This window comes from Winogradskyella sp. PC D3.3, assembly GCF_054366245.1.
Genome location: NZ_CM135962.1, coordinates 12,501 through 70,171 on the forward strand (window position 1 = coordinate 12,501; position 57,671 = coordinate 70,171).

Genomic DNA, 57,671 nt, shown 5'->3' on the forward strand with positions numbered 1-57,671 from the left:
CGTCATTGATTTTTTAAATAATTGATTGGAATAATAGAGCGTATTTCGAGTTATGATTGCAGGTACGTTAAGAACATCATCATCACTTACTACATTTTGATACATCAGTGTATTATCTAATGTAAAATTCCCCACTTTAAATTCCTTCTGCAATTTCAATCTTAAATATTGAAGTGGTTTATTATATTGTTTTGGCTCTATTATATTTACACCGTCAGATACTTCCTTTAAATTGAAATAGGTATAGTTATCTATATTAGATAAATCGAAATAAGCATTAAACCATTTTTCTGATTTAATATTGAATTTTAATTGCTGTGTATTTACATTTTTAAAACTATCTAAATTATCCCAGTTATAATTGATATAGTCACTTTGGTATAATAAATAGTTATAGTTTGCTAGTTTAGAATTAATGGCTATCCCTCCAGAAAAGGCAATATCATCATTTAATTTCAGATTTATTATTCCATCAAAGAAACTACCAACAAATATGTCAGAAAGGTTAAGTCCACCTTTTGCTGAAACATTGAAACCTTTATACGTTTTTGAATACTGCCCTTTAACACCGAAGTAATTCGCCTGAATTCTGTTCGTTATATTTCCACTTGGAAATATAACGATACTATTATAACCATAATTAATATCTGTATAATTCAATCCAAACTGAATATCTCCAATGGTATTATTGGAATACTTCAATCCTAGAGATGTATTAAAGTGTTCTAATTTAACTTTATCATTAATACTCGTTGCGAAAGCCTCTCCAAAGAAACTCGTAGCCGATGTTGTTTGTTTATATTGATAGTATTTATCTTCTAATGAGTTTTTATTAATTAAAGTGATACTATTATTACTTATGGAATCTTTATTATGCAGTAATCTATAAGACTGTTCTATATAAAAACGTTTCCCTTCTAATATATTTTCCGCATCCTCAAAAGCAGGATCAAATACGGAACGGTCTAAAAACTCTTGATTTCCTGAAGTAAAGTTATCGAGATCTTCTGTTTTTAACCCACCATTTTCTTGGTTGAGTAAATCTTGCATCACCGCATAACCTTTCGCTTCGTATTTATCATTCTTTGATTGATACTTTGAAGTGAATCGAAAATTCCCAGAACTAGTCAATGCGTTTTGATAGTTTCCCAAAGATCTCAATCCCTTATATGCTATTGAAAAATTGAATTGTTTAGAAAGATTTACAGTAAAGAACGCATCTAAAAGCTGTCCTTGCTCAAACGCGGTCTTGTAGGTTAAACGCGTCCATGGTGTTGGCACTTTATAAAACTTAATATCGCTATGTTCTAAATAATTAAAATGACGTGCTCTTGCGCCAAATGACGGAGACGTTTTATTATCCCAAGCATCAAAACTCAGCGTATTATACGTTTGCCCCATATTAGCAAACGCCATTAAATTAAAGTTATCTTTTTGAAGGTAATTAAATTTATATTCCTTGTTAATTGTTAATGTTGTATCTACTGGTATAGAATCTAAAGCATTATTATACTGTAGATACATATCTATGGTAGCTACACCTTTAAATCCATTAATTTTTTTAGAAGCAGAACTGTCTCGTCCACCACCAGTATACCCCTTAGTAAGTTTAGTTTGAGAACTAAGGCCTAATGTAAAGAAACAAAGTATGAGTATGTATAAATTTTTGATGTGCATTTAATACTATCTAGTTTTCAAACAAAGTAAACTATAAATTATTGTTTACAAATATAAAATTACAATTTACTTAACATAAAAAAGACCAACAGTGTTATTTGTTGGTCTTTAAAATTATGTACTTAAGAAATAGTTTATTCTATAATAATTTTTTGAGATGTAACATTACCTCCTTTAGAAATGTTTGCAACATATACTCCAGAAGCTACGCCACTTAAGTTTATGGTTTCATTAAATCTAGCAGAATTATTAGCAAAAGTATTTTTATAAACTAATCGTCCACTAATATCGTAAATATCAATCTTAACATCGCTGTTATTATTTAAGCTAGAATCAAAACTAATTGTAAACTGTCCTTTGTTAGGATTAGGATAAATTGAAAGTTGGTCAAAAGAAGATTCTGACACGCCCAAGCTTGACAGAATACCACCAGTAATTATAAGGCTATAATTTTGTAAACCACCAGATAAAGTATTTTTGTGATTAATGGTTACCGTATAGGTTTCACCTACACTTGGAGCATCCACCTCTACTTTTTCAAAATTATCTACATCGTTCGTAGAATTTCGTGTTGCTCCCAAACTTGGGTTAGCAGGATCCAATTTCCAAGGAAAATAATCGGTAGTCCCTTTAGTTAACTTAAGATCTAGATCATTTACCAATACAGGTGTTGGATCATTAGCAACTCCACTAGAAATAGCTCCTTGAGGATCTGTCCAAGATATAGACACCATTAAAGGTTCATTACCTGCCGCCACAACATCAAAACTTCTTGAACTTGAATTAGCTAATGCCGTCTCTTCTATAAAAGCACTGACGTTATTATTAGATATAGCATCAACAGCTTTTTTACCATTGGCTAAACCCCAACCAAAAGAATAATCTGGACCATCAGAAGGACCAGCTTCATCAGCCGTATGCAACAATAACCCTTTAGCAGTTGCCGCTAACATATATTGAGAATTTACATTATTATAATGCTCCTGTAGCAGTAATAACAGTCCTGTGATTCCTGGAGCTGACATTGATGTTCCGCTTGAATTACCATAAGCTGTGTTAGACGCATTACTAGTAGAAGTCACATTTACACCTTGTGAAGAAATGTCTGGTTTAATACGGCCATCATCTGTAGGTCCCCAATTACTAAAAGAAGACATTACCACACTCGATGGTCCCGTATAACTCATTACTGGTCCCACTGCCGCAGATGTAATACAGTTTTTTGCAACTGATTGACCAGAAAGAAGATCATAACCAGATTTAGATGGGTTATATAAGAAAAAATCATCCCTATCGTTACCCGCAGAAATTACCGGTAAATAATACGGATTAGTATAAGTAATCAAATCGACACTAAATGCATCAGTTTGATAGGCTCCAAAAGTAGCAACAGATAGATTTTCAGCACCATAACCATAAGAATGATTAGATACCAACAGGCCATTTGCCGCTTGTATAGCCATTTCTTGGCTATCGTTGCTTGAGTTTCCTGCTAGAACAGTAGCTTCATAAGCTATACCTCTTCCTAAATTTAATGGGTAATTATTCCCTGAACTTATAATTGTTCCTGTTACGTGGGTAGCGTGAAAAGAAACATTAGATCCGCCATCTATAACAGTAATTCGATTCATTAAATCAAGATGTGAGCGTAATGGATAACCATCTTCAGCCTCCCAAACACCTGCTACCATATTTTGCCCCCTTAAATCTATTCCCGAATCGTTCCCAGCAGCATACAACTTATCTGCTCTAATAGTTATCGCTGCAGGATTATTACTAGAAACATAATAAAGAGGTTTACCATCTTCAGTTATATCCCTAAGCTTAACAATATCGATTTTCTTACGTTCTTCTTCAGATAACGTATCAAGAAACAATTTAATTCGGTCTAATCGTTTATCGTTTTCTATGCCTAGATAATTTATTACAGCTTTAGATTGTTCGCTATTATAATGTGACCTTATTATTTTAAACTCTTCTTCAGTTTGAGAAAACCCAAAAGTCACAGCTACTAAAAAAAAAGCAGTTAGGATATTTTTTTTCATTCTTTTTGTTATTTAATAAATAAAATTTGGAATCATAAGTGACAAATATAATCCTTATTTTCCAAAATTAACCAAAACAACCAACATAAGACTTAAAATTAATAGTAGTAAAGTTAAACATATAATAACCTAAACAATGACTTTCACTTCTATATAAAACGCTCACTACTAGTAGTTATTAAAAATAAAAAGTCCTGTGAAAAATTCACAGGACTTTAAATAATTCGTAGCTATTAAATAATATTACAAAGGTGTAATAATATGAGTGCCAGACCCAAAGGAAGCACCATCTGATCTATCTAAACTCCAAAATAAGACAATTGTTTGTGTGTCTTCATTATATGTACCAGAACCTGATAATATAGCATCAAAGCCTTCACTACACGCAGAACAATATACTTGTGGTGGCAAATTAACTGAACCAGTAGTAGCACCTTCACTAGCCGGCTCAAAATACAATTCAAAAGGTTCACTATAAGCATTATATCCTGATAGATCACCATCTATTAATAAAACATCACAAACACCTGAAGCCGTACTAGACCCAGTAGCAGGAATATCAGCATAACCTGGATCTTGAACTCTAAGATTCCCAAACCAAAGGCTTGTCTGACTTGGACAATCATCGTTAACTATATTGATAGTTTTAAAATACGAATCAACATTAGCATTACCTATTTTAATACGAGAATCAGAAACTGAAACTATCTCAATATCAAAGGATCTTGTATTATTAAATTCTTCATCATCTGTTGGAAGAACACTAAAACTACCTACAAATTCCCCAGCAGGAATTACTACTGTATTCGAAGATAAAACAAAATCAGTATTTTCAACTGCGGTATCGTCTGTCACTGATAATGTAACTGTTACGTCTGTATCAAAAGTTTCAGTAATACCAATAATGAACTCTCTAGATCCAGCATTTTCATCTACATTAATTGGACTATTTTGTTCCGAAAACGAAATAAATGCATTCCCATTATAAACTTCCGGCTCATTATCCTCACACGCCATATTTAAGGCAAACAGACCTAAACATGCGAATGTCATTAATATTTTACTTTTATAATTTTTCATATTCTACTTTTTAATTTATTAATTATAACCTGGATTTTGAACTATGCTTGGGTTTGCAAAAATTTCAGACTGAGGAATAGGGTAAGTAAATCTATCCTCATCAATTAAATCACAATCAAGAACATTAATACAATCTACAGCATCACGTGTAATATCTTTTCCAAAACGTTTAGCATCATAAATTCTATGCCCTTCGTAAGCAAGTTCTCTTCTTCTTTCCGAGTATATAAAATCTAAAGCAGATTGAGTTGCACCAAACGTAGTAGCACTTAACCCTCTATTAGTTAACAATAAACTAACATCTGCAGCAGCGCCAACTAAATCAGAAGGAACCGATCTTACTTTAGCTTCAGCTCTCATTAACAACATATCTTCTGCTCTAAATACTTTAGTATCATTAAGTCCTGGTTGACCATCAGCAGTAGCATATTTTATTATTTTCGCTGTACTACCAGATCCCGTAAAATATACAGAAGGACGAATATCACCAGCAGCATATAACCCTCTGATTTCATCAGATGGATTAAAGAAAATATCCGAATTAGATGATCTTGTATAAATACCACCTAAATCACCAGATAACCCATCACCAGCGTTTGTAGCATCTCTACCAATTTCAAAAATAACACCAGCATTTGAAGTATCATTCCATATATTAGAAAACTCCGTTGCAGACGCAATAGGAACAGCGGCTAAAACGTCATCAGCTTCTGAAATAACCGTTGCATAATCCCCCTCCCATAATGCTACTTTAGCTCTTAAAGCTTTTAAAGCATTAGTTGTTAATCTTGAAACATCACTAGCAGTTGATGGCATTAAATTTAATGCTTCAGTTATATCACTTTTAATACCATCCATAACATCTTCCGCCGTATCACGAGCAGGTCGTTGTTGCACCCCTAAAGAGGTTACATAAGGTACCCCTAAATTTGTAGGACTGTAATCTGCTGAGAAACTTTGCAATAACACAAAATGACTAAAAGCTCTCATTCCATAAGCTTCCGCTATAAATCTGTTATAATCATCAATTTCAGTAGTCGTTGGTGTAACTTTATCAAAGTTTAGTATTACCTGATTTGCTCTGTTAATTGAAGTATACAAGGCATCCCAAATTGCCTCAAAATCATCCTCCGTAGATGTGTATGTCCAATTGTATAAAAATGCACCCTGACCTGTATTTGTAGGTGCGATTCTAACATCATCAGATATTAGAGATGAAGCCTCTATAATAGCTCTACCTGGATAGCTATTATATGACCCTAACACCATTTGCTCTAAATCATCTACACTATTAGGAAAGTTGGCATCCGTTGTAGCATCTCCCGGTGTAGTATCTAATATATCAGAACAACCATAAAAGACTGTGGATATAGTAAATAATATTAATATATATTTTTTCATAATGTTTATTTTTTATTTTTTTTAAAACGTAAAGTCCAGACCTAAAGTATATGTTTTAGCTGTAGGATATTCATAAGCTGCAATATTGTTATCATCTTCAGGATCAAACCCTGTCCATTTTGTCCATGTATACAAATTAAGACCTTGTGCGTAAATCTTAACTGATTGAATAAACGTGTTATCTAAAAATTTAGAAGGTAATGTATAACCTACTTCTAATTTTCTCCAACGTAAATATGATGCATCCTCTATATCTTTTGAAGAAAATTGTCTAGGATATAAATAGCTTTGGATTTCCGTAATATCACCTGGATTTTCCCACATTGTATTCATTATCTTTAACTGATTAAATTGTGCAAAGTTAGGATTCTCTTGGAAAAATGATTGGTTGTTGAATCTAGAAAAGTCTTTCTCAAAAGTAAATAGCGTGTTTAAGTAAAAACCTTTATATTTAATATCTCCACCAAAACCACCGGTAAAAGGTGCTATATATGTCCCATAATCAGTTAATCTATTATCTTCAGTAAACACGTTTGTTACTTGACCATTTGCATCTAAATAAAGTGGTTCACCATTTGAAGGATTAACTCCGGCCCAACCTACAATATAATGAGTACCATAAGGTAAACCTTCTCTCAATATTGAAGTTCCTTGCTCAAACTCATCAACCTGACCTAAGCTCGTAATTTCGTTCTTGTTATATCCAATATTACCAAATAGTGTTAAACTGAAGTCATTATCAGAATCCTGTAATGCCACCACACTAATCTCAGCTTCAACACCTTTATTTACCATCTCACCAGCGTTAATATCTTGGCTTCCAAAACCAGAAGTTGCTGATAAATTTTGGTTCACAAATAAATCAGAAGTAGTACTATGATACAGATCAACAGCACCCGAAATTCTTCCATTCCAAACAGTATAATCTAAACCTAAGTTATATGAAGTAACAGTTTCCCATTTTAAATCGGCATTACCCGGAGATGATGGAAATAATGTAGTCGATCCATTATATTGACCTGACCCAAAGATAGTTCTCGTCTGAAATGTACCAATAGCTCCTTGATTCCCAACGGTACCTGCACTTGCTCTTAATTTTAAGCTATTGACAAAGCTTAAATTTTCCATAAACGCTTCCTTATGAATATTCCAAGACACATCAGCAGACCAAAAGTAAGCTACTCTATTAGCTTTAGAAAACTTAGAAGATTCATCTCTTCTTCCAGTTAACGTCACAGTATATTTATTGTCATAAGTATATCTACCTTTCGCAAAATAAGACTGAATATTTACAGGTGTTCCATTAGATCCCGTCAAATCTGGAAGAAGATCTTCTGAAATAGTAGCTGCGGCCAATCCTGGTGGCACATTTTCATTAAGATTATATACCGTAGAACCAAAACCAAATGGCGCTTCTGTTCTATCAGATAAAAATTCTGAAAACACTTCAAAATTAACATTATGAACACTATTAAATGTTTTATCAAATTCTAATGAAAATCTTCCATTTAAAATAAGACCTCTACTAAAAGACGAACCATAACTACCTGCATTCCCAGGTGAAGTAGTTCTTCCATATTCAGTATTAGGATCAGTATAACTAGTATTAACAGACTCTCTGTAATCTAAAGAACCAAAAGCCTTAGCCGTTAAAAAACTTAAAATATCATACTCACCTGAAACCGTGTAAGTAGCTCTAATACGCTCAGTAGTATTACGACTATTCACTAAATGCTCGTAAGCATTAGGACCAACAAGACCACTTCCTGAAGCAAAACTTCCATCCTCATTATAAAGCGGATCATAAGGAGCTCCTAAATACACCGCAGCAAAAGGGTTTTGCAATGTTATACTATTTTCACTATCTATAAAATTAGATCTAGAAAAACTTCCAATCAACGAAGTATTTACTCTAAACTTATCTGATACTTGGTGTGAGATGTTCATAGCTCCTGAATATCTATCCAAACCAGAACTTAAAGCAATACCTTCCTGATTATAAACACCAATAGAAGATCTAAACTGTGTATTTTCATTTCCTCCAGAAATAGAAAAATCATGTGTAGATGTTCTACCTGTTCTAAAAAACAAATCTGACCAATCCGTATCTACTAATGCTAAGGTACTAATTTCCTGATCTGTTAAACCAACACCAGGTGATTGACCAACTCTTCTCTGAAACTCAAGTAATTCTCTTGAATTCATCATATCGAAATTTGTGTTCCCTGATTCAGAAAACCCTGTCGATGTAGAATATTGAACAACCGTTTTCCCTTTTGTTCCTTTCTTTGTTGTAATTAATATAACACCTGCTGCACCACGAGAACCATAAATAGATTGAGAAGCTGCATCTTTAAGCACACTTACCGAAGCTATATCGTTAGGGTTTAACGCAGAAAACACAGCATTATCAACTGGTGCACCATCTATAACATATAAAGGTTGCTGACCCGCACCTGCTATAGAAGCAATACCTCTAATAATTACATTAGCATCAGCACCAGGCTGTCCTGAACCACTAGATACTCTAACACCAGCTGCTCTACCTTGCAAAATTTGCGTAACATTACCAATTGCTACGTTGTTAATCTCCTCAGACTTAACATAAGACGTTGCCGTACCTACCTTCTCTCTCGACTCAGTACCATACCCAACAACGACTACTTCATCTAGAACATTATCAGGTTCTAAAACCACGTCATAAATATTTCCAGAACCCACTGCTCTTTCAGCAGTTTTCATTCCTACATAAGAGACAACTAATATATCTCCTTGATTGACTTTGATCGTAAATTTACCATCAAAATCTGTTTGTTGACCTCTAGAGGTCCCTTTTACAATTACTGTTGCTCCCGGAAGAGGCAAACCATCATCTGATGTTGTAACTGTACCTGTGACAGTTTTCTCTTGTGCAAAAGAAAATTGCATCACGAACGCCATAAAAAGCGTTAATAACCATGTTAACTTTAATTTCATAAAACAATTATTTGAGTTAGTCTTGTTGCAAACATCTTAATTAAATATTAAATAAGCAAGCGTTTCTGCTAAAAATATGTTAACAACGTTACGATAATGACAACAATAGATAAAACCGATTTTGACCATTGTTTTGGGCAACAACTCACTAGTTAGATGTAAAAAGTGTAAAAGGGTTGCGTTAAAATTTTAACTTTGTTCAAAAATTAACATTTTGGCTCTAGAACCTAAATTTTCAAGTTATAAATTAGAATGTGGTACAGATGAGGCTGGTCGCGGTTGTTTAGCTGGTCCTGTTACAGCTGCTGCAGTTATTTTACCTGACGTTTTTAAAAACCCATTATTAAATGACTCTAAGCAACTTTCTGAAAAAAACAGAATACTTCTAAAGCCTATAATTGAAGACCAAAGTATTTCTTTTGGTGTCCACCATATTTATGAAACCGAAATAGACACCATTAATATTCTAAACGCTTCAATCAACGCCATGCATGGAGCTATAGCCATCCTAGAACCCATTCCTGAATATATTATTGTAGATGGTAATAGATTTAAACCTTATAAAAACACCCCACACTCTACCATAATAAAAGGAGACAGTAAGTTTTTAAGTATTGCAGCCGCTTCTGTGTTAGCAAAAACGTATAGAGATGCTTATATGGAAAAAATTCATGAAGAATTTCCGATGTACAACTGGAAACAAAATAAAGGTTACCCAACAAAGGAACACAGAGCCGCTATAAAAAAATATGGTATCACTAAATATCACAGAAAATCCTTTAGATTATTACCAGAGCAATACAAATTGGATATATAACTTTTATATTTGTAAACTAAATTTTCAATTTAATGAAGCGACTTGGTTTATTATCAATTTTGTTTATCTCAGTATTTGCCTGTCAAAAAGACTACAACAAAACAAAACAACCTTATAATTTTATTCCTGCAGAAACATCTGCCATCGTTCGCGTAAATGAGCTTAATGATTTTATTAAAAGCGTTGAAAATAACGCTATCCTTTTTGAACTATATAATAAGGAGTTAAAAAAAGCCTCTCCTATTTTAAGTCATCTCAACACAACCAAACAAGTCTATCTTGCTTTTACCGATTCTAATTACTTGATTCTTACGAAAAACGACAGTACATTATTTAGGCTTGATTCTATTAAGAATATTACTTCAGAAACCTTATTAGACTCAAATATAACAAAGACTCAAATCGATAGTAGTACCATTTACCACAGAGCTATCGGAAACACTTTTGCGGGTTCAAACAACCTCGAACTTTTAAAAACTTTAAATGCCACGAATAACAATGCCGAACTGAGTAAATTAATTAAAACAACAGATGAGACCTCAGTTGCCTCTGTCCTATTTAAATCAGCAGCCACAAATTATTCCAAGTTACTATTTTCAGATGTTGTCAACACAGGAAATACCAGCATTACCGTTCTAGATCTTAATTATTCTGAAAAAGGCTTAAATTACAATGGTATATTAACCTCTAAAGACTCTATGGTCAACAATTTAGAGCGCTTTAAAAACACCATTCCTCAAAAGACGAACACCCCCAATATTGCTCCTTACAATACGAGTTCTTTAATCAGTATTGCCTTTGATGATTTTTCTATATTCAACAGAAACCGCAATCACCGCAAGGACAGCATATTAGAAAGACCTGAAACCTTTTTGAATTTCACTACTGAAATTGCGTTAATTGACAATGCTTTAGTACTCCATTCATTAGACACCAACTTAATTTTAGAATCTATTGAAGATAAATCCACGTTTGAATCCTTCAGAGATATTGAAATCTATGAGTTCGCACACCCCGATTTTTTTAAATCTACCTTAATACCCTTTATTAGTTTTGAAAATGCCAAGTATTTTTCGGTTTTTGAAAATTTTATAGTGTTTTCTAATTCTACTGAAACTTTAAAATCAATATTAACAGACGCGCTAAACAATAACACTTTAGCTAATTCTGATGCATTTAAAAGTATTAGTGATGATTTAAGTGATGAATCATCATTGTTTATATTTAAGAATTCAAAGGCATTATCCAATATTTTAGGTAAAAAGATGACAGGGTACAATGCCAACGCTGTTCAATATATACAGGAAGCTAATTTTACTCATATCAACGGAGTCATTCAAAAATTCAAAAAAAGACCGGCCTCAAACTCTGTCTCTGAAGCATTTACAACACCATTAGAGTCAACCATATTAATTGCTCCACAAACAGTTAAAAACCATGTTTCAAAATCAAACGAAATTATAGTACAAGACGTAAACAACGTACTTTACTTAGTATCTAACTCAGGTAACATCTTATGGAAAAAACAATTACAAGGTAAAATCCTAGGTAAAGTTCAGCAAATTGATATGTACAAAAACGGTAGGCTACAATTAGCGTTTACAACACCTAACAGATTATACGTTTTAGATAGAAATGGCAATGATGTTTCCCCTTTCCCATTAAAATTTAAGGACGCTATTACACAACCTCTATCGGTATTTGATTACGATAAACGAAAAGATTATCGCTTACTCGTTACCCAAGGAAAAAATTTACTGATGTATAATACTAAAGGCCAACCAGTAGGCGGTTTTAATTATAAAAACAACGGTTCTAACATTGTAACACAGCCCAAACATTTTAGAATAGGATCAAAAGATTATATTGTATTTGGAGCCGGCGAACATCTTAAAATTTTAAACCGACAAGGCCATGTTAGGATTAACGTAAAAGATAAGATTCGTTTTTCAGGTAATGACATCTATTTGTACCAAAATAAATTCACAACAACGAACACACTAGGACAACTTATCCAAATAGACACCAAAGGCAACCTAAGTACAAAAAACCTTAATTTAACAGATAAGCACAAAATAGAAACAACAAGTAAAACATTAGTATCCTTGCGAGAAAACAGATTAATTATTAAGTCTAGAACTATTGATTTGGATTATGGTGAATATACCGATCCTAAAATTTTCTATCTAAACGACAAGATTTACGTAACAACAACAGATTTACAATCTAAAAAAGTATATCTATTTGATAGTCAAGCTAAATCAATTCCCAATTTCCCTGTGTTTGGTACGGCCAGCGCCACCTTAGAAAAACTAGATAATGATAACGACCTAGAACTTATTACACAAAGCGACGATAAAACAATAGTGGTTTACAAACTACATTAAAATCAATACTAATTAAACGCTGTTTTGACTTCGTTAAGGCCAGTGTTTTGTAGTATTATATAATAAATATTTAGACGACAAATTTCAACATGATAAAAAGACAAAAAGCATCCATAAAAAGCTGTATAATTCACAAAGTAGGTAACAAATTTAATGGCACAAAAAATGCCTTTTCAGATGCCATTGTAGATTTTGACGAAGCAACTTATCATTTAATGCTACCCTATCTTTTAAAACCATTTGTTAGTGTTGCAGAAAGCTACCGTTTTCACCACCATAGTGATGTTGCCCTTAATGAAATCAACACTTATAGCGATCAACTATTTAAAGAAGACGCTGATTTTGTAGACCTCTCTAAACATATTGTCACCCATTTATTTGAACAAAGTAATTCAGCTCAAATTAAAACTGGAGATGTGTTAATTTGTCATTTTGAAAATATTCAATATGAAGACTATTTTACAGATGCTATTGGAATTTTTAAAATTGAAAATAAAACTGAGTTTTTTCAAACCTATTTAGAAGACAATAACTACGATATTCTAGTACAAAAAGGGATTCAAGCCAAGAAGGTAGACAAAGGTTGTTTAATCTTAAATACGTCTGATATGGAAGGTAAAATCGTACTTAGTGTAGACAACAACACGTATGACACACAATACTGGATAAAAAGCTTCCTAAACATTAAATACCCAGACGATAGCAACCAACACACAAAAAACTGTATTGAGTTGTGTAGAGAGTTCTCAAAGGAGGTTTTACAACCCAATTTTGGAGGTCAAGAACAAAGTAATTTTTTAGCTAAAACGGTTGACTTTTTTAAAGAAAATGAAATTGTAAATATTGATACGTTTAAAGAAGAAGTTTTTGACGAAGAAGATAAAATTCAATTGTTTGAAGACTACAAGAAAACATATGAATCTGACAACAAAGTGCTCATTAGAAATCAATTTGATGTTTCTGAAGTGGCCTTAAAAAAGCAGAAACAAAAGATTAAAACTGAAATTAAACTCGATACTAACATCCAAATCAAACTTGATGTTGATGCACCTGATGCCTCAGCAGAATATTTAGAACGCGGCTACGATGAGGATAAAAAAATGCATTATTACAAGGTGTTTTTTAACGACGAGTCTTAATTTGAATTATTAAAGTCAGACGACATACGATTAAGTTAAACAAAACGCGCTTCAAAAAGCGTACTAAAATGCTTTAAAAGCTTCTCTTTAACTTCATTTACATCAACGCTATCGACACCCAATTCATTGTTCAATGTTGTTACAGCCTTACCTTTAATTCCACATGGAATAATATGATCAAAATACCCTAAATCGGCGTTCACATTTAAGGCAAATCCGTGCATAGTCACCCAGCGACTTGCTCTCACTCCCATGGCACAAATTTTTCGAGCAAATGGCGTTCCAACAGCTAACCACACCCCTGTTTCACCAGGACTACGCTCGGTTTTTAGACCGTATTCAGCTAACGTAAGAATAATGACTTCTTCTAAAAAGCGCAAGTATTTATGGATATCGGTAAAGAAATTATCCAAATCTAAAATAGGGTAACCTACTATTTGTCCAGGACCATGATAAGTAATATCTCCACCTCTATTAATTTTGTAAAATGTTGCTCCTTTTTCGGCTAATTGCGCTTCTGAAAGCAACAAATTAGACAGATCACCACTCTTACCCAATGTATAAACATGAGGATGCTCTACAAAAAGAAAGTGGTTATCGGTTTCTAAACCTGCATCTTCCCTTCTATTTTTCACCTTAGTATCTAAAATAGCTTTAAATAACTCTTCTTGGTAATCCCAAGTAGCTTTAAAATCTTTTACCCCTAAATCCTGAAGTTGTATTGTTTTATTCACAGCTTAATCTTCTAAAATCACGTCTAAATTCATTAAGGCAGCGTCTTTTTTTAGTGTATTCCAAGACACTTTATAAGTCACCGTTTTCCCATCTTCAGAAATCAGTGCATTTTCATTAGATACTGATTTCACTTTTCTTGGAAACTGATACTCTAAAGTATAATACGATTGTGAGAGATCTCTTCAAATTGCATTTCAAATTGTTTAGTAAAATCATTAGTTTCCTCTGCTTCTACTTCCTCTTTAAGTTCTTCCGCTTCTTGCTCCGCAACAGCATTGGGCATTAAACGTGAAAAGGTGTTATTATCAAAAGCATAGATTACCTTATCTACTTTAGTAAGCTCATCTAACTGACCTTTAGGTGCGTTAGCATCTTTATTCCCAATGTCTTTAGCAAATCCCATAGCGTCATCAACTTGGTCATTAATATGTTCTAATTCTTTAAAGGACTTAAATGATTTTTGCATATTAAAATCAAAAACATTGTTTTCTTCATCCATACGAACTTTTAACACCATACCTTTAAGACGCTCTAATTTAGCACGTTCTGTTTCAGATAGCGCCGCAACACTATCTTTATACTGTTCAAATAATTCACTAAAAACTATAGTGGTATCAATTTTTTCCTTTTTGGGTCCCTCCTTAGTAACAGGTCTGTTTTCATTTGCATAATTCATCATAGGAGTTAAATCAAAAGACGTCATATACGCTCCACTCATATCCTTGTTAAACACAATTGACTCTGTGACATTACAACTCGTTAAAAAACAAATTAGCACTAATGACAATATAAAATTTTTCATATATCTGGTATTAATTTTCGAAAGCACAAAGGTAAGACTTTTATCGCTCTGGGTTGTTCAAAATTACCAAAGCTGCTATAACGCCTGGCACCCAACCGCAGAGCCATAACAGAAAGGTAATTAAAATGGAACCACAACCTTTATCTAAAACAGCTAAAGGTGGACAAATAATAGAAAGGATAACACGCCAGATACTCATAATTCGTTTTGATGATTTGATGTAATTATAAGACGTACTTTAATTTAAAATGTTACATTTTTTATCAATTCTCGATATTGAAATCAAAATAAAATTATGTAGTTTCGTTTTATGCGACTAAAACTTCTCTTCGTTTTTTTAAGTATCTCTTCTATTTGTAAAGCGCAATATTCATTTTCGGGCTATACAAATCCTGAAGAATGGGATAGAGCAGTATACCTTTCTATTGTTGAAGATTACCGAAAAATGTCTGGTGTGTATTCTGAACAAATTATCGCTAAAACCACTGCTGATTCCTCAGGCTTTTTTGAGTTTAAAGGCAATATGCTAGATACTGAAAATCGTATTTATCGTATTCACGTAGATAAATGCTCCGATATTCAACAAGGTGTTAATCACTTTAATGGGCATTGTAGCGATAGCGAAGCACTGTTATTTATCGCAAAAAACACAGACACATTAAAACTGCCTTTTTCATTTGGAAATCAAGTATTTTGCAGAGTAGAATCTAACAATCCTAAAGCAAATGCATTTGTAAAAATAGACTCTCTAAAAAACGACATGCGTTTTGCCTATGGAGAATTTAGAAGTGAAGCGAACCGTAAACTGAATAATAAAAAGTGGTTTAAAACCCTTCAATACTTTGGTGAAGCTTTAGATGAGCCTTTAGCAGAACTTTATATTTATACGTATTTATCGGACCGAAGTAGTGATTTGCATAGCTATTATGTTGAAGACCTGAAACAAAACCAATATTACGACAATTTAAAAGCACGATTAGAAACTACTTATCCTAATGCACCATACACCAAACAGTATACTAATGAATTAGAAGCTGATCGTTATATGTTAGCTGCATCAAATGGAGAAACAGCATCAAATTGGAATGTTATACTCTACTCCTTTTTAGGATTATCAATTATTCTAAATCTATTTTTATTATATCACTTTTGGAAACGAAACCAATCTAAAATTGATGATTTAAAAGCTAAATTATCTAAACAAGAACAAGTGGTTTTAGAGCATTTGCTCATGGACAAAACCAACAAAGACATTGCTGAAGCACTTTTTTTAAGTGTAAGCACGGTAAAAACGCATACTAATAACATTTACAAAAAGTTAAACGTGCAATCTAGAAACGACGCAAAGTCTCTATTTACCAAATAGTTAAAAAATTCAACCTAGGTACTAGTACCAATTTCCAACCTTCTTTTTTTAAATTTCACATCTTTATATGAGATGTTTGTTTTCATATTAATCATTTAAAATATTTATTATGAAACAAACATTAAACATTAGCATTCTTTTAATTTTTGCACTAAGTTTTTTTAACGCTGCACCAACCGAATTTGACAAATACGATGTAAAAGTTGCTATTTTAAAATTTAAAACTGAAGTTATTAACTACGGAACCATAACTCAAAATGCAGAAGGTAAGCGGATTTTCACATTTACCAATACTGGAGATGCTCCTTTGCTTATCACAAAAGTTAAAACAAGCTGTGGCTGTACAGTGCCAAATTATTCAAAAGCACCTATACAACCAGGCGATCAAGGTGAACTAGAAATTAAGTACGACACCAAAAGATTAGGGGCTTTTACAAAAACGGTTACTGTTATTTCTAATGCAGAAGGCGGCAACAAAATCTTAAAAATCAAAGGAAATATAGTGGCCTCTAAATAATATTAAATATCTCATCTGTCTAATTGAGCTTGGCCAATAGCTATTTCATACAACACCTTTTAACTGAGCTCAAGAAGACAAACAGTATCAATCATAAAATTATCAAAAATGAAAACGACCATTTTAACCATCATAATCACATTAGTAACCGTATTTCACAGCAATGCACAACAACGCAATCAAGAAATAATAAAGGACGGAAAAACCCCTTATTTACTTGGAAAAATTGACAAAACTGGTTTAGAAGGTAAAAATTACAGCTCTTGGTTTTCTAAAAATTATGCCGAATATGAAGTTAACACCTCCAAAACTTCTTCTATTTCTTCTGAATTAAAAAATTATGATATCACCCTTTTTATGGGCACTTGGTGTGGAGATAGTAAACAAGAAGTTCCCAAATTATATAAAGTTTTAGAAGCTTGTAATTTTCCTATGGATCAACTTACCGTTATTGCTGTAAGTAGAGAACCTAATATGTATAAACAAAGTCCACAACACGAAGAAGCTGGTTTAAATATCCATCGTGTACCTACCATTATTTTCAACAAAAACGGAAAAGAAATTAATCGAATAGTTGAACATCCCATTACAACTTTAGAAGACGATATTCAGAATATCATCACGGTAAACAATTACAAATCCAAATATCAAATTGTTACTGCAATTGATAATATTCTAAAGAAAAAAGGCGTCAAAGGCTTAAAAAAGAAAGGTGAAAAATTACTAAAAACTCATAAAGATAAAGTATCAAGTATGTATGAGCTTAATACGTATGGATCAATATTATACAGAACAGACCGAAAAGATGAAGCTATTGAAGTTTTTACTCTAAATACAAAGTTATTTCCAAACGAGCCAAGAACTTATATGAGTTTAGCTAATACTCTAGGGGTTTCTGATAAAAAATCTGAAGCGATAACAATACTTGATAATGCTGTAAAATTGTTTCCCAACAATAAAGATCTCAAAGAAAATTTAAAGGTTATTAAATCTAACTAAAAAGGTACTCGTTAATTTTTGTAAAAAGTGTAATTTTGCAGCCACTTACCAACACTTGGTAAGTTTATAAAAATTAATAAGAATGCAACTTTCAGAACAAGAATTGGTAAGACGCCAAAAGTTAGAAAAGCTTAGAGCTTTAGGGATCAACCCTTATCCAGCGGATTTATTTCCGGTTAATCATACTTCCAAACAGATAAAATCTGATTTTGAAGACGGTAAACAGGTGATAATCGCAGGTCGTCTAATGGCAATTAACATTCAAGGAAAGGCTTCTTTTGCACAATTGCAAGATAGCGAAGGTCGTATTCAAGTATATTTTAACAGAGACGAAATATGCGAAGGCGAGGACAAATCGCTATACAATGATGTCTTTAAAAAATTATTAGACTTAGGAGATTTTGTTGGTATTGAAGGTACACTTTTCACAACGCAAGTTGGTGAAAAAACCGTTATGGTAAAGGATTTCAAATTACTAAGTAAAGCATTAAAACCGTTACCAATACCAAAACAAAAAGATGGAAAAACGTATGATGCGTTTACAGATCCTGAGCAACGTTATAGACAACGTTATGCTGATTTAGCCGTAAATCCGCACGTTAAAGAAGTGTTTATTAAGCGTACTAAATTGTTTAATGCGATGCGTCAGTTTTTTAATGATGCTGGTTATTTTGAAGTAGAAACACCGGTTTTACAACCTATTCCTGGTGGTGCTGCGGCGCGTCCGTTTATTACACATCACAATAGTTTAGACATTCCATTATATATGAGAATTGCTAACGAATTATATCTAAAACGTTTAATCGTTGGAGGTTTTGATGGAGTTTATGAGTTTTCTAAAAACTTCAGAAATGAAGGTATGGACAGAACGCATAATCCAGAGTTTACAGCTATGGAAATCTATGTATCATACAAAGACTACAACTGGATGATGGATTTCTGTGAGCAACTATTAGAGCATTGTGCTATTGCTGTAAATGGAACATCTGAAGCCACTTTTGGTGAGCATAAAATCAATTTTAAAGCACCTTATAAGCGTATTACGATGCGCGATTCTATTTTAGAATTTACAGGTTTTGATATTTACAACAAATCTGAAGATGACATAAGAGCGGCCGCAAAAGCTATGCATATTGAAGTTGATGAAACCATGGGTAAAGGCAAGCTGATTGATGAAATTTTTGGCGAAAAATGTGAAGGCAATTATATTCAACCAACATTCATAACGGACTATCCAAAAGAAATGAGCCCACTCTGTAAAGAACACAGAGAAAACCCAGAATTAACTGAACGTTTTGAGTTAATGGTTTGTGGTAAAGAAGTCGCTAACGCTTATTCTGAGCTTAATGACCCAATAGACCAACGCGAACGTTTTGAGCACCAATTAAAATTGGCACAAAAAGGAGATGATGAAGCTACCGAATTTATAGATTACGATTTTTTACGTGCTTTAGAATACGGAATGCCTCCAACATCAGGTATGGGAATTGGGATGGATCGTTTAATCATGTTCTTAACCAACAATCAAAGTATTCAAGAAGTTTTATTCTTCCCTCAGATGCGTCCAGAAAAGAAAAAAGTAGATTTAAGTGATAATGAAAAAGCAATTTTAGAAGTTTTAAAATCTGAAAAACGCATGGATTTAACAGTCCTAAAATCAAAATCTGGATTAAGTAATAAAGGTTGGGATAAAGGAATCAAAGGCTTAAGCAAACACGGCTTAACAAAGGTTGAGAAAACTGATGATGGCTTATTTGTAGAACTGGTTTAAAAGCCTCTAACATACATTTATAAAAGAGGAATTACTGAGAGGTAGTTCCTTTTTTTTAGTTTAAAAACTATATATTAGAGCATTACTAATAATTACAACCTTTATAAAACGCTCATTTTATGAGACAAAGCTACGCAACCTTGATCTTATTTTTATGTTTTACAATAGTCATAAATTCACAGAACTTCATAGGTAATTGGAATGTAATTTCTCTTGAATCAAATGGAACCATCATAAATTTACCTTCAACGGTTACAACACCTCCAAATATTGAATTTCAAACTTCATTTAGCAGTGCGCCTCTAGACCAATATTGGGGACGTTATATATACGCCAATGGCATATGTAACTCTTTTACCTCTTACTTTGAGAACGAACAAAATAATGCTATAAGTCTTATTCCTTATTTTGAAACTACAGACAATACATGTGCTACAACTGAGGAAACTGATTTTGAGAATTTATACTTTTCAATTTTACAAGCACCTGGAAATCTAACCTATTCATTTACTAATGATTTACACAATTTAAGTTTTACCAATAGCCAAGGAGACGTCATTAACTTAGGTCGTGAAGATGCATCTACAAACGTTTTAAGTGGTGAATGGTTTATCCATTCTATTTGGGATTATGATATTTTATTAGAAAATACTTTTGACCCAGGTTTAAGTATAATATTTTCAAACGAAATTATTAATGGTCAAAGTAGTCTCTATGGCAGCTCTACTTGCAATGGTTTTATGGGGCATTACGATAATCCAATTCAATCAAACACTATTATAATAAGATATACAGGTTGGACACTTATAGATTGTGGCATTTCTGATGAATCTTATTTTGAACAGAGCTATAAACATTTCTTCGAAGCACTTGATGAAAATATTTATTTTTATGAAATCATTGGAAGTGGTTCAGACGCTATTTTAATATTAGATAATGGTCGAGGTGCAAATTTAACCTATGGAAGACAAGCCTTAGCTGTTGATAATTTTAATACTCAAAACACTAAACTGATAACAGATGTATCTAACCACAAATTACAACTGATTTTAACTGCTCCTCTTGTAAACACTTCATATACTATTTATGATATGTCAGGAAGACAAATTACTTCCCATCGTTTAGATAATTCCAACAGTATTGAAATAGATGAGTTACCTTCTGGAAGTTATATTTTAAATATTAAAAATACACAAAACAAAACAGAGCGTTTTAAATTTTTGAAACCATAATTACGGGTTGCAATACTTCATAAATAAGCTAACTATCAGTTTATGTTTTTGTTAAAACATAATTTATTACATTAGCAACTGACTATAAATCACAAAAACACGCAAATGTTAAAAAAACCCTATTTGTTAATCCTATTCGTAAGCATTTTATGTTCTTGTAATACCGATGATACTATAACACCTGTTTGTGATACCGTAACGAACATATCTACAAACTCAATAACTGATGATTCGGCTGCAATCCTTTGGGAAACAGCAAATACTTCGGCATCTTATACTGTAGAATATGGTGTTTCAGGATTTACTTTAGGAAGTGGTACACGTATTTCTGTAGCCGATACAACGGTTAACCTTACCGGATTACAAGCAAATACAACTTACGACATTTACATACAAACACTTTGCAACACCAATAACACAAGCTTGTTTACTGATGTATATAGCATTACGACTTTAGTTCCTAATGTTGTTCCTGAATTTAAACCCAACCTTTCTGAACTGAACTTATTTTCAGGTAATTTAAATGAATTGACTATTACAACGAAAGGCTTTGAATACAACCTAAGCACACCGCTATTTTCAGATTACGCTCACAAACAACGTATAATTGCACTACCTGAAGGTACAAGTATGGCATATGATGGAGATGGCTTACCGATTTTTCCAGATCATACTGTAATTGCAAAAACATTTTATTACAACCATGATGAACGTGATCTATCTCTAGGAAGAACCATTGTTGAAACGCGTATTCTAATCAAAATTAATGGTCATTGGGAAACTGGGGATTACAAATGGAACGAAGCTCAAACCGATGCTGTTTTAGATTCCGCAGGAAGCACCTTACCAATAACATGGATTGATGCTGATGGAGTAAGCAATACCACAACCTATAAAATCCCTTCCAACACAGACTGTTTTACTTGCCATGCAAATAACGATAACATTATGCCTATAGGTCCAAAACTAAGATCTATGAATTTTGAAATTAACGGTGTTAATCAATTAGAACAATTTATCGCTAATTCTCAATTAACAGGTATAACAAATAGTGCCTCTGTTAGACGTCTACCAAATTGGGAAGATCTAGATGAACGACTAGAAGATAGAGCACGAGCTTACATGGACATTAACTGTGCACATTGCCATATTCCTGGAGGTCATTGTGAAGATCAATCTACATTAAATCTCGCTTTTGAAACTCCATTAGAGGACAGTCAAATTGTAGAACAAAGTTTTAGTATTGACTACAGAATTTCCTTTTATCTCGACGGCTTAAGCATGCCATATATAGGAACTTCCATGATGCATACCGAAGCGGTAGAATTAATTCAATCCTATTTAGAAACCCTAGAATAACCACGTTAAAAAAATACTAAAAACGATTTCATAATTAACAAAGTCTTAATAGAATACGTATTTTCAACAAAATTTAAAAAACCAACTATTTTGAAAAACGTATCTCTCAAGCTACTCATTGTAGTTTCAGCATTTCTAGCATTTTCTTGTTCTACAGCAAAAAAGGCAGGAAAATCGGGTAAAGATGCCACTGCAATGGCTAAATCTTCAGCTAAGAAGCCTGGAAAAAATGATCCCAAACCTTATAACAAAGTTATCACCAAAGATGCAAAAAGTGATAAAGGTTTATTTACAGTTCATACTGTAGATGATAAATTCTTTTACGAAATACCAGATTCTCTTTTTGATAGAGAAATGCTTATGGTTACGCGTATTGCTAAAACAGCATCAGGACTTGGTTTTGGTGGTGGAAAGATGAACGAACAAGTATTACGTTGGGAAAAAGAGACAAGAAAGTTGTACTTCGTGTTGTATCTTATAATGTTGTTGCTTCAGACTCACTTCCTGTAAATGAAGCTGTTGTAAACTCTAATTTCGAACCTGTTTTGTTCACATTCCCTATTGCAGCGTTTAGTAAAGATTCAACAAGTACAGTAATCGATGCAACTCCTTTGTTTGAGAAAGATGTAAAACCTTTAGGTATTCCACAACGTAGAAGAACAGCTTATAAAATTTCGAGAATTGAAAGTGATAAGTCATTTATTGAATCGGTAAAAAGTTACCCAAGAAATATTGAATCTCGTCACGTAAAAACATATACTGCTGGAAATCCTCCTTCAAATTCAAGCACGGGAAGTATTTCTGTTGAAATGAGCAACTCTATGATCTTGTTACCAGACGTTCCAATGAAGCGTCGTTATTTTGATCAGCGTGTTGGTTGGTTTACAAGTAGCCAAACCGATTATGGTTTAGAAGATCAAAAAAGTAAGTCTTTAGAGTTTTTAGATCGTTGGAGATTGGAAGTTAAAGATGAAGACATTGAAAAGTTTAAACGCGGGGAACTTGTAGTCCCAAAGAAACAAATTGTTTATTATATTGACAGAGCAACTCCTGTAAAATGGAGAAAATATATCAAACAAGGTATTGAAGATTGGCAAGTCGCTTTTGAAGCAGCAGGTTTTAAAGATGCAATTATTGCAAAAGATGCTCCAACAGCAGAAGAAAACCCAGAATGGAGCCCAGAAGACGTGCGCTATTCGGTTGTACGTTATTTAGCATCTCCAATCCCTAATGCTAATGGACCTCATGTAAGTGACCCAAGAACTGGTGAGATTTTAGAGAGTGATATCAATTGGTATCATAACGTAATGTCGTTATTACGTGGTTGGTTCTTTGTACAAACTGCTGCAATTAATCCAGAAGCCCAAAGTCCACAATTTAAAGATGAAGTTATGGGACGTTTAATACGTTTTGTATCTTCTCACGAGGTTGGTCATACATTAGGACTTCCGCACAATATGGGCTCTAGTGCTGCCTATCCTGTAGAGAAATTACGTGATGCCGCATTTACTAAAAAATTTGGAACTGCACCGTCTATTATGGATTATGCTCGTTTTAACTATATTGCGCAACCAGGTGATGAAGGAGTCGCTTTAATGCCAGAGATTGGGACATATGATAAATATGCCATTTCTTGGGGGTACAGACCTATTTTAGATAAAACTGCTGAAGAAGAAAAGCCTATTCTTAATGCGTGGATTATGAAACATGCTGGTGACCCAATGTACCGCTTTGGACACCAACAAGCTGGTGACGTGGTTGACCCAAGTTCCCAAACCGAAGATTTAGGTGACGATGCTATGTTAGCAAGTGCATATGGAATTAAAAACTTAAAACGTATTGTACCTAACTTAATTGAGTGGACTACAGAAGCTGGTGAAGATTATGACGATTTAGAAGAAATGTACGGTCATGTCGTTTCTCAGTTTAACCGTTATATGGGACATGTTTCCAACAACATTGGTGGTGTTTACGAACATTACAAAGCTGCAGACCAAGAGGGTCCTGTTTATACAGCTGTGCCTAAAGATCATCAGAAAAAAGCCATGGCTTTTATTCAAGAGAATTTATTTGAAACTCCAGAATGGTTAATTGACAAAAACATTTTTGATCGTATTGAATTCACAGGTTCTGTTGAACGTGTAAGAGCAATGCAATCTAGAACGCTTAATAACATTATGAGTTTAGGTAAAATGCAACGTCTTATTGAAGCTAACACATACGATAGTAATGCTTATGCATTACCAGATATGATGAGTGATTTACGTAAAGGGGTATGGAGTGAATTACGTACTGGAAAGAAAATTGACACGTACAGACGTAATTTACAGCGTGCACATATTGATAGATTAGAATATTTAATGACTGCCAAAAATCAAACCGCAGGAAGACGTTCTAGTTCTTATGTTAAAGTAACACCTGTTAACACTAGCCAATCTGATATCAGAGCGGTTGTAAGAGCAGAGTTAAAAACATTGCGTAGTCAATTGCAATCAGCACGAGGTGCAGATGCTATGAGTAGAATTCATATTGCAGATGCTATTGAACGTATTAATCTTATTTTAGATCCTAAGTAATTTAAATTCAACAACAGTTTAAAAAAGGCTTCAAGAAATCTTGAAGCCTTTTTTTATTACAACAATTCTTTAATTGTCGTATGATAAGCTTCAAACTCAATCAAATTATTATGTCTAGCACCTTCCACTGTAATAAAACTCAAATGGTCTATATCTAATTTAAGCAACTTTTCTGCTGAAGCATATGGAACGACATCATCATCTGTACCATGTACAATTGTAATTGGACATCTTGTTTGAATTAAAAATTGATAAGTTGGAAACTGATATTTCAAGATTTGTTTTACTGGAAGCCAAGGAAACCGATCTTTTGCTACGTCTAAAATACTAAAATATGGGGTTTCTAAAACGAGTTGTTTGGGGTTATTTTTTGATGCAATATAAGACGCAATTCCCGTGCCCAATGATCTTCCGTATAATGTAATTTCATTTTCTGAATAGTCATTCAATAGATAATCGTAACAATATTGAGCATCACGATAAAGTGCGTCCTCACTTAATTTTCCAATACTTTTTCCGTAGGTTCTATAATCCATAATAAGTACATTGTATTGCTGAGCTACAAAGTATTCAGCAATCGTCCCCCAACGGCTTAAATCACCTGCATTACCATGAAAATAAAGAATAACTCCTTTGGGCTTATCAACTTTAAAATGCAATGCATTTATCGTTGTAGTTTCGTCTGGTTTAAAGAATAGTTCTTCAAAATTGTAATTGAACTGATATTGATAATTTTGCTCTAAACGACTTGGCAAAAACAATAACTTCTCCTGAAAAAAATAAAGTGCAGATCCTATCATAATGTATATGCTTAAAAGTATCATTACAGCCTTTTTAAGCCTTCGTTTTAGTTTTTCTTTAGCCATGGTGGATATTTATAATTGCGATCTGTAAGTCCTAAATTTTAGGCTTAAACTTCTTAAATAACGTTAATTTATTTTTTAAGTTTAAAAAGCAGGCATTCATTTAAAACACATAATAGTACCAAGCCTATACATAAATAGCAAACAACTAGAATAGAAATTCGGTCGCCTCATAACTATTGAGATCACTTTAAATATAAGTATATTAATATCTAATAAAGCCTCACAGATCAAATAAAACTGTAAGGCTTTGGGGTACTCACTAACCAATCATCAAAACTAATCGTCGTCTTCTTTTATTTCTAATTCACTATTAATATATGCCACATCTCTTGTGTTCTTTTGTACGGCAATTGCAGAAAACAAACTTAAAATAAATGACATTGCATAAAACCCTTTTTCACTTAGCTCTAAATCTGCATTCCACAATCCGACAGTTAGTAAAACAATGGCTGCTATTGACGTAAACCAACTTATACCATAATACATTTCAGTAACTTGAATATTTTCGAGTTTATCTCTAACAGCTTTTTGTACTGAGATAACTGAAAACAATCCAAATAATAGAATAGTGAAATAATAGCCTTTTTCATTGAGCTCCATATTGGCATTCCATAACCCAATACAATAAGCAACCATACCTATAAGTAAAGCTGTCCAAGAAGCCCCTATAAAAGCAGGTGTTGGCTTATGGTTATACACCTTGTCTAATTTCTTTTTTGTTTTTACGTTCTGTTCGTCTTTTAACGACACTGTTGTTTGATAATTCATACTATTTTGTTTTAATGATTATAGCGCAAATCTCAAATAAAAGACCAACTTTAGAAAGTCATAATTTTAAACAAACTGACGATATAATTTACTATTTAAATAAAAATAACCCTATATTTAATGCTATATAATAAAAGATACTGACGCTTAAATGATAGGAATTAAGTCCATAATAGACACACTAACCAGAGAAGATCATCAAAAATTCTTGAACTACCTTCAACAAAAAAACAAACGAAAAGACACCAAAAACATACAACTATTTAAGCTACTTGCAAGTTCTAACAACACTTCTAAATCAATATGCAAACAATTGTATAATGTAGAACACTGTAATGCATATCATGCCTTAAGAAAACGATTATTTCAATCTTTAATTGACTTTACAGCCAACAAAAATCTAGAAGATGAAAACTCTATAGATATGCAGGTTATTAAATACATTTTAGCCTCACGTACATTTTTACTTCAAAACAACTATAGTATTGCTTATAAAATCCTTGACAAAGCAGAACGCTTAGCCGATGAGCATTTATTATACCCTATACTCAACGAAATTTATCACACTAAAATTCAATACGCTTCCAATTATCCTAAAATAGACTTAGACGAATTAATTATTAAGCAGAAAGAAAATCAGCAAAAACATCACTTAGAAGATCAGTTAAACATCGTATATGTAAAATTGAAAACTATCTTAAATGACGTCAGTTATAAAGGAAGAGTTATTGATTTTGAATTGGAACTGGAAAAGCTTCTAAGAGCCCACAACATAGAACTCAGTACATCCCTTTCATTTAAATCCTTATATCAAATTTTAGCAATCGCCAATATTTCGGCATTGGTAACAACTACTTATTTTAAAATTGAAAGTTTTGTAATGAAAAGTTATGAAATCCTAAAACAAAAGAAAGAAACAGACAAACAACTCTACTATCAAATTCAAATTGTATATATCATTTCTAACACGCTTTTTAGAAACAAAAAATTTGAAACATCACTACGCTATATCAATGAAATGGAACAACTCATGCAATTAAAAAAACGCATGTACTACAAAACATTTATCCTAAAAAACACATTACTTAAAGCGCTAAACCTCAACTACAGCAATAACCAAGACAACGCCATTGTTCTCGCAGAACGTATGATGTACAAAAAACATGAAGACATAGAGGCTTTATTAGACTTAAACCTATCCTGTTTTATGTTTTACTTTCAGAAACAAGACTTTTTAAAAGCAAAATCAATTTCAGCAAAATTCTATCATACAGACCAATGGTATATGGAAAAAGTAGGCATCGATTGGGTGATTAAAAAGAATGTTGCAGAACTTTTATTACATATTGAATTACAAGATGACAATTTGTTTTATTCACGATTAAAAAGTTTTAGAAGACGTTACAGTAGCTACTTAAACCAAATTGAACAATCCCGAATTCTAACTTTTATAAAATTTGCGGAACACTATTATACAAAACCTGAAAGTATAGATACGCCTGAATTCAAAAAAAAAGTGGAAGTTTCCTTTAAATGGACCACTGCAAACAAAGAAGATATATTCATATTAAGCTTCTATGCATGGCTAAAGAGTAAGCTTGAAAACAAAAACCTATACAGCACAACACTTAGACTATTAGAAATGTAACAAATGTTAAAAAACGTGTTAAAAGATAGGTCGTTGTTAAACCCTATTCAATACACTCAGTCAAAACAAGTATAACACAAAAAATAACAGACATGAAAAAATTATTAGTAGTTGCCCTTGCTCTATTTACTTTAAATGGAATGGCACAGGAAAAAGACCAGACTTCACATCGAAAAGACAGATCAGAATTAAGAAAGGATATGACACCTAACGATATTGCTGATCTAAAATCGAAAAAACTCACTTTAAAATTAGACTTAACCGATGCGCAACAAAAGAAAGTACACGCCATCTTTTTAAAGGAAGCAAAAGCCAATGAAACGCTGAGACAAAAACATAAAGCTTCAAAAGGAGAGAAAAGAGAAAAACCTTCTAAAGAAGAATTCTTGAAGATGCAAAACGCAAGATTAGATCAACAGATTGAAATTAAGCGCGAAATGAAAACCATCTTAAATAAAGAACAATATGCCAAGTTTGAGCAAATGAAACCTAGAAAAGACAAAAAGCGAGGTGAGAGGAATAAAAGACGTAACAAATACGATGACAAAAAGTAATAAGTAAAACATAGTATCCAAAATAAAAGTATCGCTTAGGCGATACTTTTTCTTTTTATTGAATAAAATTGTTATTTTAGTGTCCAATTTTAAATTATTAATCCATAATGAAAAAAATAATTACACTTTGCTTATTTGTATTTGCGCTAGTTCTAGGAACTCAAACTGCTGTTGCACAAGACAGTAAATTTGGATCAGAAAAAGAGATAAATGCCATAGTAAATGCTAAAGCTGCTAAGAAAACTGAAAGCCTTATAAAATTTGTTGGCTATGAAAAACACTTATCAGAAACAGTTTATGATGCCGTAAGAGAACACACTTACGATACATACCTAATTGAATTACAACATTTAACTGAAGAAGAAGGATCTTCTAAAAAGTTAAAAGAGATAAATGCAAAATTGGAAAATAGAATGAAAGCTATTTTAACTAAAGCACAATTTGAGCGCTATTTGCGTTTTCCAAAAAGCTAAGACAACTTAATATAAAAAAAGTCTCGCAGATAGCGAGACTTTTTTATTTACAAATCTTTTGCAATTTCTTCTACTGCTGCAATTGTTTCGTTTAAATCTTGATAAGTTAATGCGTCTGTTATAAACCAAGTTTCAAAAGCACTAGGTGCAATATAAATCCCCTTACTAAGCATACCATGAAAGAATTTTTTAAAGGTTTCATTATTCCCTTTAGCAGCGGAATCAAAATTGAGAACAGGAGCTTCTGAAAAATGAACAGAAATCATAGAACCTATTCTATTGATTGTATGTACTACCTTGTTTTTATTAAGCGCATCTGTAATACCATTATGAAGATACTTAGTTTTCTCATTTAACCTATTCATCAAACCTTTATCTGCCTGAATGGTTTTAAGCATTGCTAATCCAGCAGCCATAGCTAAAGGGTTTCCACTTAAGGTCCCTGCTTGATACACTGGTCCAATAGGAGCAAGATAATCCATAATCTCATCTCTCGCTGCAAAGGCACCAACTGGCAATCCACCACCGACAACTTTACCAAAACAAACAATATCGGCATTAATATTTTTTAGCTCCTGTACGCCGCCTTTTGCTAATCTAAAACCGGTCATCACCTCATCAAATATCAATAAGATATCATTAGCATCACAAATACCTCTTAAACCTTCTAAAAATCCATCAACAGGAGGAATACACCCCATATTACCAGCTACAGGCTCAATAATAATTGCTGCAATAGTTCCTTTATTAACTTCAACTAACGCTTTTACATTTTCAAGATCATTATATGTTGCCAATAAAGTATCTTTTGCTGTTCCTTCGGTTACACCTGGACTATTTGGAGTACCAAATGTTACAGCACCACTGCCTGCTGCAATTAAAAAAGAATCACTGTGGCCATGATAACAACCTGCAAATTTTATAATCTTATCTTTTTTTGTAAAACCTCGGGCTAACCTAATAGCACTCATACAAGCTTCCGTACCAGAATTAACAAAACGGATTTTGTCAATATTTGGCACCATAGAGACTGCTAATTCTGCAATCTCAGTTTCAACAGCTGTTGGCATTCCAAACGATGTCCCTTGTTTGGCCTTTTCAATTACAGCATCAACCACAGGCGGAAATGCATGTCCAAGCAACATTGGACCCCAAGAATTAATATAATCTATAAAACGGTTACCATCTTCATCATATACATAAGCCCCTTTTGCTGATTTTGCAAAAATTGGAGTTCCTCCTACCGCATTAAATGCTCTTACAGGTGAATTAACTCCTCCAGGAATAACTTTTTGTGCTTCCTTAAATAAAGCACTACTTCTTTGATATAACATAAATTAATTAGGAATAATAAGTTGTTGACCAATAGTTAGGTCATTCGATTTTAAACTGTTGTGCGCTTTAATTGCTGCTACAGTTGTTTTGTATAGTCTTGAAAGCGAATACAAAGTATCGCCTTTAGCTACAATGTGCTTTTTAGGCCTATCCTTCTTCACCCCTTCTATGATCGTTGTAGAACGTCTTGTAGTCGTCTTAGACGAAGAGTCTAAAACATCATCATCGTATTTAAACAGCTCATAGCGCTCAATTAAACTAATCAGTTTTTGCGGATATTTACGATCTGTAGCATACCCTGCCGCTCTCAAACCTCTAGCCCAACCCTTATAATCATCCGGTTTTAAATCAAATAAACTCGCATAACGTTTACGCCCTGTTAAAAATTTGGAATGATCCTCATAAGACATTTCTGCTTTGTCATACTTTCTAAAGCATTCTTGCGAACGGTCATCGTCATGATATATTTTATCTCCTTTCCATCCATGACACTTAATCCCAAAGTGATTATTTGCTTTTACAGCTAACCGTCCACTACCAGAACCCGATTCTAATATACCTTGCGCCAAGGTAATACTTGCAGGAATTTTATGAGTGCGCATTTTAGACTTTGCAATATTTGCATATAAATCGATATAAATCTCTACAGAACTTCGGGTATCATTCTCTTTTACAATTGGTGCTTTAGGCTCCTCTGTTTTAACCACTTCTTTCTCAGCTTTAACAACGACTGTCTTTTGAGTACTGCTGCGTTTCTTTTTTGTTACAATGCCTTTTTTAGGACCACAACTCATTGCTAATACAGCAACCAATAAGATTAAATATCTGAATTTCATGTTTTATATTTCAATTAAAGGGCGATTTTTACGCTTCAACATATCATTTACACCTGCAATACCTTGCAAACCTCCCGTATGAATGACGAGTATTTTAGAATCTGTTGAAAAATATCCAAGTGCCATTAAATCAAATATTCCAAATAGCATTTTACCTGTATAAATAGGGTCTAAAGGAATATTGAATTGACGCTTAAACGTATTAATAAACGTAATCAATTCGGGCTTTATTTTACCATAACCACCAAAATGATAATCGGTTACTAATTTCCAATTTTCTTGATTTGCAAATTTACGAATATCTTCTTGTAAAAAATCACCTTTTAAAGCCGGAAAACCTAATATTTTCTGATGCTTTTTAGACGTGTTAATTAATCCTGAAATAGTCCCGCCTGTACCCACGGCACAACAGATATAATCAAAATTAAAATCGTCTCCCTCTAAAATTTCTTCACATCCCTTTATAGCTAAATCATTTGTACCTCCTTCGGGCAACACATAAACATCCCCAAATTCAGTTCTTAATTGATCTAAAAAAACAGCAGTTGTTTTCTGCTTATAATCCGCTCTTGAGACAAATTTAAACACCATGCCACAAGACTTAGCAAATTGCAACGTCGGATTTAAAACGCTCTTTAAGCGTAACTCTTCACCTCGTATAACCCCTATCGTAGGAATGCCGTACTCTTTTCCGGCATAAGCTACCGCAGCGATATGGTTAGAAAACGCACCACCAAAAGTTAATAAGGCATTTGATTTTAGCTTTTGAACTTCCTTTATATTAAATTTTAATTTTCGATATTTATTACCCGAAATAAAAGGGTGTATTAAATCCTCACGCTTAATTGTAATGTTAATCGTCGTATGAGGAATCAATAGCTCCTGATTGTGCGTATATGTATTAAACAAATTCTTTTTTTTATACTCACAAAGTTAATGGATGCTGGGCAGAAAACAGCACAAATTATTTTCTAATAAATTTGAAAGCATTAAAGAAAGGCCTTAATTTTAAATAATTAAATTCTCCTTCTTTAGCATAAGCTTCACGTTCAAAAGAAATATTTCTATAAGCTATATTCCAAGTTCTGTATTGTATTAATCGTATTAAAAACTCAAGCCCGTAAAGGATAAAAAAGGGAATAATGAGTAATTCTAATTGCTGTCTTAAGTGAATTCTTTCATGATTAACAAGTATCGCATTTGTCTTTAAATCTTTTGTTTTAAAAAACACAAAGGGAAATACGGTTAGTCCTACATAACCATTAGGAACAATATATTTTGAAATCAATATCATACTTTAATCGTTTCAAAAATCAATCCAAATTACATTATCTTTGTTTACCTATGAAAAAATATGTTCCCATTGAAGACGGAGACTACTATCTCACACCAGAAGGTTACCGTTGTTTTACAGAGCAATACCATTTAAAACGTGGCTATTGTTGTGAAAGTGGCTGTAGACATTGCCCTTATGGATTCAATAAAAACACCTTAAAAAAAAACTAATGCAGAGTACAACATTATCTTTTAAAGATCACATATTAGAAGGCATTCCAAATATATTACCAGAACCAAAACCCTATGATGCCTCTATAAATCACGCTCCTAAACGTAAAGCGATTCTTTCTGCAGAAGAAAAGAAACTAGCACTTAAAAATGCTTTACGTTATTTTGATAAAAAGGATCATAAAACCTTATTACCCGAGTTTAAAAACGAATTAGACACCTATGGTAGAATCTATATGTATCGTTTAAGACCAGATTATAAAATGTATGCTAGACCAATTTCTGAATATCCGGCAAAATCAACTCAGGCTGCAGCAATTATGTTAATGATTCAGAATAATTTGGATTATGCTGTAGCACAACACCCACACGAATTAATTACCTACGGTGGTAATGGAGCCGTGTTTTCAAATTGGGCACAATACCGCCTAACCATGAAGTATTTAGCAGAAATGAACGACGAGCAAACCTTAGTAATGTATTCTGGACATCCCATGGGATTATTTCCATCGCACAAAGAAGCTCCAAGGGTTGTGGTGACTAACGGCATGATGATTCCGAATTACTCTAAACCTGATGATTGGGAGAAATTTAATGCTTTAGGTGTTACCCAATATGGACAAATGACAGCTGGAAGCTATATGTATATTGGACCACAAGGTATCGTACATGGTACAACGATTACAGTACTTAACGGTTTTAGAAAAATAAAAAAAGAACCTAAGGGTAGTTTATTTGTCACATCTGGATTAGGAGGCATGTCTGGTGCGCAACCGAAAGCAGGAAATATTGCTGGCTGTATTACAGTATGCGCTGAAGTAAACCCTAAAATCACCCAAGTAAGGTTAGATCAGGGGTGGATTGATGAAAAAATCACCGACTTAGACCAACTGGTTAATCGTGTAAATAAAGCTAAAGTCGAAAAAGAAACCATTTCAATCGCTTATCTCGGTAACATTGTTGATGTGTGGGAAAAATTTGATAAAGCTAATATTCATGTTGATTTAGGAAGTGATCAAACCTCACTTCACAATCCTTGGGCTGGTGGCTATTACCCTGTAGATATGTCTTTTGAAGACGCTAACGAAATGATGGCGAACCAACCAGAATTATTTAAAGAAAAAGTTCAAGACACCTTACGCCGTCATGCTGATGCCATTAATAAGCATACCGCTAAAGGCACCTATTTCTTTGATTATGGAAATGCCTTTTTATTAGAAGCCTCTCGTGCTGGAGCCGATATAATGGCCGAAAATGGTATTGATTTTAGATACCCAAGTTATGTTCAAGACATTATGGGACCAATGTGTTTCGATTATGGTTTTGGTCCATTCCGTTGGGTTTGCGCTTCTGGAAAACCTGAAGATTTAGAAAAAACAGACCTCATAGCTTGTAACGTTTTAGAAGACATTAAAAAGAATTCGCCTCAAGAGATTCAACAACAAATGGCTGATAATATTCAATGGATAAAAGGTGCACAAGAAAACAATCTTGTTGTAGGCTCTCAAGCCCGAATTTTATATGCCGATGCCGAAGGAAGAATGAAAATTGCTGAAGCGTTTAACCACGCCATAAGCAAAGGTGAAATTGGAACCGTCGTTCTTGGCCGAGACCATCATGACGTTTCTGGAACAGATTCACCTTATCGAGAAACCAGCAACATTTACGATGGCTCGCGCTACACTGCAGATATGGCTATTCAAAATGTTATTGGAGATAGCTTTAGAGGTGCTACTTGGGTAAGCATCCATAATGGAGGAGGCGTTGGTTGGGGTGAAGTCATAAATGGCGGATTTGGTATGGTTCTTGATGGTAGTAAGGAAGCGTCAAAACGATTAAAACAAATGCTATTTTGGGACGTTAATAATGGTATCTCAAGACGAAGTTGGGCGCGAAATGAAGGAGCTATTTTTGCAATAAAACGCGCTATGGAAGTCGAACCTAACTTAAAAGTAACTTTGCCAAATTTCGTTGATGACACCTTATTAAATAATGTTTAATTTAAACCAAAGTATTATGAAAAAATTACTCAAATTTACTCCCGTATTTCTTTTGCTTTTAATTTTAGCATCGTGTAGCTCAGTTAAAGTAGCTGCTGATTACGACAGAGAAGCTAATTTTAACAATTACAAAACATTTGCCTTTTTCAAGCCAGGTATCGACAAAGCAGAAATCAATGATATTGATAAACGCCGAATTTTAAGAGCGATTGAAGCCGAGTTAATGGCTAAAGGCTATACCAAATCTGAAAATCCAGATATGCTTGTTAGTATTTTTACCAAATCTAACCAACGTGTAGATGTCTACAACAATGCTTGGGGCTATGGCGCCTGGGGCTGGGGAGGTTACGGTGGTTGGGGTTGGAGATCTGGATGGAACAACAATCAAGTATCGACAACCACAGAAGGGGTATTGTTCATAGACCTTATTGATGCCAATAAGAAAGAATTAATATGGCAAGGTTCTGGTACCGGAAATCTTGAAACTAGAAATATAGACAAGAAAGAAGAACGTATCAAAGAATTTGTAGCACAAATGTTAATGCAGTTTCCTCCAGAAGAAAAATAACAAATTGCATAATTTCTAAAAAAAGCATTGGTACACACCAATGCTTTTTTTGTTTCAGAAACTGAGGCTTTTTTTAGATTAAATTCAAAAAGTCTACCTTTGCCGCCTTTTAATAATAAAAACTATTATGTTCGGTCAAAAAACCATTAAAAATTTCACACAAAACCCTAAGAATGATATTCTTGCAGGTATCACTGTATCATTAGCAATGATTCCCGAGGTCGTTGCCTTTGCTTTTGTCGCTCAAATTAGTCCTATTGTAGCCCTTTTTGGTGCCTTTATAATTGGAATCATCTCTGCACTTTTTGGCGGAAGACCAGGTTTAATCTCTGGAGCTGCAGGAGCTGTTGCTGTTATTTTTGTTCATATGATTCAAGAAGGCCATGCTAAAGGGCTTTTATTTGATACACCTGTAGAAAACATGGGCTATTTCTATTTGTTAGCTGCCGTTGTTTTAATGGGTATTATTCAAATCTTAGCAGGCGTATTAAAGCTTGGTAAATTTGTACGTTTGATTCCTCACCCCGTAATGATGGGCTTTGTAAACGGTTTAGCCATCGTCATTTTTATGGCACAATTGGGCATGTTTAAAGAAAATAACAAAGATGTTTTCGGACAAAATATGCGCAACACCGCATCTAAAGAACGCGTTTATAATGTTAATGATAGTGACAATACCGTAAGAGATTTAATTTCTGATACTAAACTTTTTTCAATTCAAGGAGAATCTGTAATTAACATCAATACAGGTGAAAAAGTTTTTATTCTGTCAAACAACCAAGTTTTTGATGCGAATACTAAAAAAGTGGTTTTCAACCTTCAAGACAATGGGTTTTACTCTGTAAAAGATAAGGGTGTTGCTAAATCAACAATGGAAGGTAAAAAACTCTATATCATGATTGGATTAGTTTTATTAACTATGCTCATTATTTGGGGATTACCTAAATTAACTAAAAAATTACCTGCTGCATTGACCGCAATTTTAATAGTAACTTTGATTTCTATTTTTGGGGGTCTCGAATCCATAAACGTAGGAGATTTCATTAGAGATGGTGGAGGAGCTGGATTAAATGGCTTTGATGAACTTTCTAGTAAACTTAACCTTGCAGAACTTTGGAGTCATTTACCATTTAATTTAGATACTCTAAAATTCATTGCTCCTTACGCCTTTTTAGCGGCATCAGTAGGTTTGATAGAAACATTAATGACCATGAACCTTGTCGATGAATTAACAGATTCTAGAGGTGATGGAAACAGAGAATGTATTGCGCAAGGCTCTGGAAATATGCTAAGCGGAATCTTTGGTGGTACTGGAGGTTGTGGAATGATTGGGCAAACCGTAATTAATATTAACGCAGGTGGTAGAGGTCGTTTATCTGGTGTTATGATGGCAATCACCCTGCTTACCTTTATCTTATTTGCTGATAAATATATTGAGCAAGTGCCAATTGCAGCGTTAGTCGGCGTTATGTTTATGATGGTTATTGAAACCTTTGCTTGGTCCAGTTTCCGAATCATGAAAAAGATACCAATGTCAGATGCCGTGGTACTCGTTATCGTTTCTGTTGTAACAGTGATTTTCGATTTAGCCATTGCAGTCTTTGTCGGTGTAATTATTTCAGCATTATCGTTTGCTTGGGAAAATGCTAAGAAAATTAGAGCACGTAAGCGTATTCAAGCCGATGGCACAAAAACATATGAAATTTGGGACCACTATTCTTTGGAAGCATAACCGCTTTTAATGAGAAATTCGATATTAAAAATGATCCTAACAATGTAGAAATAGATTTTATTGAAGCTCGTATTTCAGATCACTCGGCTATTGAAGCTATTTTTAGTATTGTCGAAAAATATCAAGCCGAAGGCAAAACCATAAAACTAAAGCACTTAAGTGAAGATTGTAAAATTTTACTATACAAAGCCAGTCCTAAATTTAAAGATGTTATCGTTGAAGCTATTGACGACCCTCGTTATCATTTAGCGGCAAATCCGGAAAAATTCACAAAACCCCTCTCTGAATACAACATCTAAATTGCAATATTTACAGCCCCTACAAGCTAAGGCTTAAGGTGTTATCATATTATTTTAAAAAAAATGTGATTAAATTAGTTGAATATCAACTAATTAAACTATCTTTGCACCTTAATTTAATATATTATAATATGAGTACTGGTACAGTAAAATTTTTTAATGACTCTAAAGGTTTTGGATTCATAACAGAAGAAGGAAACAACAAAGAGCATTTTGTACACATTTCTGGTTTAGTCGATGAGATTAGAGAAGGAGACAATGTAGAGTTCGATTTAGCAGAAGGAAAAAAGGGATTAAACGCAGTTAATGTAAAAGTTATATAATTATATATCTTACAATCTTTTTAAGAAAAAAGCCTATCCTTTGGATAGGCTTTTTTATGTTTATTAATTACCTCTTTTTATAAAAGCATAACACAACATACATGAGCTTATTTCATAATAAAAAATAAACTAAGACAATCCTTCCTTTAGGCTATAAAAAACAGCTTTATCTAGTTGTGTTTTTAAGTAAGACACAGCTGCACTGCTTCTTTTACCCGATTTACAATATACCACAACAGGCAACGTAATATCTATTTCTTTAAATCGTTTTGACAACTGTCCTAACGGAATGTGTTGCCCTCCTATATGATACACTTCTCTTTCAGACAATTCCCTAACATCTAATAAATTATAATTCGCTTTATCTTTATTTAATTCATCTAATGTGATTTCTTTAGTTAAAACAATTCCACAGAAAACATTGTAATCTTTTTCTAAAGCGATAATTTTTGAAGCTTCATCTTTTTCAAAACTCAGAATTTGTTGATTCAGACTTAAAGCATCAAATAATAACAGCTTATTGACTAATACTTCTCCAATACCACAAATAATTTTAATCGCTTCATTTGCCTGTAAACTCCCAATGATTCCAGGTAAAACCCCTAATACTCCAATTTCTGAACAATTGGGAGACGCTTCAGGTTTGGGAGGTGCTGGATATAAACATCTATAAGTTCCACTTCCTAAATAATTAAAGACACTAACTTGACCCTCAAATTTAAAAATAGCGCCATAAACTAGAGGTTTGTTAGTTATTACTGCGGCATCATTTGTTAAATATCGCGTTGAAAAATTATCACTTCCGTCTATTATAATATCATAATTAGAAAATAATGCAATAGCATTTTCTCGTGTTAGTTTTTCGTTGTAAGTATTAAAAAGAACAAACGGATTTAATTGAGATAATCGCTTAGCAGCAGTTTCGGCTTTAGACAAACCAATATCATCAATAGTATATAAAATTTGACGCTGCAAATTACTTTGATCAACTACATCATAATCTATTATACCAATAGTTCCAACACCTGCCGCTGTTAAATATTGCAGAACAGGACAACCTAAACCACCAGCACCAATGACTAAAACCTTCGCTTGCTTCAATTTTAATTGTCCAGCTTCACCTATTTTATCTAAAATAAGATGACGACTGTATTGTTTTCTTTCTTCTATGATAAAGCTCATTACTTTTCTATAGCTTCAAAATGTTCCCAATCTTTCCAAACCACTTCTAAGCCTTGCCCTTTTAACATCTTTACGATTTCTTCTGTACTTCTTTCATCGGAAATTTCAAACTGCTCTAACGATTGTGGTTCTACGGTATAACCTCCTGGATTTGTTTTTGATTCTGCACTAATAGAAGTTGCACCTAGGTTAACAATATTATTTCTAAATATTTCGTTTTCTCTTGTAGACATAGACAATTCGATATCCTCATCTAACAAACGAAACGCACAAATTAACTGCACTAAATCACTATCGGTCATTTCTACTTTTGGTTCCAAACCTCCAGAATGCGGTCTTAATCTTGGAAATGAAATAGAGTACTTTGTTTTCCAATACGTTTTCTGTAAATATTTTAAATGTAAGGCTGTAAAAAAACTATCGGCACGCCAATCTTCTAAACCAAACAAAGCACCTAATCCAATTTTATGAATACCTGCTTTCCCTAACCGGTCTGGTGTATCTAAACGGTAATTAAAATTAGATTTTTTTCCTTTTGGATGGTGTTTCTTATACGCTTCTCTATGATAGGTTTCTTGATATACCAATACAGCGTACAATCCGTTTTCAATTAACAACTCATATTCCTCTTGATCTAGAGGCTGTACTTCGATAGTAATATTCGAAAATTGAGAACGTATTATTTTAATCGCGTTTTTAATATAATTTACTCCCACGGTTTTATTGGCTTCACCTGTCACTAGTAAGATATGGTCATATCCTTTTGCTTTTAAAAAAGCCACTTCTTTTAAAATCTCAACATCGGTTAATGTGCGTCTTGGTATTTTATTTGTCATACTAAATCCGCAATACGTGCAGATATTCTGACACTCATTACTTAAGTACATTGGCGCATACATTTGTATGGTATTACCAAAGCGTTTTTTAGTCAACATACTGCTTTTCTGAGCCATTTGTTCTAAAAATGGTTTTGCAGCAGGAGAAATTAAGGCTTTAAAATCTTCTAAATCGAGTTTTTCTTTTGCTAAGGCATTTTCTACCTCAACTGTAGTTTTATTGAAGATACTTTCTAATGTATTGTCCCAATTATAAGTGTCGAAAAGTGCTATAAACTTTGCCATACTTTAGTTTAAAAAACTCGTTAACGGACTACTAGCCTCAGCTTTATTTTTAATAGGTGCTAGTTTGGCTTCAAATGCCATTCTACCGGCTTCAACCGCCAATTTAAATGCTTTTGCCATAGCTACCGGATTTTTAGACACTGCAATTGCCGTATTTACTAAGACAGCATCTGCACCTAATTCCATGGCATAAGCCGCATGCGATGGTGCTCCAATACCTGCGTCTACAATTACAGGCACATTGGATTGCTCGATAATAATGTCTAAAAAATCTTGCGTTTTTAATCCTTTGTTACTTCCTATAGGTGCGCCTAATGGCATAACACATTGCACTCCTACATCTTCTAATCGTTTACACAATACCGGATCTGCATGAATATAAGGCATCACTACAAATCCTAATTTCACTAATGCTTCTGCAGCTTTTAAAGTTTCTATAGGATCTGGTAATAAATACCTAGGATCTGGATGAATTTCCAATTTAACCCAATTTGTCCCTAAAGCCTCTCTTGATAATTCTGCTGCAAAAACAGCTTCTTTTGCGGTTCTAACACCCGATGTGTTTGGCAATAAATTAATATGAGCCTGTTTTAAATGCCTTAAAATATCATCTTCATTATTTTGAACATCTACTCTTTTTAAAGCAACCGTTATGAGTTCGCTTTCTGAAGCTAACAAAGCTTCTTTCATCACTTCTGAAGCGCTAAATTTTCCTGTTCCTGTGAATAATCTAGAGGTAAATTCTTTATCTGCTATTTTTAATATATTAGTCATGTTTTTTATCTTTTTGAATCTCTATTAGATTAAGAATACTTAGGCTTTTATTTCTGATGTATTTAAGAGTTTACGAAACTTAGAAATACTTGTAAACTCTTTAGTTATTGTTCCCGAAACGGCTATTCCGTAAACACCTGTTTTCATTATTGACGTAACATCTCCCATACCAATACCACCAATAGCAATTATAGGCATGTCTTTTTCTAATTTATCTATTATTTGCTTATAACCTTCAACCCCTAAAACTGGACTTAAATTCTTTTTAGTTTCTGTAAACTGAAAAGGTCCTAAACCAATATAATCCACTTCCTTTTCTATGAGAACTTTGCAATCCTCTAAAGTGTTGGCAGTGCCACCAATTAGAAATTGTTTTCCCAAATAGGCTCTAGCTATTAATGGACATGCGTCTGTTTTTCCTAAATGAACACCGTCTGCTTTTACGGCTTTAGCTATTTTATAATGATCATTTATTATTAGCTTTACTTTAAATTGAGTGGTGATTTTTCTAGCTTTTTTAGCCGTTTCTAAAATGATATCTAGTGGTATTTCTTTTAAACGCAGCTGTACTAATTCTACTCCGTTTTCACATGCTTTTTGTATGTTTTCTATATGGTCTTCTGGTATTTTACCTTGAGAGATATAATGTAGTTTACTTAGCATTTTCTGTATATTTATGTGTTCCTAGCAAGGTGTTGTTTGAATTTAAAAACTGTTCGGTATACCATTTTACATTTTTACAAGCATCTTCTATGTTCATTCCTTTTTCTAAATTAGAAGCCAATGCTGACGATAAAACACAACCGCTTCCATGCTTTTTAAAAACAACTTCTGCAATTGGCGGAATATTTAGTTTTACTATTTTACTGTAGTACACTTCATCCCATCCTTTTTTATCTGTTCTATGACCTCCTTTTAAGTAGATATTTGTTCTTTCTGATATAAAATCGATAGTGTCTTCTATAGATTTCTCAGGGAACAAGGCTTCAATCTCTTCATAATTTGGTGTAATAAAATCGCAACTTCTCAAGACTTCTTCTAAAACTTTTAAATCTTGTTTGTTATGAAAACTAAAACCTGCACTTGCTTTTAAAATAGGGTCTAATACTATTTTTATAGTTGGATTTAGCTTTTTTAATGTTTGAATAACGTTTAATAAAACGTCCCAAGACTGGATGATTCCTATTTTGACTGCAGTAATGGAAAACCGTTGAAACAAAAGGTCAATCTGATTTAAAATGGTTTCTTTTTCTATCCAAATACAATCTTCAAAATCTATATCGTTTTGAACGGTAACTGCCGTACACACGGATAAACCGTACAAACCATGCGCTTCAAAGGTTTTAATATCTGACGTAATTCCGGCGCCACTCGATGGGTCTAAACCCGCTATTGTTAATATGTAGTTTTTTTGATTCAAATTTTTAATTTATTTAGTTCTCGCCTGCGCTCGAACTGACAATCGGATATTATTATTTTGTTGTAAAAGCTTGATAAGAACGTTTTATACTTTTAAAGCTCTCTACAGGATTTTCTGTATTCCAAACACCACCTAAAACACCAATTCCTTTAAACCCCAATTTTATGGTTTCTTCTATCGTTTCTTCGGTAATACCACCCATACCAATGATTGTTTTATCTATATGGTTAACATCAAAACCTTTTCCTTTGTAACCTTTTTTAGATATTGAAGAAAAAACAGGACTTAATAAATGATAGTCGAACTCAAAATAACACGCTTTTAAGACTTCTGGTTCATGAAATGAAGAACTTATTGTTTTACCAAACATATTTAGATTTTTAAAATATTGACCAGGATTATCTATATGGTCAATCCTTTTTTGCTCTTGAAAATGAATGCCTTTTAAATTGAAATCGTTGATCAACTCATGGAAATAATGCACTACAATTCTATTGTGATATTCTTTATCAATTTTGTTTAAATACGCAACGTGTTCATCGTAGTTTTTCTTTGGTTTTCTCAAATGATACACCAATAAACCTTCTTGAAATAATTGGTTTAGTATTTCTATTTCGTTTGGAATATCGTTTTCTGGCGCGATAAGAACTATCATAGTGTTTTTAATATTTAATATTTAAAGTTAAATAGGAATTCATGAGTGTTATACAATTGCAGTGGCATCCTTTTGCCGTCAGTTCGAGTAAATTTATGCAGTACAACTGAATAAATTTGTATCGAGAACCAGCAAAAGATATGACGGAAAGCCCGACCACGCTTTTTTTTCAAAGCGTGGGAACTTCCTAATCATTTTATAGATAAACTTCGGATCCTTTTTCTTTAAACTCTTTAGATTTCTCTTCCATTCCTTTTGCAATAACCTCGTTATCTACGATATCGTTAACTGCAGCAAAATCGCGTACCTCTTGAGAAATTTTCATGGAGCAGAATTTTGGTCCACACATAGAACAAAAATGAGCGATTTTAGCACCTGCAGCAGGCAAAGTTTCATCATGATATTCGCGAGCACGCTCTGGATCTAATCCTAAATTAAACTGATCTTCCCAACGGAATTCAAAACGCGCCATACTCAACGCATTGTCTCTGTGTTGAGAACCTGGATGGCCTTTTGCTAAATCGGCAGCATGCGCAGCCAATTTATACGTCACCACACCAACGCGTACATCTTCTTTATTGGGTAAACCTAAGTGCTCTTTTGGCGTTACGTAGCACAACATAGCACAACCGTACCAACCTATCATTGCAGCTCCAATACCAGACGTAATATGATCGTAACCTGGTGCAATATCTGTAGTCAAAGGACCTAAAGTGTAAAAGGGAGCTTCATCACAAACTTCTATTTGCTTCTCCATATTTTCTTTAATCATGTGCATTGGCACGTGTCCTGGTCCTTCTATAAAACACTGTACTTCGTGTTTGCGTGCAATTTGCGTAAGCTCTCCTAAAGTTTCTAACTCTGCAAATTGCGCTTCGTCGTTAGCATCGGCAACAGAACCTGGACGTAAGCCATCTCCTAGAGAAAAAGCAACATCGTAAGATTTTAAGATTTCGCAAATATCCTCAAAATGCGTGTATAAAAAACTTTCTTTATGATGTGCTAAACACCATTTCGCCATAATAGAGCCACCACGAGACACAATACCAGTAACACGATTGGCCGTCATTGGCACGTAACGCAATAAAACCCCTGCGTGAATAGTAAAATAATCAACCCCTTGTTCGGCTTGCTCAATTAATGTATCGCGGAAAATTTCCCAAGTTAAATCTTCAGCAACACCATTGACTTTTTCTAATGCTTGGTAAATAGGTACGGTACCCACTGGGACTGGAGAGTTACGAATAATCCACTCACGTGTTTCATGAATGTTTTCGCCAGTTGATAAATCCATAATATTATCGGCTCCCCAACGGCAAGCCCACACTGCTTTTTCTACTTCTTCTTCTATGGAAGAGGTAACGGCAGAATTGCCAATATTTGCATTTATTTTCACTAAGAAGTTTCGACCTAAAATCATAGGCTCTGCTTCTGGGTGATTTATATTTGATGGAATTACAGCACGACCTCTTGCCACTTCTTCCCTTACAAATTCTGGTGTAATTTTATCTGGAATAGACGCCCCAAAATGTTCACCTTTATGTTGCTTTCTAATCTCGGTCATTTCGTCTATTCGTTGGTTTTCGCGAATAGCGATGTATTCCATTTCTGGAGTAATAATGCCTTGTTTTGCGTAGTGTAATTGAGTTACGTTTTTGCCTTTTTTAGCGCGTAATGGCTTTTTTAGAAGCTTAAAACGCATATGATCTAAGCTTGCATCGCTTAAACGGTCATTACAATACTCTGAAGAAAACGATTCTAACTCCTCTACATCACCACGCTCTTTAATCCAAGGCTCACGGATTCGTTCTATTCCACTGTGTACATCTATGTTTTTGTTCGGATCGGTGTAAGGTCCGGAAGTATCATAAACTGTAACCGGCTCATTGGGTGTTTTCTTTTTGGTCATGGCGTCTACCGTATCACTTAAAGTAATCTCGCGCATGGCAACTTTAATTTGCGGATAAATTTTTCCGCTGACATAGATTTTCTTAGAATTCGGAAACGGCTGTCTTGTAATACCGTTTTGTTTTGGTGCAGTGTCTTTGTTCTTCATTTGATAAGTGGTTTCTTTTTAAGATAAAAATCATCCTCCTTGAGTAGATTTTATAATTAAAATATCATCGTTATTTTGAAGTAATCTTGAAGACCAATCTGTTTTTTTTACTACAGTATTATTTATAGCAATAGCAATTCCGTTTGTTTGAATTTTTAAATTTTCAACAAAGGATTGTAAGGTGACGTTTTCTAAAATGTGGTGGACTTCTTGGTTTACTTTTATAGCAATCATATTTATAAAATATTACTGTAAACCAAAATGGTAGTATTTCGATGTCTTATCGAACATAACTTTTTCCTACGTTGGTATTAACCAAATCAGGTTCTAAGGATGTTTCTCAAACTAATTTAATAGCTACTCCTAAAGTTTACACTTCAAATATAGAAGATTATTTATGACTTTAGAATGCTTTTCAATTTATTTTTTGAATCCTTTTTTTTTTAGAAACCTATTTTAACTGAAATCTATTTCTAAAAAAATAGTTTAGCAACTTTTCTATTTTAGCTTTCACTTTTTCTATTGAAGGAATCATGGTTTGTTCTAAAGTGGAATTTAAAGGAATTGCTGGCATATCTAAATATTTAAAGCATTCTTCTTGAATTTTTCCAGATGTATGATGATTTAACAAAGGCACCTTGGCATGAATTAATTTCGGTCGTCGTTCTTCATAAATAGTTTTTATGACTTCACAGTTTCATAACTCTACATTAAGTTGGCTCCTTCTTTCGAAATGGCTTCCAACTCATCAAATCCTTATATATATTCAAATGCATTATATACATATTTCTAGTTGAGTTGAAGCGACTAGATAAGAAGATAGTTTACAATCTTTATAGATCGTTTTTTTTAGTTTAAATACTGAAGTCCTTGCTTTCATATAATTACTACAAAGTAATATATTAATGCAAAGCCTAAGTACTTTAAGCAATTCTAGATTTTAGTCAACAAATTTTAAAACGAGAGCATTTTTCTAAAATAAAATTAAGGCTATTAATAGTATACTCCACCTATTAAAGACTACGCTATACTTTTCATAATAAGACAATTAAGACAAACAAACAAGTTTAATTAGAAAAATAAACAGTACTTTTAACCAAAATTAGAACCCAAAAATCTAGTTTTCTTATTTAAACCCTACTTATAATTATGAAAACAACCTTCCCTATAAAAGTTAAAATCCTTGTATTTTTACTTTTTTGCTACTCAGTACATTCTATTTCTGCTCAAACCGAAACTATTTATATTGATTTTGGGAGTCTTGGCGCAAACGAAAGTGCTTCTCCTTGGAATAATGTAACCGATCCAACTTCTGGATCCATAAGCAATCTGATAAATTCTAATACAGTCGAAACCGGGATTGGTTTTTCAATTGTTGATGCTTTTCCAGGGATCAACGAAACCGGAACTACATCTCCGAATTCTAGTTTAAATTTTATAGGATCTGCAACAAGAGATAGTTTTTATGGGACGTCTTCCGATGGTGGTTCTTTAACTTTTAATAATCTAATTGTAGGTAAACAATATACTATTTCAGTATTTGCATCGCGCACAGGAGTGTCTGATAATAGAGAAACGGCTTATACAATTGAAGCGCAATCTACACAAACCATTAATTTAGATGCTTCTCAAAATACAAGTAACGTTGCTACAGCTTCTTTCTATCCTAAAGCTAATGGCACAATTATCATAAATGTTTCAACAGGACCGAATAACGATAATGGTTCTGGCTTTATCTATCTAGGAGCTATTGAACTTGAATATAGTGTTGATGCACCTGTATATTCTGATAATGCTATACTTATAGATTTTGGATCTAGTGCTAATCAAAGTAGCACTCCATGGAATAATTTAACGGATCCTTATATTACAGGAAACATAAATAATCTAATAAATAAAGGAGGAACTACAACAACAATAGATGTTGCTGTTACAGACAGTTTTAATTATTTTAATGAAGATGGAACCTCAGCACCTGGTGCAAGTTTAGGATTGCCAAATACAGCTACAGCCGATAGCTTTTTTGGAAATACATCTGAATTTATAGCGAAAACAGAACCAACTGGAGCTATAGAGTTTAGCGATCTAAATCCAAATGATGTGTTTAACATCACTGTTTACGCATCGCGATTAGATTACACTGTTACAGACAACAAGGAAACTCAATACGTAATTGAGGGTTTAACAACAGAAACAGTGTTCCTAGATATTGCTAACAACCAAAATAATACAGTCTCAACGAGCATAAGTCCTAAGGCAGATGGTACATTAAAAGTAACAGTATCCCCAGGTCCTAACAATACTAATATCTATGGTTTTTTCTATTTAGGTGCCATGGTTTTAGATTATACACCACAACCGTCATTAACATTAAATAGCCCAAATGGAGATGAATTTTGGCAAGTAGGAAAAACACCTGAAATAATGTGGGATTCTACAGGTCTCAGTTCAGATATCGATTTAGAATATTCTATTGATAATGGAGCGTCATGGAGTGCAATTGCAACTGTACCTTATACAACAAACAGTTATAGTTGGACCATACCAAACACCCCCTCACAAAATTGCTTAGTGAGAGCAACATCAGATTTAATTAGTGACACAAGTGATAGTGTTTTTGAGATTTCTAGCGATAATACAAGTTGCAATATTGTTGTTATAGGATCTTCTACAGCTGAGGGTATAGGAGCGTCTTCTCCCGAATTTGCTTGGGTAGACTTATATGCCAAAGCACTTTTTCAAAAAAATACTAGAATAAATGTAATTAACTATGGTAAAGGAGGATACACAACGTACCATTTGCTGCCAACAGGTACTTCAATTCCTAGTGAAATAGGAGTAACTATAGACACTGAACGAAATATCACAAAGGCTATTTCAAACCATCCAATTGGTATTATTGTAAATTTACCTTCAAATGATACCGCTAACGGATATCCAGTTGCAGATCAATTAAGTAATTTTGCTACCATATATAATGAAGCCCTTATTAACGCCGTTCCTATTTGGATTACGACAACCCAACCACGATATTTTGCCTCTCCTACGCAGACACAAGATCAAATTGATGTCAGAGATGGTATAATTTCCACTTATGGAACTTATTCAATTGACTTTTGGACAGATGTTGCAGATACTGATGGCACAATTTTAAGTAATTTAGATTATGGAGATGGAGCTCATTTAAACGACTCAGGTCATAGCATATTATTTAATAAGGTTTTAGGTAAGGACATTCCAAATGCTGATTGTATTTCTAGTCTTCCGGCCGGAGCTTATCTTTATTGCAGTGATTCATGGAAAGATAACAATGTTCCTTCTTTAACAACAGGCACTGTAGATGTGTATGTAGGTAAAGGAACATATATTATAAATGAAGATGAAAATATCGTAGTTAACGATCTTAACGTCTCAATTAATGGATCTATAATAATTAAAGAAGGCGGAAGTATAACCGTAAATGGTAATTTAGTGAATAATGGTAATGTTTCACTCGAATCCATATCTACTAAATATGCTAGCTTAATTGTAGAAGGTGTAAGTACAGGAAGTGTGTCTTACAATCGTCATGTAAACAATGCAGCCGCGGCAAATTCATCAACTTCAAAGAATGATTTAATAAGTGCACCTGTAACTGGACAAACTTTCGGGGATTTTAGAGCTGAAAATTCAAATTTACCTTCCGGAACTATTAATGGTAATCCTGCCTTCTTGTTTGGAATTTTTAATCCAACAGCTGGAAATTACGTCTACTATTCACCAGATGTAGATAGTAATGTTTTATCCGCAGGAAATGGTTACGTATCAGGATCAAGCGATGGGTCTGATTTTACATTTATAGGGAATGCAGAAACAAGTTCTATTAATGCTTCTATTGTGTCAGGCGGAGCTAACGATTGGAATCTTATAGGTAATCCATATCCTAGTTATCTAAATGCTCAAGATTTTTTAAATAATATCACAAACTCTGGTTTAATTAACGAAAGTGCCATTGGTATTTATGGATATGATGGAGCTGCATCAGATGGTTGGACTATCTTAAATTTAGCCACAACGACTTCTAACACCATCATTGCGCCAGGACAAGGCTTTTTTGTTAAAGCGGATGCCTCAGGAGATATAACTTTTACACCAAGTATGAGAAGGGTTGGTGCTGATGATGATTTTATTTTGGGACGAAATGCAAATCTACTAACCTATTTGAAATTAAAAATTAACTCATTAGATAAGGAGTTTCATACCGATTTTTATTTTAATGATAATGCTAGTCGAGATTTAGATCCAGGATATGATGCTGAGATTTGGGGCGAAACACCTCCTAATTTTTCTTTATATTCTAATCTATTACAAGATAATATTGGTAGGCCAATTGCTTTACAAACTTTTCATTCAAATGATTTATCTGATTTGGTCATTCCATTGGGTCTTCATGCAAATGCAAATGAATCTTTAACGTTTAATATTTTAGAATCAACTCTTTCAGGTACAGTTAGTGTGTATTTAGAAGACACCCTAACCAACGAAATAACTTTACTTAATAATTCAGAATATACAATTAATCCATCAGAGCAAATTTCTGGTACAGGTCGTTTTTATTTAAGACTAGAATCTAACCAACTTAATGTTGCAGAGCAACCTTTAGAAAAATTAATAGTTTATGCCAATAATACTAACAAAACTATTGAAGTGATTGGTCAATTACAAAACCAAACAAATTTTAAGCTATACGATGTTAATGGAAGAATAATCCTTTTTAACGCTTTAAATAGTGCTCAAACTAATCAATTTATTGACATCGCAGATTTATCTGCTGGTATGTATATTATTGAATTAATAGAATCAGAGACTAATACGAAACGAGCTAAAAAGTTAATTATTCAATAATAGGTATTTAGTATTTTAGGATCGTTTCTATCTTAGCTTTCACTTTTTCAGTTGAAGGAATCATAGTTTGCTCTAAAGTTGAATTCAAAGGAATTGCAGGCATATTTTCACTACCAATAGTCATCACTGGTGCGTCTAAATATTTGAAGCATTCCTCTTGAATTTTTCCAGATAAGGCTCTTGCAAAACTATTATTGGAAGGCTCTTCTGTGACAACCAAACACTTTCCTGTTTTCTTAACCGATGTCATGATCGTGTCTTCGTCTAAAGGAAACAACGTACGTAAATCAATCACTTCTATCTGATCTTGCATGCCTAATGCTTCAGAAGCATTCATTGCCCAATGCACTCCCATTCCATAAGTTACTATGGTTAAAGTCTCTACATTGTCTTGCTTCCAAATTTCTTGTAACACCCATGCTTTACCAAAAGGCAATACATAATCTTCGCTTGGTTCAACTGATGTTGCACCTTGCGTTCCTGGCACTTTAGACCAATATAAACCTTTGTGTTCTAAAATTACAACTGGATTAGGATCGTAATACGCCGCTTTCATCAACCCTTTTAAATCGGCTCCATTACTAGGGTACGCTATTTTAACACCTCTAATATTTGTAATTACACTTTCTACTGAAGATGAATGGTAAGGGCCTCCACTTCCATAAGCACCTATTGGCACTCTAAGAATCATGCTCACTGGCCATTTACCATTAGATAAATAGCAACTTCTACTCACTTCTGTAAACAACTGATTTAAGCCAGGCCAAATATAATCGGCAAACTGCACTTCAACAATGGGTTTTAATCCAACAGCACTCATACCAACGGTTGAACCAACAATAAAGGCTTCTTGAATTGGGGTATTAAACACACGATCGTCTCCAAATTTTTGCGCTAATGTTGCTGCTTCTCTAAAAACACCACCAAGTCGTCCACCAACATCTTGTCCATAAAGCAAACACTCTTTGTGCTTTTTCATCAGTTCTTCTACTGCGAATAAAGCACAATCTACCATCACGACTTTCTCAGCACCTTCTGGTGAACGTGTTCCTTTTTCCTCGGTAATTGGTGTGGGTACAAAATCGTTGGTAAATAAATCTTCCGGTTTTGGGTCTTCAGCCGATAACGCTCTTTCAAAATCGGACTGCACTTTCGCTTTCGCGGAATTTTCAATGTCTAAAACGTCTTGTTCTGAAAATCCTGCATCTAGTAATTGTTGTTTAATAACCGGATAAGGATCACGAGAACGTGCTTCTTCTAAATCATCGCGATACCATTCCATTCTTACACCAGACGTATGGTGATTTAATAATGGTACTTTGGCGTGCACTAAAAACGGTCTACGTTCGGCACGAATCGTTTCTATGACTTTTTCTAAGGCTTCATAACTTTCTGTAAAGTTAGCGCCATCTATTGAGATAGCGTCTAAACCTTTAAATCCTTGTGCGTATTCGAAAGCATTTTGCGCTCTTGTTTCTGCTGCATTGGCACTAATATCCCAACCGTTATCTTGTACTAAATACAAAATTGGCATTTGCTTTAATGCTGCCATTTGGAACGCTTCTGCTATTTCACCTTCGGTTACAGAGGCGTCACCTAAAGAACATACCACGAATGGTAAATCTTTAAGTGTTTTATCGTCTAAACCTTGTAATTCTTTGTACTGCATTCCCATAGCAACTCCTGTTGCTGGAATGGTTTGCATTCCCGTTGCAGAGGATTGGTGTGGAATTTTTGGCTTATCGTCGTCCTTTAAACTTGGATGCGAATAGTAGGTTCTTCCTCCAGAAAATGGATCGTCTTTTTTAGCTAACAATTGCAACATTAAATCGTAAGGCTCTAAACCAAAAGATAATAACATAGCATCGTCTCTGTAATATGGAAAGGCATAATCTTGTGGTAATAATTGAAGTCCTAAAGCAATCTGAATGGCTTCGTGTCCACGAGATGTTGCATGTACGTATTTTGAAACTTGTTTAAAATTAGCTTCGTATAATTCTGCCATAGCTTTTGCTGTACAGAGTTTTGAAAATCCTTTTTTTAGTGTTTCTTTTTTCATATTCATTTCCCATGAAAATGGGAATCTCATTAATTAAACATTTTTCCTATTCCGTAGATTCCTACTTTCGCAGGAATGACAAACTCTTTGTCAGTTCGAGTGAAATTGCTTTTCTTGCAATTTTGTGTCGAGAACTTTTGATGACTTCTCGATACAATTCCGATAAAAAATCGGAATCACTCGAAGTGACATTGTTCACGCGTTAGGGATTGAACGACCTGTTTGAGCTCCTTTTTGCGTTTTGCAAAAAGAGCGAGTAGTGAAAGCCCGACCCTTGTGGTAACGCCCAAATTACTCTAAGCTAATTCTTTTTCTACTTTAGTCATCCAATTAAATTGGTCGTCTAGCTTGCCTGTTTTAATAGCATTCAAGGTATCATTAACTTCTAATCCAACCGGACTTTCATCAGAAACATGAATCGTCTCTCCTTCTAATCCAATCTCTTGAATGTAGGCTATACCAACCGCTGTTCCTGTTCCGAAAGCTTCTTCTAAAGTCCCGTTTTCTGATGCAGCTTTAATTTCATCGATAGTAATTTTTCGTTCTGTTACCGTGAAATTCATAGCACGTAACATCTCTATAACGCTAGCTCTTGTGATGCCATGCAACACAGAACCGTCGAGCTCTGGCGTGATAAATTCTCCATTGATTTTGAAGAAAATATTCATGGTGCCCACTTCTTGAATGTAGTTATGCTCAGCGGCATCTAACCACAACACTTGATCGTAACCTTTAGCTTTTGCTAATTCTGTTGGACGAATGGCTGCTGCATAATTTCCAGCGGCTTTAGCTTCACCGGTTCCACCTTGTGCTGCTCTAATGAATTGCTTTTCTGCCCATAATTTGATGCGTTTACTAAAAAATGGACCCGCTGGTGATGCCATAATTATAAACTTATAATGGGTTGCTGCACGCATACCAATAAAAGGCTCGTCGGCATACATGAATGGTCTTAAATAAAGTGCGCTTCCATCGGTTGGCGGAATCCAATTGTGCTCTAAACCGACTAATTCTTTAAGTCCTTCTACAAATAAATCTTCAGGAATATGAGGCATTCCCATTCGGTCTGCACTTTTGTTTAAACGCTTGGCATTTTCTTCTGGTCGAAACAACATTGGTGCACCTTCGGTGTCTTTATAGGCTTTCATCCCTTCAAAAATAGCTTGACCGTAATGTAAAGCCATTGCAGCTGGATGTGTAGGAATTAATCCTAATGGTTCAATTCTTGGATTAACCCATTCTCCGTTTTCGTAGTCGCAAATAAACATGTGATCGGTGAATGTGGTGCCTAATGGAATATTGTTGAAGTCTAAGGCATCAACTTTTGATGTTTCTACTTTAGTGATTGAAATGTTAGGTTTCATATATGTATGTTTTTTTAGAGTGTTTAAAACACCCCTAAAGTCCCCTCAAGGGGACAATTCTGAATTTATATTTCTCTATTACTATCAAATTGTTCAAAATAATCGGCTACGCGTCGCACAAAGCTTCCGCCTAAAAAACCATCTACGACTCTGTGGTCGAATGATAATGATAAATACATCATGCTACGAATAGCGATTTCATCTCCTTTTTCAGTGGTGATGACTTCTGGTCTTTTCTTAATGATTCCCAATGCTAAAATGGCAACTTCGGGTTGATTGATAATTGGTGTTCCCATAACGCTTCCAAAGGTTCCTACATTAGAAATAGTGAAAGTGCTGCCTTTTATATCGTCTCCTGCTAGCTTGTTTTCTCTAGCTTTATTGGCGAGTTCATTTACGTTACTAGCAATCTCTTTTAAATTTTTAGTATCTGCATTTTTTACTACAGGAACGATTAAGTTTCCACTTGGTAATGCGGTTGCCATACCAATATTAATATCTTCTTTTACAATGATGTTATTACCATCGACAGAAGCATTAATATTCGGAAAATCTTTAACGGCTTTAGCTACGGCTTCAACAAATAATGGTGTGAATGTTAAACGCTCTCCATGCTTTTTTTGAAAGGCTACTTTGTTAGCGTTTCTCCAGTTTACCATGTTCGTCATATCTGCTTCTACATAAGCAGTAACATGAGGCGATGTATGTTTTGAGTACACCATGTGATCTGCAATCATTTGGCGCATTCTGTCCATTTCGATGACTTTTCCTTTGCCTTTATCGAAATTCAATTGTGGAATTCTGTAAGCCGTTGGATCTTGCGTTACAGCTTGCGCAAATTTATAAGGTCGTCCGTCTTCTATATACTGAAAGACGTCACTTTTGCGTAATCTGCCTTCATTTCCTGTTGCAGGTATTCGTGCTAATTCTTCAAAGCTAATATGATGTTCTTTGGCTATGTTTATAATTAATGGCGAAAAGAAAGTGTTAGTATTATTTACCGAAAATGAAGTTGAATTCGAATTGGTAGGCTGCTGAACTGGCTTTGGTCTTTTAGTCTTAGCCTTGTTCTCGACTGCGCTCGAAGGGACAGCTTTAGATTCATTTAGTGTTTTGGATTTCTTTACGTCTTCTGAAAGGTCTAAAATCGCTAGAACTTCTCCTACAGGAACCACATCTTTAGCTTGAAACATGGTTTTTACTAATGTTCCAGATGCTGGTGCAGGTACTTCGTTATCTACTTTATCTGTGGCGACTTCAAGAATAATATCTCCTTCTTCAAATGCATCGCCTTCAGCTATTAACCAATTGATGATAGTTCCTTCAGTAATACTTTCACCCATTTTGGGCATCTTTAATTCAAAAGTCATCAAGCTAATATAGTTTAGGATTATAAGAATTAAAGATAATATATATCGAATTATACAATTGTTAAAATCTTTTAATTTACTATTAAAAAGGATATTATTCTTTATTTAAATAATACTGTAGATGATTTATCTTTTAATCGTTAAATTTACCGCTTTAAAACAACTAATTTTCTCATGCCACATACACTCGATAACATAGACACACAACTACTCACTATACTTCAAAAGAATAGCAATCGGACGACTAAGAGTATTGCTGAAGAACTCGGTATGAGCACTTCACCTATATTTGAACGTATTAAAAAATTGGAAAAGGAAGGCTATATTGAAAAATATGTGGCTGTTTTAAACAATAAGAAAATTGGCTTAAAGCTGACCGTTTTTATAGGTATTACCTTGCAAGGTCACACTCGTAGTTATTTGGAAAAGTTTGTAAAGGAAATTAATAACTTCCCGGAAGTTGTAGAATGCCACAGGGTCAGCGGGAATTTTGATTATTTATTGAAACTCGTCGTTGAAGATATTGAAGCTTATGAAACCTTTATCATTTCAAAATTAACGCTCCTTCCTTATCTAGGAAATGTACAAAGTTTGATTGCGCTATCGACAAGTAAAGAAACGAATGAGATTGATTTGAGTCGGGTGTTGTAGGCCTGTAAGGTTTTGAAAACCTGATAGAGCTTCTCAATACAATTCCTATAAAAAATCGGAATCACTCGAAGTGACATCAGTTTACTTTTTGAATGTTTCTCGAAGTGTTTTATAACTATCCTCTTGCATTTTCATATTCTCAGGCACTTCTCGTAATGGCTCAACGGCTTTTAAACTCTCGTGGCAATCTGCAGGTAATTGCTGATACAATTGCGTGCCTTTTGTTTTCCAAGCGATCATCTCATCACTGACGTGTTTGATGACTTTTGCAGGATTACCAACGACTAAACTTCGCTTTGGAATTTTGGTTTCGGCTTTTACAAATGCCATGGCACCTACTATGGATTCGTCGCCTATTTCGGCATCGTCCATAATTACGGTGTTCATTCCTATTAAGCAATTTCTACCCAAATTCGCACCGTGAATAATAGCACCATGACCAACATGTGCACTTTCTTTTAAGGTAATTGATTTTCCTGGAAACATGTGAACCGTGCAGTTTTCTTGTACGTTTACACCATCTTCTAAAATAATTTGTCCCCAATCTCCACGAATAGCAGCTCCTGGACCTATGTAGCAGTTTTTGCCAATAATGACGTTTCCTGTTACTGCCGCTAAGGGATGCACGAAACTGGATTCGTGAACGACTGGAGTATAATCTTTAAATTTATAAATCATATTAAATGTAAAATTTAAAACCGATAAATAATAAATATCAAAGTAAGCTCCTTTATAATTTAAAATTTTTCAGTTTTACATTTTGCGGTTTCTATTTAAACCCTTTCAATTTCTCTTTTGTAAAATCACTCAACACTAATCGTCCACTAGTTGCAGCGCGCTCAGCTAATAAAGCATCCCAATCATCAGTACCTTGCCAGAAGACCTTTTTCATTTCTAGCATAGCTTCTGTGTTATACGTACACAAGTGCTCTGCTGTTGCTTTTACGGCTTCGTCTAAAGCTTCTGTGCTTTCATACACTTGGGTGAATAAGCCTTTTTGTTTTGCCCATTCTGCAGGATAAAATGTGTTGGCGTCTATAGCGATTTGCGACATAGCGCTTAATCCCATTTTACGTTCTATAGCTGGTCCGACCACAAAGGGTCCAATACCAATATTTAATTCGCTTAACTTGATGGCTGCAAATTTGGACGCCATACAATAATCTGTTGCAGCTGCCAAACCAACGCCGCCTCCAACAGTTTTTCCTTGAATGCGACCAATAATAAATTTTGGACATTTACGCATCGCATTAATCACATTGGCAAATCCAGAAAAGAATACTTTCCCTGTTGCGGCATCGTTGATGTTTATTAGTTCTTCGAAGCTAGCTCCTGCGCAAAAGGTTCTGTCTCCTCCACTTTTAAGAACGACCACTTTAATAGCGTCGTTAGTTCCAGCGTCAGTAATGGTTTGCGCTAGTTTTGCTAATACATCTCCTGGTAGCGAGTTGTGTGCAGGATGGAAAAACTCGATGTATCCTACTTCGTTTTTTATGTCTAGTTTTACGTATGGTGTGTTCATGTTTACTTTCCGCGAAAGCGGCAATCTTTAAAATGTTATACTTTTCTTTATTGATACTCTAATCATAGGAAACTCAGTTTAAGAATTAAACTTATATTATTTCATATAAATCCTTCCAGTCCGGATTGAACTGCTCTATTAATTCAATTTTCCAAGCTCTATTCCATTTCTTCATTTGCTTTTCTCTTAATTTAGCTTCTGCTTCAGTATTATATTCTTTAAAATAAACAAGCGTACCTAAATTATATCTGGCCGAAAATGTTGTTGGATGCACTTTATTCTTATGCTGATATATTCTTTTCTTTAATCTTTTGGTTTCACCAATATACAAAACACCATCTTTTTTATTTGTAATTATGTAGACGTAATGCTTCATATTTTGAACTTCTTTTATAAGATTCCCACTTTCGTGGGAACTTTGAACAATTCAGCCTTCTATAAAAGGTTGAATTGCTCAAAGTGATGATTCAGGTGTTTTCGTTCTAATAAATACGATTCGTATTTATTCAATTCTCCAAACACCAAATTCTTTAATTTAGCATCTGGGTTTTCTTTAAAAAACTCTAAATACTTTTCACGCTGCGCTTTAAACTTTTCTATTGCTGTTGCTAAATCCGGATGTTTTAGAGGTTCTAAAGTATCTTTTTCTAATTGTGGAAATTGAGAGTTCTTAGAAAACTTATCATAATTCCATAAACTATTATGCACTTTATCTAAAATCTTTTCAGGTGTTGCAATTTCAAAATCTTGAATCTCTCCGGAAGCAATTTTATAGGTGTATTCTAAATGTTCAACCATGTGTTGCGGCGTCATAATGCCCCATTTT

Annotated in this window: 51 protein-coding genes, 1 pseudogene and 1 riboswitch (2 of these 53 cut by a window edge); of the genes and pseudogenes, 21 read left to right on the forward strand and 31 right to left on the reverse strand. The window is 34.0% G+C overall.

The window, feature by feature from the left end; genetic code table 11:
- From ACXGSQ_RS00060 to ACXGSQ_RS00080, 5 genes are all read right to left on the reverse strand, one after another.
- Nucleotides 1-1,677, reverse strand: partial view of a putative porin gene (locus tag ACXGSQ_RS00060; RefSeq protein WP_458627633.1) — the 5' portion only. The gene continues 276 nt to the left of window position 1, outside the view; only the first 1,677 of its 1,953 coding nucleotides appear in the window; its start codon is at nt 1,675-1,677; the stop codon falls past the left edge of the window.
- Between the two features lie 134 nt (nt 1,678-1,811).
- A complete protein-coding gene (locus ACXGSQ_RS00065; protein WP_458627634.1) occupies nt 1,812-3,722 on the reverse strand; it encodes a S8 family serine peptidase in 1,911 nt (636 codons plus the stop codon).
- Between the two features lie 243 nt (nt 3,723-3,965).
- The gene (locus ACXGSQ_RS00070) at nt 3,966-4,802 is read right to left on the reverse strand and encodes a Calx-beta domain-containing protein (RefSeq protein ID WP_458627635.1); all 837 of its coding nucleotides are present in this window, start codon (nt 4,800-4,802) and stop codon (nt 3,966-3,968) included.
- A gap of 18 nt (nt 4,803-4,820) precedes the next feature.
- On the reverse strand, nt 4,821-6,203 hold the full coding sequence (locus ACXGSQ_RS00075; protein WP_458627636.1) for a RagB/SusD family nutrient uptake outer membrane protein: 1,383 nt from the start codon (nt 6,201-6,203) through the stop codon (nt 4,821-4,823).
- A gap of 21 nt (nt 6,204-6,224) precedes the next feature.
- Nucleotides 6,225-9,179, reverse strand: a complete 2,955-nt coding sequence (locus ACXGSQ_RS00080; protein WP_458627637.1) for a SusC/RagA family TonB-linked outer membrane protein — start codon at nt 9,177-9,179, stop codon at nt 6,225-6,227.
- A 214-nt stretch (nt 9,180-9,393) separates the two neighbouring features.
- Between ACXGSQ_RS00080 and ACXGSQ_RS00085 the strand changes: the two genes are divergently transcribed.
- From ACXGSQ_RS00085 to ACXGSQ_RS00095, 3 genes are all read left to right on the forward strand, one after another.
- Nucleotides 9,394-9,996, forward strand: a complete 603-nt coding sequence (locus ACXGSQ_RS00085) for a ribonuclease HII (protein ID WP_458627638.1) — start codon at nt 9,394-9,396, stop codon at nt 9,994-9,996.
- Between the two features lie 32 nt (nt 9,997-10,028).
- Nucleotides 10,029-12,383, forward strand: coding sequence for a ribonuclease HII (locus tag ACXGSQ_RS00090; protein ID WP_458627639.1), 2,355 nt, complete (start codon nt 10,029-10,031; stop codon nt 12,381-12,383).
- An 89-nt stretch (nt 12,384-12,472) separates the two neighbouring features.
- Nucleotides 12,473-13,522: a nucleoid-associated protein gene (locus ACXGSQ_RS00095; protein ID WP_458627640.1), complete on the forward strand. Its 1,050-nt coding sequence runs from the start codon at nt 12,473-12,475 to the stop codon at nt 13,520-13,522.
- Between the two features lie 35 nt (nt 13,523-13,557).
- Here ACXGSQ_RS00095 and lipB read toward each other — a convergent pair whose 3' ends face one another.
- From lipB to ACXGSQ_RS00115, 4 genes are read right to left on the reverse strand one after another with little or no spacing between them, the layout of a single operon-like run.
- The gene (lipB, locus tag ACXGSQ_RS00100) at nt 13,558-14,256 is read right to left on the reverse strand and encodes a lipoyl(octanoyl) transferase LipB (RefSeq protein WP_458627641.1); all 699 of its coding nucleotides are present in this window, start codon (nt 14,254-14,256) and stop codon (nt 13,558-13,560) included.
- A gap of 3 nt (nt 14,257-14,259) precedes the next feature.
- Entirely contained in the window at nt 14,260-14,388 is a 129-nt protein-coding gene (locus tag ACXGSQ_RS00105; protein ID WP_458627642.1) for a hypothetical protein, read from the reverse strand.
- 20 nt (nt 14,389-14,408) lie between these two features.
- Nucleotides 14,409-15,059: a hypothetical protein gene (locus ACXGSQ_RS00110; protein ID WP_458627643.1), complete on the reverse strand. Its 651-nt coding sequence runs from the start codon at nt 15,057-15,059 to the stop codon at nt 14,409-14,411.
- 40 nt (nt 15,060-15,099) lie between these two features.
- Complete coding sequence (locus tag ACXGSQ_RS00115; RefSeq protein WP_092446701.1) at nt 15,100-15,258, reverse strand: YqaE/Pmp3 family membrane protein; 159 nt, start codon at nt 15,256-15,258, stop codon at nt 15,100-15,102.
- Between the two features lie 111 nt (nt 15,259-15,369).
- Between ACXGSQ_RS00115 and ACXGSQ_RS00120 the strand changes: the two genes are divergently transcribed.
- The 7 genes and pseudogenes from ACXGSQ_RS00120 (at nt 15,370) to ACXGSQ_RS00150 (ending at nt 24,879) form a co-directional block, all read left to right on the forward strand.
- Nucleotides 15,370-16,425 carry a response regulator transcription factor gene (locus ACXGSQ_RS00120; protein WP_458627644.1) on the forward strand — a complete coding sequence of 352 codons (1,056 nt, stop codon included), beginning with the start codon at nt 15,370-15,372 and terminating at the stop codon, nt 16,423-16,425.
- Nucleotides 16,426-16,534: 109 nt separating this feature from the next.
- The gene (locus ACXGSQ_RS00125; RefSeq protein WP_458627645.1) at nt 16,535-16,942 is read left to right on the forward strand and encodes a DUF1573 domain-containing protein; all 408 of its coding nucleotides are present in this window, start codon (nt 16,535-16,537) and stop codon (nt 16,940-16,942) included.
- 108 nt (nt 16,943-17,050) lie between these two features.
- Nucleotides 17,051-17,941, forward strand: a complete 891-nt coding sequence (locus ACXGSQ_RS00130; RefSeq protein WP_458627646.1) for a thioredoxin family protein — start codon at nt 17,051-17,053, stop codon at nt 17,939-17,941.
- A gap of 82 nt (nt 17,942-18,023) precedes the next feature.
- Nucleotides 18,024-19,712, forward strand: a complete 1,689-nt coding sequence (lysS, locus tag ACXGSQ_RS00135) for a lysine--tRNA ligase (protein ID WP_458627647.1) — start codon at nt 18,024-18,026, stop codon at nt 19,710-19,712.
- Between the two features lie 119 nt (nt 19,713-19,831).
- Nucleotides 19,832-20,944, forward strand: coding sequence for a T9SS type A sorting domain-containing protein (locus ACXGSQ_RS00140; RefSeq protein WP_458627648.1), 1,113 nt, complete (start codon nt 19,832-19,834; stop codon nt 20,942-20,944).
- Nucleotides 20,945-21,049: 105 nt separating this feature from the next.
- Entirely contained in the window at nt 21,050-22,303 is a 1,254-nt protein-coding gene (locus tag ACXGSQ_RS00145; protein WP_458627649.1) for a fibronectin type III domain-containing protein, read from the forward strand.
- An 87-nt stretch (nt 22,304-22,390) separates the two neighbouring features.
- Nucleotides 22,391-24,879 (forward strand): annotated as a pseudogene (locus ACXGSQ_RS00150) (zinc-dependent metalloprotease).
- Nucleotides 24,880-24,935: 56 nt separating this feature from the next.
- On the opposite strand, the gene ACXGSQ_RS00155 reads toward ACXGSQ_RS00150, so the two are convergent.
- Both ACXGSQ_RS00155 and yiaA read right to left on the reverse strand, forming a co-directional pair.
- Nucleotides 24,936-25,745, reverse strand: coding sequence for an alpha/beta hydrolase (locus ACXGSQ_RS00155; protein WP_458627650.1), 810 nt, complete (start codon nt 25,743-25,745; stop codon nt 24,936-24,938).
- 276 nt (nt 25,746-26,021) lie between these two features.
- Entirely contained in the window at nt 26,022-26,513 is a 492-nt protein-coding gene (gene yiaA, locus ACXGSQ_RS00160) for an inner membrane protein YiaA (RefSeq protein WP_458627651.1), read from the reverse strand.
- Nucleotides 26,514-26,664: 151 nt separating this feature from the next.
- Here yiaA and ACXGSQ_RS00165 point away from each other — a divergent pair, with 151 nt between their 5' ends.
- From ACXGSQ_RS00165 to ACXGSQ_RS00175, 3 genes are all read left to right on the forward strand, one after another.
- Entirely contained in the window at nt 26,665-28,161 is a 1,497-nt protein-coding gene (locus tag ACXGSQ_RS00165) for a hypothetical protein (protein ID WP_458627652.1), read from the forward strand.
- Between the two features lie 92 nt (nt 28,162-28,253).
- Nucleotides 28,254-28,715, forward strand: a complete 462-nt coding sequence (locus ACXGSQ_RS00170; RefSeq protein WP_458627653.1) for a hypothetical protein — start codon at nt 28,254-28,256, stop codon at nt 28,713-28,715.
- Nucleotides 28,716-28,822: 107 nt separating this feature from the next.
- Nucleotides 28,823-29,188 (forward strand): hypothetical protein, encoded by a 366-nt coding sequence (locus ACXGSQ_RS00175; protein ID WP_458627654.1) that lies wholly within the window; start codon nt 28,823-28,825, stop codon nt 29,186-29,188.
- A gap of 47 nt (nt 29,189-29,235) precedes the next feature.
- Here ACXGSQ_RS00175 and hemL read toward each other — a convergent pair whose 3' ends face one another.
- The 4 genes from hemL to ACXGSQ_RS00195 are packed head-to-tail and all read right to left on the reverse strand — an operon-like array spanning nt 29,236 to nt 32,653.
- Nucleotides 29,236-30,522 carry a glutamate-1-semialdehyde 2,1-aminomutase gene (hemL, locus tag ACXGSQ_RS00180; RefSeq protein WP_458627655.1) on the reverse strand — a complete coding sequence of 429 codons (1,287 nt, stop codon included), beginning with the start codon at nt 30,520-30,522 and terminating at the stop codon, nt 29,236-29,238.
- Between the two features lie 3 nt (nt 30,523-30,525).
- Nucleotides 30,526-31,359 carry a glucosaminidase domain-containing protein gene (locus tag ACXGSQ_RS00185; RefSeq protein WP_458627656.1) on the reverse strand — a complete coding sequence of 278 codons (834 nt, stop codon included), beginning with the start codon at nt 31,357-31,359 and terminating at the stop codon, nt 30,526-30,528.
- 3 nt (nt 31,360-31,362) lie between these two features.
- Complete coding sequence (locus ACXGSQ_RS00190) at nt 31,363-32,268, reverse strand: 1-aminocyclopropane-1-carboxylate deaminase/D-cysteine desulfhydrase (protein ID WP_458627657.1); 906 nt, start codon at nt 32,266-32,268, stop codon at nt 31,363-31,365.
- 55 nt (nt 32,269-32,323) lie between these two features.
- Nucleotides 32,324-32,653 carry a hypothetical protein gene (locus ACXGSQ_RS00195; RefSeq protein ID WP_458627658.1) on the reverse strand — a complete coding sequence of 110 codons (330 nt, stop codon included), beginning with the start codon at nt 32,651-32,653 and terminating at the stop codon, nt 32,324-32,326.
- 50 nt (nt 32,654-32,703) lie between these two features.
- On the opposite strand from ACXGSQ_RS00195, the gene ACXGSQ_RS00200 reads away from it, so the two are divergent.
- The 6 genes from ACXGSQ_RS00200 to ACXGSQ_RS00225 all read left to right on the forward strand — a co-directional run bounded on the left by ACXGSQ_RS00200 (nt 32,704) and on the right by ACXGSQ_RS00225 (nt 37,787).
- Entirely contained in the window at nt 32,704-32,865 is a 162-nt protein-coding gene (locus ACXGSQ_RS00200; RefSeq protein ID WP_458627659.1) for a DUF5522 domain-containing protein, read from the forward strand.
- Nucleotides 32,865-34,865 (forward strand): urocanate hydratase, encoded by a 2,001-nt coding sequence (locus ACXGSQ_RS00205; protein WP_458627660.1) that lies wholly within the window; start codon nt 32,865-32,867, stop codon nt 34,863-34,865. Before ACXGSQ_RS00200 ends, ACXGSQ_RS00205 begins: the two co-directional genes overlap by 1 nt.
- A 16-nt stretch (nt 34,866-34,881) precedes the next feature.
- Nucleotides 34,882-35,433 (forward strand): DUF4136 domain-containing protein, encoded by a 552-nt coding sequence (locus ACXGSQ_RS00210; protein WP_458627661.1) that lies wholly within the window; start codon nt 34,882-34,884, stop codon nt 35,431-35,433.
- 127 nt (nt 35,434-35,560) lie between these two features.
- Complete coding sequence (locus tag ACXGSQ_RS00215) at nt 35,561-37,165, forward strand: SulP family inorganic anion transporter (RefSeq protein ID WP_458627662.1); 1,605 nt, start codon at nt 35,561-35,563, stop codon at nt 37,163-37,165.
- Nucleotides 37,138-37,464 (forward strand): hypothetical protein, encoded by a 327-nt coding sequence (locus ACXGSQ_RS00220; protein WP_458627663.1) that lies wholly within the window; start codon nt 37,138-37,140, stop codon nt 37,462-37,464. Before ACXGSQ_RS00215 ends, ACXGSQ_RS00220 begins: the two co-directional genes overlap by 28 nt.
- Nucleotides 37,465-37,595: 131 nt before the next feature.
- Nucleotides 37,596-37,787, forward strand: coding sequence for a cold-shock protein (locus ACXGSQ_RS00225; protein WP_020895249.1), 192 nt, complete (start codon nt 37,596-37,598; stop codon nt 37,785-37,787).
- A 129-nt stretch (nt 37,788-37,916) separates the two neighbouring features.
- On the opposite strand, the gene moeB is transcribed toward ACXGSQ_RS00225, so the two are convergent.
- The 9 genes from moeB to ACXGSQ_RS00270 all read right to left on the reverse strand — a co-directional run bounded on the left by moeB (nt 37,917) and on the right by ACXGSQ_RS00270 (nt 45,569).
- Nucleotides 37,917-38,969: a molybdopterin-synthase adenylyltransferase MoeB gene (gene moeB / locus ACXGSQ_RS00230; RefSeq protein WP_458627664.1), complete on the reverse strand. Its 1,053-nt coding sequence runs from the start codon at nt 38,967-38,969 to the stop codon at nt 37,917-37,919.
- Nucleotides 38,969-40,090 carry a 2-iminoacetate synthase ThiH gene (gene thiH / locus ACXGSQ_RS00235; protein WP_458627665.1) on the reverse strand — a complete coding sequence of 374 codons (1,122 nt, stop codon included), beginning with the start codon at nt 40,088-40,090 and terminating at the stop codon, nt 38,969-38,971. The genes moeB and thiH overlap by 1 nt, the downstream gene beginning before the upstream one ends.
- A gap of 3 nt (nt 40,091-40,093) precedes the next feature.
- A complete protein-coding gene (locus tag ACXGSQ_RS00240) occupies nt 40,094-40,864 on the reverse strand; it encodes a thiazole synthase (RefSeq protein WP_458627666.1) in 771 nt (256 codons plus the stop codon).
- A 39-nt stretch (nt 40,865-40,903) separates the two neighbouring features.
- A complete protein-coding gene (gene thiE, locus ACXGSQ_RS00245; RefSeq protein WP_458627667.1) occupies nt 40,904-41,527 on the reverse strand; it encodes a thiamine phosphate synthase in 624 nt (207 codons plus the stop codon).
- Nucleotides 41,517-42,284: a hydroxymethylpyrimidine/phosphomethylpyrimidine kinase gene (locus ACXGSQ_RS00250; RefSeq protein ID WP_458627668.1), complete on the reverse strand. Its 768-nt coding sequence runs from the start codon at nt 42,282-42,284 to the stop codon at nt 41,517-41,519. Before ACXGSQ_RS00250 ends, thiE begins: the two co-directional genes overlap by 11 nt.
- 52 nt (nt 42,285-42,336) lie before the next feature.
- A complete protein-coding gene (locus ACXGSQ_RS00255; protein ID WP_458627669.1) occupies nt 42,337-42,939 on the reverse strand; it encodes a thiamine phosphate synthase in 603 nt (200 codons plus the stop codon).
- Nucleotides 42,940-43,135: 196 nt separating this feature from the next.
- Nucleotides 43,136-44,995 (reverse strand): phosphomethylpyrimidine synthase ThiC, encoded by a 1,860-nt coding sequence (gene thiC / locus ACXGSQ_RS00260; RefSeq protein WP_458627670.1) that lies wholly within the window; start codon nt 44,993-44,995, stop codon nt 43,136-43,138.
- A gap of 30 nt (nt 44,996-45,025) precedes the next feature.
- The gene (gene thiS, locus ACXGSQ_RS00265) at nt 45,026-45,229 is read right to left on the reverse strand and encodes a sulfur carrier protein ThiS (protein ID WP_458627671.1); all 204 of its coding nucleotides are present in this window, start codon (nt 45,227-45,229) and stop codon (nt 45,026-45,028) included.
- A 46-nt stretch (nt 45,230-45,275) separates the two neighbouring features.
- A riboswitch (TPP riboswitch) is annotated at nt 45,276-45,370 on the reverse strand.
- 76 nt (nt 45,371-45,446) lie between these two features.
- Nucleotides 45,447-45,569, reverse strand: coding sequence for a hypothetical protein (locus tag ACXGSQ_RS00270; RefSeq protein WP_458629385.1), 123 nt, complete (start codon nt 45,567-45,569; stop codon nt 45,447-45,449).
- Between the two features lie 575 nt (nt 45,570-46,144).
- Here ACXGSQ_RS00270 and ACXGSQ_RS00275 point away from each other — a divergent pair.
- The gene (locus tag ACXGSQ_RS00275; RefSeq protein ID WP_458627672.1) at nt 46,145-49,879 is read left to right on the forward strand and encodes a GDSL-type esterase/lipase family protein; all 3,735 of its coding nucleotides are present in this window, start codon (nt 46,145-46,147) and stop codon (nt 49,877-49,879) included.
- 7 nt (nt 49,880-49,886) lie between these two features.
- Here the strand turns inward: ACXGSQ_RS00275 and ACXGSQ_RS00280 are convergent, their stop codons facing one another.
- The 3 genes from ACXGSQ_RS00280 to ACXGSQ_RS00290 all read right to left on the reverse strand — a co-directional run bounded on the left by ACXGSQ_RS00280 (nt 49,887) and on the right by ACXGSQ_RS00290 (nt 54,672).
- Nucleotides 49,887-51,944, reverse strand: a complete 2,058-nt coding sequence (locus tag ACXGSQ_RS00280) for an alpha-ketoacid dehydrogenase subunit alpha/beta (RefSeq protein ID WP_458629293.1) — start codon at nt 51,942-51,944, stop codon at nt 49,887-49,889.
- Between the two features lie 290 nt (nt 51,945-52,234).
- Complete coding sequence (locus tag ACXGSQ_RS00285; RefSeq protein WP_458627673.1) at nt 52,235-53,302, reverse strand: branched-chain amino acid aminotransferase; 1,068 nt, start codon at nt 53,300-53,302, stop codon at nt 52,235-52,237.
- A 65-nt stretch (nt 53,303-53,367) separates the two neighbouring features.
- Nucleotides 53,368-54,672: a dihydrolipoamide acetyltransferase family protein gene (locus tag ACXGSQ_RS00290; RefSeq protein ID WP_458627674.1), complete on the reverse strand. Its 1,305-nt coding sequence runs from the start codon at nt 54,670-54,672 to the stop codon at nt 53,368-53,370.
- A gap of 174 nt (nt 54,673-54,846) precedes the next feature.
- Between ACXGSQ_RS00290 and ACXGSQ_RS00295 the strand changes: the two genes are divergently transcribed.
- On the forward strand, nt 54,847-55,323 hold the full coding sequence (locus ACXGSQ_RS00295; protein WP_458627675.1) for an Lrp/AsnC family transcriptional regulator: 477 nt from the start codon (nt 54,847-54,849) through the stop codon (nt 55,321-55,323).
- An 81-nt stretch (nt 55,324-55,404) separates the two neighbouring features.
- Here the strand turns inward: ACXGSQ_RS00295 and ACXGSQ_RS00300 are convergent, their stop codons facing one another.
- The 4 genes from ACXGSQ_RS00300 to paaZ form a co-directional block, all read right to left on the reverse strand.
- The gene (locus ACXGSQ_RS00300; RefSeq protein ID WP_458627676.1) at nt 55,405-56,001 is read right to left on the reverse strand and encodes an acyltransferase; all 597 of its coding nucleotides are present in this window, start codon (nt 55,999-56,001) and stop codon (nt 55,405-55,407) included.
- 91 nt (nt 56,002-56,092) lie between these two features.
- Entirely contained in the window at nt 56,093-56,845 is a 753-nt protein-coding gene (locus tag ACXGSQ_RS00305) for an enoyl-CoA hydratase/isomerase family protein (RefSeq protein WP_458627677.1), read from the reverse strand.
- A 91-nt stretch (nt 56,846-56,936) separates the two neighbouring features.
- Nucleotides 56,937-57,239: a GIY-YIG nuclease family protein gene (locus tag ACXGSQ_RS00310; RefSeq protein WP_458629294.1), complete on the reverse strand. Its 303-nt coding sequence runs from the start codon at nt 57,237-57,239 to the stop codon at nt 56,937-56,939.
- Nucleotides 57,240-57,280: 41 nt separating this feature from the next.
- On the reverse strand, nt 57,281-57,671 hold the 3' end of the coding sequence (gene paaZ / locus ACXGSQ_RS00315) for a phenylacetic acid degradation bifunctional protein PaaZ (RefSeq protein ID WP_458627678.1). The gene runs 2,111 nt beyond the window's last position; 391 of the gene's 2,502 nt are visible here — the last part of the coding sequence; the start codon falls outside the window, past its right edge; the stop codon is at nt 57,281-57,283.

Bases quoted from the DNA above. Each gene is read 5' to 3' on its own strand.
- thiE (WP_458627667.1), bottom strand. From the start codon at position 41,527: ATGCTAAGTAAACTACATTATATCTCTCAAGGTAAAATACCAGAAGAC.
- ACXGSQ_RS00205 (WP_458627660.1), top strand. From the start codon at position 32,865: ATGCAGAGTACAACATTATCTTTTAAAGATCACATATTAGAAGGCATT.
- ACXGSQ_RS00145 (WP_458627649.1), top strand. From the start codon at position 21,050: ATGTTAAAAAAACCCTATTTGTTAATCCTATTCGTAAGCATTTTATGT.
- ACXGSQ_RS00110 (WP_458627643.1), bottom strand. From the start codon at position 15,059: ATGAAAAATTTTATATTGTCATTAGTGCTAATTTGTTTTTTAACGAGT.
- ACXGSQ_RS00305 (WP_458627677.1), bottom strand. From the start codon at position 56,845: ATGAACACACCATACGTAAAACTAGACATAAAAAACGAAGTAGGATAC.
- ACXGSQ_RS00130 (WP_458627646.1), top strand. From the start codon at position 17,051: ATGAAAACGACCATTTTAACCATCATAATCACATTAGTAACCGTATTT.
- hemL (WP_458627655.1), bottom strand. From the start codon at position 30,522: ATGTTATATCAAAGAAGTAGTGCTTTATTTAAGGAAGCACAAAAAGTT.
- ACXGSQ_RS00225 (WP_020895249.1), top strand. From the start codon at position 37,596: ATGAGTACTGGTACAGTAAAATTTTTTAATGACTCTAAAGGTTTTGGA.
- ACXGSQ_RS00210 (WP_458627661.1), top strand. From the start codon at position 34,882: ATGAAAAAATTACTCAAATTTACTCCCGTATTTCTTTTGCTTTTAATT.
- ACXGSQ_RS00125 (WP_458627645.1), top strand. From the start codon at position 16,535: ATGAAACAAACATTAAACATTAGCATTCTTTTAATTTTTGCACTAAGT.
- ACXGSQ_RS00300 (WP_458627676.1), bottom strand. From the start codon at position 56,001: ATGATTTATAAATTTAAAGATTATACTCCAGTCGTTCACGAATCCAGT.
- ACXGSQ_RS00115 (WP_092446701.1), bottom strand. From the start codon at position 15,258: ATGAGTATCTGGCGTGTTATCCTTTCTATTATTTGTCCACCTTTAGCT.
- lysS (WP_458627647.1), top strand. From the start codon at position 18,024: ATGCAACTTTCAGAACAAGAATTGGTAAGACGCCAAAAGTTAGAAAAG.
- thiS (WP_458627671.1), bottom strand. From the start codon at position 45,229: ATGATTGCTATAAAAGTAAACCAAGAAGTCCACCACATTTTAGAAAAC.
- ACXGSQ_RS00295 (WP_458627675.1), top strand. From the start codon at position 54,847: ATGCCACATACACTCGATAACATAGACACACAACTACTCACTATACTT.
- ACXGSQ_RS00170 (WP_458627653.1), top strand. From the start codon at position 28,254: ATGAAAAAATTATTAGTAGTTGCCCTTGCTCTATTTACTTTAAATGGA.
- ACXGSQ_RS00120 (WP_458627644.1), top strand. From the start codon at position 15,370: ATGCGACTAAAACTTCTCTTCGTTTTTTTAAGTATCTCTTCTATTTGT.
- ACXGSQ_RS00080 (WP_458627637.1), bottom strand. From the start codon at position 9,179: ATGAAATTAAAGTTAACATGGTTATTAACGCTTTTTATGGCGTTCGTG.
- thiC (WP_458627670.1), bottom strand. From the start codon at position 44,995: ATGAAGAACAAAGACACTGCACCAAAACAAAACGGTATTACAAGACAG.
- ACXGSQ_RS00290 (WP_458627674.1), bottom strand. From the start codon at position 54,672: ATGACTTTTGAATTAAAGATGCCCAAAATGGGTGAAAGTATTACTGAA.
- ACXGSQ_RS00280 (WP_458629293.1), bottom strand. From the start codon at position 51,944: ATGAATATGAAAAAAGAAACACTAAAAAAAGGATTTTCAAAACTCTGT.
- ACXGSQ_RS00275 (WP_458627672.1), top strand. From the start codon at position 46,145: ATGAAAACAACCTTCCCTATAAAAGTTAAAATCCTTGTATTTTTACTT.
- ACXGSQ_RS00285 (WP_458627673.1), bottom strand. From the start codon at position 53,302: ATGAAACCTAACATTTCAATCACTAAAGTAGAAACATCAAAAGTTGAT.
- ACXGSQ_RS00270 (WP_458629385.1), bottom strand. From the start codon at position 45,569: ATGCCAGCAATTCCTTTAAATTCCACTTTAGAACAAACCATGATTCCT.
- ACXGSQ_RS00240 (WP_458627666.1), bottom strand. From the start codon at position 40,864: ATGACTAATATATTAAAAATAGCAGATAAAGAATTTACCTCTAGATTA.
- ACXGSQ_RS00195 (WP_458627658.1), bottom strand. From the start codon at position 32,653: ATGATATTGATTTCAAAATATATTGTTCCTAATGGTTATGTAGGACTA.
- ACXGSQ_RS00215 (WP_458627662.1), top strand. From the start codon at position 35,561: ATGTTCGGTCAAAAAACCATTAAAAATTTCACACAAAACCCTAAGAAT.
- ACXGSQ_RS00185 (WP_458627656.1), bottom strand. From the start codon at position 31,359: ATGAAATTCAGATATTTAATCTTATTGGTTGCTGTATTAGCAATGAGT.
- ACXGSQ_RS00175 (WP_458627654.1), top strand. From the start codon at position 28,823: ATGAAAAAAATAATTACACTTTGCTTATTTGTATTTGCGCTAGTTCTA.
- yiaA (WP_458627651.1), bottom strand. From the start codon at position 26,513: ATGAATTATCAAACAACAGTGTCGTTAAAAGACGAACAGAACGTAAAA.
- ACXGSQ_RS00255 (WP_458627669.1), bottom strand. From the start codon at position 42,939: ATGATAGTTCTTATCGCGCCAGAAAACGATATTCCAAACGAAATAGAA.
- ACXGSQ_RS00065 (WP_458627634.1), bottom strand. From the start codon at position 3,722: ATGAAAAAAAATATCCTAACTGCTTTTTTTTTAGTAGCTGTGACTTTT.
- ACXGSQ_RS00075 (WP_458627636.1), bottom strand. From the start codon at position 6,203: ATGAAAAAATATATATTAATATTATTTACTATATCCACAGTCTTTTAT.
- ACXGSQ_RS00165 (WP_458627652.1), top strand. From the start codon at position 26,665: ATGATAGGAATTAAGTCCATAATAGACACACTAACCAGAGAAGATCAT.
- thiH (WP_458627665.1), bottom strand. From the start codon at position 40,090: ATGGCAAAGTTTATAGCACTTTTCGACACTTATAATTGGGACAATACA.
- ACXGSQ_RS00140 (WP_458627648.1), top strand. From the start codon at position 19,832: ATGAGACAAAGCTACGCAACCTTGATCTTATTTTTATGTTTTACAATA.
- ACXGSQ_RS00200 (WP_458627659.1), top strand. From the start codon at position 32,704: ATGAAAAAATATGTTCCCATTGAAGACGGAGACTACTATCTCACACCA.
- ACXGSQ_RS00095 (WP_458627640.1), top strand. From the start codon at position 12,473: ATGATAAAAAGACAAAAAGCATCCATAAAAAGCTGTATAATTCACAAA.
- ACXGSQ_RS00155 (WP_458627650.1), bottom strand. From the start codon at position 25,745: ATGGCTAAAGAAAAACTAAAACGAAGGCTTAAAAAGGCTGTAATGATA.
- ACXGSQ_RS00070 (WP_458627635.1), bottom strand. From the start codon at position 4,802: ATGAAAAATTATAAAAGTAAAATATTAATGACATTCGCATGTTTAGGT.
- ACXGSQ_RS00090 (WP_458627639.1), top strand. From the start codon at position 10,029: ATGAAGCGACTTGGTTTATTATCAATTTTGTTTATCTCAGTATTTGCC.
- moeB (WP_458627664.1), bottom strand. From the start codon at position 38,969: ATGAGCTTTATCATAGAAGAAAGAAAACAATACAGTCGTCATCTTATT.